Here is a 55,465-nt window from a genome sequence, read left to right as displayed (position 1 = left end):
GACCTGCTGATGACGCATCGACTGCAGCCGTCCTTCGCCGCCGATGCGATCACCGTGGTCCACGATTGGCCGGCGACGCAGGCGGCCCTCGCACGACTCCGTCCCGGCGATGCGCCCGGTGAGCCCACCGTGGCCGAGCGCTTCGAGCTCTATCTCGGCCCGCTCGAGGTGGCGAACGGCTACCACGAATTGAATGACGCGTCGGAGCAGCGCCAGCGCTTCCAGCGTGACCATGCCGTGCGTTCGGCGCGCGGTGATGCCTTGCCGCCGATCGATGACGCGCTGATCGCCGCGTTGCCGGCCATGCCGGACTGCGCCGGGGTGGCGCTGGGCGTCGACCGGCTGTTGATGGGGCTGGTCGGGACTACCCGGATCGCGGACGTGCTGGCCTACGACTTCGCGAGCGCCTGAACGGCCGGCATCGACGGTCGCGGTGTGGCGCACGTTTGCTGCGGAATTTCCCGGCCATTCATCGATCGCCGATGATGCTCCTCGTCGCGATCCATACCGAGGCCGCCCATGTCCGCACGCCACTCGTTCTTCGCCCTCGTCGCCCTCTTCGGGGCGTCGTCGTTCTCCATGCCTGCAGCCGCCCAGTACGGCTACGCGCCCGCCGAGCGCTTCCGGTGCGAAAGCCACGACGGCCGAACCAACCAATGCCGGGTCGACACCCGTGGCGGCGTTGTCCTGGTTCGCCAGTTGTCGCGTGGTGCCTGCATCGAAGGCCGCACCTGGGGTTGGGACCGGCGCGGTGTCTGGGTGAGTGAAGGCTGTCGCGCCGAGTTCGAGGTTGGCGGCGGCTACGCGGGCCATCCCGGAGGCGGCTATGGCGATGGCTACGGTGGTGGGTATGGCGGCGGATCGGTGATCCGCTGCGAAAGCCACAATGGCCGGCAGAACTACTGCGATTTGGATGTCCGTGGCGGCGTGGTGCTGGTGCGCCAGCTGTCGCGCGGTGCCTGCATCGAAGGCCGCACCTGGGGCTGGGACCGTCGTGGCGTTTGGGTGGCCGAAGGCTGCCGCGGCGAATTCGCCAGCGGTGGCGGTGGCCGGCCGGGCGGTGGTGGTTGGCAGGGCGGTGGTGGCTGGCAGGGCGGCGGCGGATGGGACGGCGGCCACGGTGGCGGCCGGATGGTCCGTTGCGAGTCTCAAAGCGGACGCACGCAGTACTGCGACATCGGCTACGCCCGCGACGTGCGCCTCGAGCGCCAGCTGTCGCGCGGCGAATGCACCGAGGGCTACACCTGGGGCTTCGACCAGCGCGGGTTGTGGGTCAGCCGGGGGTGCCGCGCCGAGTTTTCGGTGTGGTGACAGCGGAACGCTTTCGCGGCGCTTTCGCTGGTCGGACCGCCGTCGATGGCGTCGATGGTTTCGTCGTGGGTTCGCGTGCGGCGCGGCCCGCGGCCTTGGCGATGCGGCCCGAGGCGCGTAGCACCTGACCGCCCCAGGCCGCCGCGAGCTTGAGCGGCGGGAGGGCCATCGTCAGCGCTTCGGCGCTGAAATCACGGAGCTTGGCGGGGGCGATTTCCAGCGCTTCACCAAGCGGCGCCGGCAGCCAGTCCATTCCGGCCTTCCGCACGCGGCAGACGGCATCGGCGTAGCGCCCGGCCGCCCAGGTGGTGGCCACGGCGCGCGTGGTTTCCGCAACGAGCGGTTCTACCGGTGTGAAGCGCAGAAGGGGTTGGATCAGCGGTGTCGGCAGCCACTCGCCGAGCAGGTCGCGTAGCCCGTCCTTGCGGGTGAGCGGGCTCAGCTTGGCCTGAGTCTCGGCCACGGCGAGCACGCTCTCGATCTCCCAGCGCGCGGGCTTCAGGCCGTGCCGGGCGTAGATCGTCTTGACGAGGTCCCGACGCACCGTGGCGGGCTTCAGCCGTTCGGCGGCGTCGAGCATCCGTTTCGGAATGAACGGCCGCAGCAGGGGCAGGGTGTGGAGGGCCACGTCGATGGCGGCGCCTGCACCCGCCTGCACCGACGCGGCGTGGAGTCGGGCTTCGGTACCGGCAACGCTGGCCGTACGCTTCGGGCTCGTGGGCATGCCGGGTAGCATAGCGGCATGAGCATCGACTACGACCGCTACGACCGCATCCGACCCATCCAGTGGATGGGCGACCACCTGCTGCTCCTCGACCAGCGCCTTCTGCCCTTCGAGACCGTCAACCTGCGCTGCGACAGCGCGGCCGAGGTGGCCGTCGCCATCCGCGACCTCGCTGTCCGCGGGGCGCCGGCGATCGGCATTTCCGCCGCCTGGGGCGTGGTGTTGGCAGGACAGGGCACGCAGGCGGCTGATGGCCTCGAGGCCGAGCGCCTGATGGCCTCGCAGCTGGAGGCCTTGAACGCCTCGCGCCCGACCGCGGTGAACCTCATGTGGGCCATCCGGCGCATGCGCGCGGCCTTGCGCGCCGCCGGCGCGGACTGGCTTGCGGCGATTGCGACCGAGGCCGAGGCCATCGCCCGCGAAGACCTCGCGGCGAACCGTCTCATGGGCCAGCTCGGTGCCGCGCTGATCGCGCCCGGCAGCGGCGTGCTGACGCACTGCAATACGGGCTCGCTCGCCACCGCCGGCTTCGGCACGGCGCTCGGCGTCATCCGCGCCGGCGTGGCCGAGGGCCGCATCGCCAAGGTCTTTGCCGGCGAGACGCGGCCGTGGGGGCAGGGCGCCCGCCTGACGGCGTGGGAGCTGCAGCAGGACGGCATCCCGCCCACACTCATCGCCGATTCGGCGGCGGCGCATTTGATGAAGACCGGCGCCGTGCAGTGGTTGATCGTGGGCGCCGACCGCATCTGCGCCAACGGGGACACCGCCAACAAGATCGGCACCTATGCCCATGCGATCTCGGCGAAGCACCACGGCGTCAAGGTCATGGTGGTGGCGCCGTCGTCGACCGTCGACATGGCTACGAAGCACGGCGACGACATCGAGATCGAGCTTCGCGATTCGCGCGAGCTGCTGTTCGCCGGCGACCGGCGCGTGGTGGCCGAGGGCATCGCGGCATGGAATCCAGTCTTCGACGTGACGCCGGGTTCGCTGATCGACGTCATCGTGACCGAAAAGGGCGTGATCGAGCGCCCCGACGAGGCGCGGATGCGGGCCGTATTCGGGCCCGGTTGAACCCGGTTCTCAGGCGGCTGGCGGCAGGACCAATGAGTGTCGGGAAATCGCTTGTAAGTCATTGATTTTCCCGAAAGATCGGGTGCCCTGAACGGCGTGGCTCTGTTACACTCGGGGCTTCCGAATCGCTGTTGAGTCCGATGTCCGATCTCGCCAAGGAAATCATCCCGGTCAACCTCGAAGACGAGATGCGCAAGAGCTACCTCGATTACGCCATGAGCGTGATCGTGGGCCGCGCACTCCCCGACGTCCGGGACGGCCTGAAACCCGTCCATCGCCGCGTGCTCTTTGCCATGGACGAGCTCGGCGCGCACAGCAACAAGCCGTACTACAAGTCGGCGCGAATCGTCGGCGACGTCATCGGCAAGTACCACCCGCACGGCGACACCGCGGTCTACGACACGCTGGTGCGCATGGCGCAGCCGTTCTCGCTGCGCTACATGCTGGTCGACGGCCAGGGCAACTTCGGCTCGGTCGACGGCGACGCGCCGGCTGCCATGCGTTACACCGAGGCGCGCATGTCGCGCATCGCGCACCAGATGATGGCCGACATCGACAAGGACACGGTCGATTTCCAGCCGAACTACGACGAGAAGGAACTCGAGCCGACGGTGATGCCGACGCGCTTCCCGAACCTGCTGGTCAACGGTTCGGCGGGCATCGCGGTGGGCATGGCGACGAACATCCCGCCGCACAACCTCGGCGAGGTCATCGACGCGACGATCGCGCTGATCAACGACCCGGAAGCGACCATCAGCGATCTGATGCAGCACATCCCGGGCCCGGATTTCCCCACCGGCGGCATCATCAATGGCGCCGTCGGCATCCACGCGGCCTACCACACTGGCCGCGGCCGGGCGCGTGTCCGCGCTCGTGCGGAGATCGAGGTGGCGGCGAACGACCGTGAGGCGATTGTTGTTTCCGAATTGCCGTATCAGGTGAACAAGGCGCGGCTGATCGAGAAGATCGCCGAGCTGGTGAAGGAGAAGAAGCTCGAGGGCATCTCCGAGCTGCGCGACGAGTCCGACAAGGACGGCATGCGCGTCTACATCGAGGTGAAGCGCGGCGAGTCCGCCGAGGTCGTGCTGAACAACCTCTACGCGCAGACGCAGATGGAGACGGTGTTCGGCATCAACATGGTGGCGCTGGTCGACGGCCGCCCGCAGATCCTCAACCTCAAGCAGTTCCTCGAGGCGTTCGTCCGCCACCGCCGCGAAGTGGTGACGCGCCGGACGATCTTCGACCTGCGCAAGGCCCGCGATCGCGCCCACATCCTCGAAGGCCTGACCGTCGCGCTCGCGAACATCGACGAGATGATCGAGCTCATCAAGACCTCGGAAAGCCCGGCGATCGCGAAGGAGCGCATGCTCGGCCGCACCTGGCAGTCGGGTCTCGTCAGCGCGCTGCTGTCGGCCGCCGGCGCCGATGCCTCGCGTCCCGAGGACCTGCTGCCGGGCTATGGCCTGGTCGACGGCGGCTACCGCCTGTCGGAGGCGCAGGCGAAGGAAATCCTCGAGATGCGCCTCTCGAAGCTCACCGGCCTCGAGCACGAGAAGCTCACCGACGAGTACAAGACGCTGCTCGAGACGATCCGCGGCCTGATCGAGATCCTCGAGAACCCGGAAGTGCTGTTGCAGGTCATCCGCGACGAACTGCTCGCGGTGAAGGAAGAGTTCAACGACGCGCGTCGCACCGAGATCCGCGCCAGCGAGGAAGACCTCGACGTCCTCGACCTGATCACGCCGGAAGACGTGGTGGTCACTCTCTCGCACACCGGCTACATCAAGCGCCAGCCGGTCTCGGCGTACCGCGCCCAGAAGCGCGGCGGCAAGGGACGCTCGGCCACGGCGGTCAAGGACGAGGACTTCATCGAACGCCTCTGGGTGGTCAACACGCACGACACCCTGCTGACCTTCACCAGCGCCGGCCGCGTGTTCTGGCTCTCCGTCTACCAGCTCCCGGAGGCGGGCCCGAATGCCCGCGGCCGTCCGATCATCAACTGGATCGCGCTCGAGGACGGCGAGAAGGTGCAAGCCGTGCTGCCGGTGCATGAGTACAGCGAAGACCGCTTCGCCTTCTTCGCCACGCGCGACGGCACGGTCAAGAAGACGCCGCTCTCCGAGTTCGCCTTCCGCCTCGCGCGCGGCAAGATCGCCATCAACCTCGACGAGGGCGATGCGCTGGTCGACGTGCAGATCACCGACGGCAATCGCGATGTGATGATGTTCGCCAGCGGCGGCAAGGCCGTGCGCTTTGCCGAGGACGAAGTGCGCGCCATGGGCCGCACCGCCACCGGCGTGCGCGGCATGAAGCTGGCCGAGGGCGAGCACGTCGTCAGCCTCGTTGTCATCGATGGCGACAGCGACATCCTCACCGCCTCGGCCAACGGCTTCGGCAAGCGCACCGAGGTTGGCGAGTACCCGCGCAAGGGCCGCGGCACCATGGGCGTCATCGCGCTGCAGACCAGCGATCGCAACGGCGCGCTGGTCGGTGCGCTGCAGCTTTCGGAGCACCACGACCTGATGCTGATTTCCGACCAGGGGACGATGGTGCGCACTCGTGCGTCCGAGATCGCCCAGGTGGGTCGCAACACGCAAGGCGTCACGCTGATGCGTGTGGCAGCAGGCGAACGCCTGATCGCGCTCGAAGCCATCGAGGTCATCGAGGGCGAGACCACGGGCGACGACAGCGCGCCCGAGACCACCGACGAGGCTCCCGCGCCCAGCGCACCGAACTGACGCCCAAGGCGTCGAACAGGACGTCCCGATGCCGAACCGCCCCCCCAGTTTCTTCCTCGCCGCCGTCCTCGCCGTTGCTGGCGCCGCCTTCGTCCCGTCCCCCGCGGCCTTCGCCGCGGGGCCGTCGGTGGAGGATCTGGCGCAGGCGCGCGAAGCGGTGATGCCGCATGTCGTCAGCATCCTCGTGGTGCGCGAGGATTTCGAGGCCGGCGAGCCCAAGCTCAGCGTCGGCAGCGGCAGCGGCACGGTGATCAGTGCCGAGGGCCACATCGCCACCAACGCCCATGTCACCGACAAGGGCCGCAGTTTCCGGGTGGTGTTCGGCGATGGTCGCGAGCGCGAGGCCCTCCTCGTCGGGCAGGACACCGCCGCCGATCTCGCCGTGCTGAAGGTGCAGGGCGTCCCGACGCCGATGCCGTTCGCGCGCTTCGCCGAATCCGACGACCTCCGGCCCGGCGAAACCGTTCTGGCCATGGGCGCACCGTGGGGGCTGTCGAACTCGCTGAGCGCCGGGGTCGTCAACAACCCGCGGCGTCTGCTGGTCTCGCTGTTCGAGGACGAGGCGGACTACGAGGACAGCCTCGATGCCGACGCGCCGACCGGTCGCTACTACGCGTGGATCCAGCACGATGCGGCGATCGCCCCCGGCAATTCCGGTGGCCCGCTCGTCGATCTCGAGGGCCGAATCGTTGGCGTCAACACGCGCGGCATGCTGTTCGGCGGCGATCTCGCGTTCGCCATTCCCGCCGACGACGTCAAGGCCGTCGTCGGCGAACTGATTGCCAAGGGGCGCGTGCAACGCAGCACGCTGGGGCTTCGCCTCCGCTCGCTGCGCGGAAGCGGCGAGACGAAGGGCGTGATGGTCACCGCGGTCGAGCGTGCGGGGGCTGCCGCCAAGGCCGGGCTCGAGCCCGGCGATCGCCTGCTGTCGCTCGACGGCGTGGCGCTGGACGCCCCGCAGGCGGTCGATGTGCCGGCCATCCAGCGCCGTCTGGCCGAGCTTGTCGCCGGCCAAGCGATCGCGCTTCGCGTCGTCCGCGGTCCGGACGAGCGCACCGTGCGCGTCACACCCGAGGACACCGGGGAAACGCGCGGTGAGTCCGCTTCGTTCGCGCCCTTCGGCATCGCCGTTCAGGCGCTCACGCCGACGATGAGCGAGCGGCGTCGTCTCGATGTCGAACGCGGCCTGCTGGTGGCCAGCCTGCGAGCCGGCGGCCCGGCCGCGACGGCGCGTCCGCCATTGCCGGCCGGTGCCGTGCTGCTGAAGGTCGACGGCCAGCCGGTGGCGGCCGTGGCCGACCTGGCGCCGTGGTCGGCTGCTCGGCGGCCCGCCACGCCGGTGGTCCTCGAGTACCTCGCCGACGGGCAACGGCTCCTGTCGGCGCTCACGCCGGCCTGGGGCGACCGTTCGCGGCAGCCGCTTCCGGAGCTGCCGAAGGCCTGGGCGGGCGTCGAGGTCCAGCCCATCCCGACCTCGCTGGCGCAGACCATGGGCCTGCCGTCATCGGGTTTCCGCATCACCCGCCTGTACCCGGGTAGTGCGCTTGCCGCGGCCGGCGCGAAGGTCGGTGACCTCGTGACGGGGCTGGAGGGCCAGCCGCTGGAGGCCGTCAACGATTCCCGCGCCGAACTGTTCGCCCAGCGCGTTCGGGAGTTCGAGATCGGCGATTGCGTGGTGTTCGAGGGCCTGCGCGGCACGGAGCGCCAACGTTGGACGACCACCCTCGTGGCGTCGCCGGTGCCGGTCTCGGGATTGCGGACCATGGACGTCTCGAGCCTGCGTGCGCAGTTCCGTGAACTGGGCTTCCACGACCGCGTGGAACGCGATTTGCCGCTCGACCAATCCGGCGTGCTTCTTCAGGTCGTCGAAGGTGGCGGTGCGGCCGGCCTTGCGCACCTGAAGGCCGGCGATGTCGTGGTTCGCATCGCGGGCCAGACCGTCGACGGTCTGGATCGCCTCCGGCCAGCGTTGCAGGCTGCTTTGGCGGGAGAGGGCGAGCGCTTCGCGATTGACGTCCTCCGCCACGGCGAGGCGCGTATCGTGCAAGTCGAACGCCGTTGGATCCCGGAGACCCGCTGATGTCCATGATGTCCCCCCTGAACATGCTGTCCCGGTTCGCGATCCTGCTGGTGGCGCTCTTCCTCGCGTTGCCGATGCTGGCGTTGGCGGCTGAGGAGGACTACACGGACGCCTACCGTCGACTCGTGGACCAGCGCTCGCCGAGTGTCGTTCCGGTCAAGTACGTCATCACGGTCGCCGCTGGCGGGCAGGAGCAACGCAACGAGGACCGGACGCAGGGCGTGCTCGTCGCCGCGGATGGCCTGGTGCTGGTGTCGGCGCGAGCGGTGAGCTTCGATCTCGGCAGCCTCAATCGCCAGGCGCCCAGCACCGGCGGCGCGATGGTGGCGAATTCCAGTGATTTCCGCGTTCGGCTGCCGGGCTCGGACGAATGGCGCACCGCCGATCTGGTCACGCGCGACACCGAGCTCGGCCTCGCCTGGCTGCGAGTGCGCGACGCCAGCGGCCAGCCCTTCGTCGATTTCGAACGCCTGTCGCAGCCGGCGCCCGGCCGCGTGTTCTACACGCTGTTGCGCACGTCCGACGAATGGGGTGCGGTGCCGCTGGTGCGGCCCGGCATGATCCTCGGTGAGACCCGCGTGCCGCGCAGTTCGCTGCTGGTGGACGGGATGCCGGGCTTGGCGTTCGATGCCGAGGGGCGCCCGATGGGCTATGTCGATCTCGACCTCGCGGCGATGAGCCGCTCGCAGGGCCGGGGCCTCGGCCTCGATATGGCCGACATGGTGATGCACATGCTGCCGGCCCGCCGCGTGGCCGCTGCGACGCGCCTCGCTTCGGCGTTGCCGGTGGTGCGTCGCGACGACGAGGCGGAGTAAGGCCCAGAGCACCGCGCCAAGCGCGGTGCTCCAGTCTTGCGATTACTTCGGCAGGTGCTCGAGCACGTACTCGGCGGCCGAAACCTTGAACTCGCCCGGCGCCTCGACGTGCAGTTGCTTCACCACGCCGTCCTCGGCGTACAGCGCGAAGCGCTTGCTGCGCAGGCCCATGCCGAAGGCCGTGGCGTCGAGTTCGAGGCCGAGCGCCTTCGTCAGGTTGCCGTTACCGTCGGCGAGCATCTGCAGGCCTTCCGGCACGCTCTGGTGCTTGGCCCAGGCATCCATCACGAAGGCGTCGTTGACCGCCACGCAGGCCACGTCGATGCCGCGGGCCTTGAACGCCTCAAGGTGCTCGACGTAGCCCGGAAGGTGCTTGGCCGAGCAGGTCGGGGTGAACGCGCCCGGCACGGCGAAGAGCACGAGCTTGCGGCCGGCGAAGACGTCCTTGGTGTCGACGGCCTGCACGCCGTCCTTCAGCGCATTGAAGGTGGTCTGCGGGATGGTGTCGCCGATCGCGATGGTCATGCGGGAGCTCCGTGGGGGAAAACCGGAAGTGTAGCGGCCACCCGTGACGGCGGCGTCCGGAGTCGGCCCGGCTGCGCGCCGCGCGCTGCTTGCAGTAAGGTGCCGCGATGGAATTCAAGGACTACTACGCGGTGCTGGGCGTCGAACCCGGTTCCGGTGAGAGCGAGATCAAGCAGGCCTTCCGCCGGCTGGCCCGCAAGTACCACCCCGACGTCAGCAAGGAGAAGGGCGCCGAGGATCGCTTCAAGGCGATCAACGAGGCCTACGAAGTGCTGCGCGACAAGGAGAAGCGTGCGCAGTACGACGCCCTGCGGGCCGGCGGCTATCGCCCCGGGCAGGATTTCCGCCCACCGCCGGGATACGGCGGCCCCGGCGGTTTCGGCGGCGGATTCGGTGGTGCCCCCGGTGGCGCCTTCAGCGATTTCTTCGAGGCCTTCTTCGGGGCCAAGGCGCGACAGCGTTCCGCCGGCGCCGGTCCGTCCCCGGGTGCGCGTGCCGGTGCGCGCCCGCCGAGGGAGGACCAGCGATTGGGCTTCGCCATCCCGCTCGAAACGGCTTACGCGGGCGGCACGGTGCGCATCGACGTCGATGGGCGCCAGTTCGAGGTCAAGGTGCCGGCCGGCATCCGCGTCGGGCAGGTGATCCGCTTGGCGGGCAAGGGCCCCGGGGGTGGCGACTTGCTGCTGGAAGTCGACTTCGCACCGCATGCGCAGTTCGAGGTGGATGGCCGCAACGTGCTGTACGTGCTGCCGCTCGCGCCTTGGGATGCCGTGCTCGGCACGACGGCGACAGTGCCGACGCTGGGCGGCGCGGTCGAGTTGAAGATCCCCAAGGACTCCGACGCGGGACTGAAGCTCCGGCTGAAGGGTCGCGGTCTGCCTGGTGCCTCGCCGGGCGACCAGATCGTCGAGATCGAAATCACCGCGCCGAAGCCCGAGAACGAAGCGCAGCGTTCGCTGTATCGGCAGATGGCGCTGGCCTTCGGCGACAACGTCGCCCCCTAGTTCCTCGCCGCCCCGTGGAAACGACGAAGCCCCGCGATTGCGGGGCTTCTTTGCTGCCGCTTTGCTGCGCTGGTGCCGATCAGCCGCCCAGGGCGCCCTGGATCGCTTCCGTGAGCTGCGCGTCCGTGAACGGCTTGGTGATGTAGGCCTTCGCACCCTGGCGCATGCCCCACACCTTGTCCGTCTCCTGGTCCTTCGTCGTGACGAGGATGATCGGGATGTGGCCGGTGTCCGGGTCCTTGGAAATGGCGCGCGTGGCCTGGAAGCCGTTGAGGTTCGGCATCACGACGTCCATGAGGATCAGGTCGGGGCGCTGCGCCTTCGCGACTTCGACGCCGCTGGCGCCGTCCTCGGCGGTGATCGCTTCGTGGCCGAGCTTCTCGACGATGCGCTTCATGCTGACGAGCTGCGACGGCGAGTCGTCGACGATCAGGATACGTGCCATGGAAATCTCCGGTAAGACCCCGCGATTGTAAGCGCGGTTCGCCTCGCTTGGGCAAGACCGCGGTCACGGAGCAGCGGGGTGGCATTCGCGGGCGGATCCGGCCCTCGCGTGCGTCCTCAGAGCCGGACGAGCGTCCTGCCGCGGGAGCCACCGGCCAGCATGTCGGCGAACACCGCGGGGAGGCCCTCGAGCCCCACCTCGCGGGTCGCGATCTCGCCCAGACAGACGGGCTTCCAATCCGACGAAAGGCGCCGCCAGACCTCGTCGCGCAGGTCCCTCGCGGTTCCCGCCGAGGCCACGCCGATCAGCGATACGCCGCGGATGATGAAGGGCATGACCGTCGTCGCCAGATCGTGCGTTGCAGCAAGGCCTGCCGTGGCCACGTTGCCGTAGGGCGCGGTGTGGGCCAGCAGGGCGTGCAGCATGGGCCCGCCGACGTTATCGAGGCCGCCGCCGAAGCGGGCGGAATCCATGGGCTTGGTCGTGGCCAGCGCGTCCCGGCCCAGCACCTCGGACGCGCCCAACGAGTGCAACCAATCGGCCTGGTCGGATTTGCCGCTGATGGCGTGCACCGCGTAACCCGCCGTCGAGAAGATCGCAATGGCGAGGCTGCCCACGCCGCCGGTCGCGCCAGTGACGGCAAGCGGCCCGAGGTCGGGGGCCTGCCGGTTGTCCTGCAGGCGCAGCAGGGCGAGGCCGGCAGTGAAGCCGGCGGTGCCAAGGATCATCGACTCGCGCAGGTCGAGCCCGGCGGGCAGAGGAATGGCCCACTTCGACTCGAGCCTCGCGTAGGCCGAGTAGCCACCATCGCGGGATTCCGAGAGCCCACAGCCGGTGCACAGCACGGCGTCGCCCTCCTTGAACGCTGGATCGCGGCTCTGCACGACGTGGCCGGCGACGTCGATGCCGCCGATGAGCGGGAACTGCCGGAGGATCTTGCCTTTGCCCGTGCCGGCCAGCGCGTCCTTGAAGTTCACCGAGGAATAGGCCGTCCGGATGACGACCTCACCGGGCGAGAGCGCATCGAGCGCGACATCCTCGATACCGCTGCGGTAACCGGCGGTGTCGCTGTGGATGCGGAAGGCGGGGAAGGTGGCGGGGATCGACATGGGTGGGCTCGCGGGGCCTGGAAACGACGAGGGCGCCCGAAGGCGCCCCCGAAGTATCGCCGATGGATAGGCGTCAGTTGACCTTGTGGATCGCCCGCTTGTGCACGGCCATGGCGGCGTCGTGCACGGCCTCGCTCATCGACGGATGCGCGTGGCAGATGCGTGCGAGGTCGTCGGCGCTGCCCTTGAACTCCATGGTCAGCACGCCCTCGTGCACCAGCTCCGAGACGTTGGCGCCGACGAGGTGCAGGCCGAGGACGGTGTCGGTTTCCTCGTGCGCGATCACCTTCACGAAGCCCGCCGGCTCGGCCATCGCCACCGCGCGGCCCACGGCCGCGAAGGGGAAGGTGCCGGTCTTGTAGGGCACGCCCTCGGCCTTGAGCTGCTCCTCGGTCTTGCCGACCCAGGCGATCTCCGGCTCGGTGTAGATGACCCACGGAATGGTGTCGAAGTTGACGTGGCCCGGCAGGCCGGCGATGAGTTCCGCCACCGCGATGCCTTCCTCGAAGCCCTTGTGCGCGAGCATCGGGCCGCGCACGCAGTCGCCGATCGCCCACACGCCTTCCACACCGGTGTGGCAGTGGTCGTCCACGACGATGCGACCGCGCTCGTCGAGCTGCACGCCGGTGCCTTCGGCCAGCAGGCCCTTGCTCGCGGCCTTGCGGCCGACGGCGACCAGCAGCTTGTCGAACACCAGGGTCTGCTCGCCATTGGCGTCGGTGTAGCTCAGATGCACCTCGCCCTTCTTCACTTCCGTCTTCGTGCACTTGGCGCCGAGGCGGATGTCGAGGCCCTGCTTGGTGAATTCCTTCTGCGCAACCTTGGCCACGTCGCGGTCGACCACGGCGAGGAAGTCCGGCAGGCCTTCGAGCACGGTGACCTTGGCGCCGAGGCGGCTCCACACGCTGCCGAGTTCGAGGCCGATCACGCCGGCGCCGATCACGCCGAGGCGCTTCGGCACTTCGGTGAAATCAAGCGCGCCGACGTTGTCGACGATGTGCGTGCCGTCGAACTTCGCGAACGGCAGTTCGATCGAATCCGAACCTGCGGCGAGGATGACGTGCTTGCCTTCCAGCGTGACTTCGGAACCGTCGTGCTGTTTCACCAGCACCTTCTTCCCCGCCTGCAGCTGGCCGAAGCCGTAGAAGGCCGACACCTTGTTGGCCTTGAACAGCGCGGCGATGCCGCCGGTGAACTGCTTCACGATCTTGTCCTTGCGACCGATCATGGTCGGGATGTCGATCGCGGCGTTCGGCGCGCTGATGCCGTGCTCGCTGAAGATATGGCCCATGTTCCACCACTGGCGGCTGGAATCCAGAAGGGCCTTGGACGGAATGCAGCCCACGCGCAGGCAGGTGCCGCCGAGGGCGGGCTTGCCGTCCTTGCCGAGCGCAGCGTCGATGCAGGCGGTCTTCAGGCCAAGCTGCGCCGCGCGGATCGCCGCGTGGTAACCGGCCGGGCCGGCACCGACGACGACGACGTCGAACTGTTGGATCTCGCTCATGTCGGGCTCCTTACAGGCCGAGCAGCATGCGGTGCGGGTTTTCCAGCTGGTTCTTGATGTCGACCAGGAACTGCACTGCGTCCTTGCCGTCGATGATCCGGTGGTCGTAGCTGAGCGCGATGTACATCATCGGAGCGATCACGACCTGGCCGTTCTCGGCGATCGGGCGCTCCTTGATGGCGTGCATGCCGAGGATGGCGCTCTGCGGCGGGTTGACGATCGGCGTGCTCATCAGCGAGCCGAAGGTGCCGCCATTGGTGATGGTGAAGGTGCCGCCCTGCAGGTCCTCGAGGCCCAGCTTGCCGTCGCGCGCCTTCTTGGCGTAGCCGGCGATGGCCGCTTCGACGTCGGCGAAGCCCATGCGCTCAACGTTGCGCAGAACCGGCGTCACCAGGCCCTTCTCGGTCGCGACCGCGATCGAGATGTCCGAGTAGCCGTGATAGATCACGTCGTCGCCGTCGACCGAGGCATTGACGATGGGGAAGCGCTGCAGCGCGTTGGCCGCGGCCTTGGCGAAGAAGCTCATGAAGCCGAGCTTGATGCCGTGCGTCTTCTCGAAGGCTTCGCCCTGCGCCTTGCGCATGGCCATCACTTCGCGCAGGTTCACTTCGTTGAACGAGGTGAGCATGGCGATGGAGTTCTTCGATTCCATCATGCGTTCAGCGATGCGCTTGCGCATGCGGGTCATCGGAACGCGCTCTTCCGGACGCGCGCCGCCACCCTTGGCGAAGTTGACCAGGTCTTCCTTCGTCACCGCGCCGCGGCGGCCGGTGCCGGCGACCTCGGCCGGATTGATGCCGTTCTGCGCGGCGTAGAACGCAGCGCCCGGCGGCAGGCCGGCGTCGCTCTTCGCGGCGGGCGCCGGTGCGGCGGCCTTGGCGGGCGCGGCAGCGGGAGCCGCGGCGGCAGGAGCGGCCGTCGGGGCAGCGGCGGCAGGTGCCGGCGCGGCGGCCACGGCGCCTTCCTCGACGATGATCAGCAGCTGGTCGGAATTGACGGTGTCGCCCACCTTGACCTTGAGCTCCTTGATCACGCCATCGACCGTCGACGGCACTTCGAGCACGACCTTGTCGGTCTCGAGGTCGACCAAGTTCTCGTCGCGGCGGACGCTGTCGCCCACCTTCTTGTGCAGGGCGGCGATGACGGCGTCGGAGACGGACTCGGGGAGCGGCGGAACCTTGATTTCAGTGGCCATGGCGGGCGTTCTCGGTCGGGGTTCGATATCGGGAGGAGCGTGGGGCAGGGGCGGGCCCCTGCGGCATGCGTTGAGGGGGCGAGTCGCTTACTCGGCGACCGCCAGGACCTGCGGGCCGACCAGCGCGGCTTCGAGCAGGGCGGCCTGTTCGAGGTTGTGCTGGCTGAGGTGGCCACAGGCCGGCGCCGCGGATCGACCGCGGCCGGCGTAGCTGAGGGTCTGGCCCTTGGCGAGACAGGCTTCGACGTGGTGGCGGATCTGGTACCACGCGCCCTGGTTCTGCGGCTCTTCCTGGCACCAGATGACTTCGGCGGCCTTGCCGAAGCGCTTCAGTTCGGCCGTGAGCTCGGCGCGCGGGAAGGGATAGAGCTGTTCGACGCGCACGATGGCGACGTCGGTGAGGCCGCGCTTCTCGGCGTCCTCGACGAGGTCGTAGTAGACCTTGCCGCCGCAGACGACCACACGAGTGGCCTTCTTGGCGTCCTTGGCCGTGCTGTCCGGGATCAGGGTCTGGAAGCTGCCCTTGGCGAGGTCCTCGAGCGTCGACACGGAGAGCTTGTGGCGCAGCATCGACTTCGGCGTCATCACCACCAGCGGCTTGCGCGTGCCGCGCAGCATCTGCCGGCGCAGCATGTGGAAGCTCTGCGCCGGCGTGGTCGGCGTGACCACCGAGATGTTGTGGTGGGCGCAGAGCTGCAGGAAGCGCTCGAGGCGCGCCGAGCTGTGCTCGGGGCCCTGACCTTCGTAACCGTGCGGCAGGAACAGCACGAGGCCGCAGAGGCGGCCCCACTTGGCTTCGCCCGAGGTGATGAACTGGTCGATGACGACCTGGGCGCCGTTGGCGAAGTCGCCGAACTGGCCTTCCCAGATGTTGAGCGTGGTCGGCTCGGCGGTGCTGTAGCCGAACTCGAAGGCCATCACGGCTTCTTCCGAGAGCAGCGAGTCGATCACCACGACGTGTTCGGGGTTCGAGACCAGTTCGCGCAGCGGCATGATCGCTTCGCCCGAGGCCTGGTCGTGCTGCACGGCATGGCGGTGGAAGAAGGTGCCTCGGCCGGCGTCCTGGCCGACGAGGCGCAGCTTGAAGCCTTCCTTCAGCAGCGTTGCGTAGGCGAGGTTCTCAGCGAAGCCCCAGTCCATCGACAGCTCGCCGGCCGCCATCTTGCGGCGGTCCTCGTAGATCTTGGCGACGCGCGGGTGCAGCTTGCGGTCTTCCGGAACGGTATTGATCTGCTGTGCGAGCGCGTCGAGCGTCTTGCGGGCGACCGCGGTCTTGACCTCGTCGCTGAGCGAGCCCTTGAAGTAGGGCGACCAGTCGACGCTGACGCTGTCCTTGGCGGCCGTGGTGACATCGGCCGTCACTTCGCCCTTGTCGAGCTTGGCGCGGTAGCCGTCGACGAAGGCCTTGGCCTCATCCGCGCTGATCACGCTGGCTTCGATGAGGCGGTTGGCGTAGAGCTCGCGGGTGGTCTTGCGGGCGCGGATGTTCTGGTACATCAGCGGCTGCGTGGCTGCCGGCTCGTCGGCCTCGTTGTGGCCGTGACGGCGGTAGCAGACGAGGTCGATGACCACGTCGCTCTTGAAGGTCTGGCGGAAGTCGAACGCGAGCTGCGCACAGAACGCGACCGCTTCCGGGTCATCGCCGTTCACGTGCAGCACCGGCGCGCCAACGATCTTGGCGGGGTCGGTGCAGTAGAGCGTGGAGCGGGTGTCGTCCGGGCGGCTGGTGGTGAAGCCCACCTGATTGTTGATGACGATGTGCAGCGTGCCGCCGACCGCGAACCCGCGGGCCTGCGACATCTGGAACAGTTCCATGATGACGCCCTGGCCGGCGAAGGCCGAGTCGCCGTGGATCAGCATGGGCAGCACCTGGCCGCGATCCTTGTCTTCGCGACGCATCTGCCGCGCGCGCACCGAACCTGCGACCACCGGGTTCACGATTTCAAGGTGCGAGGGGTTGAAGGCCAGCGCGATGTGCACCGGGCCGCCCGGCGTGGCGATGTCGGCCGAGAAGCCCATGTGGTACTTCACGTCGCCCGAGTGCGCCGGATCGTCGTGGTGCTCGAAGCGGCCCTCGAACTCGGCGAACAGCTTGGAGGGCGGCTTGCCCAGCGTGTTGACGAGCACGTTGAGGCGGCCGCGATGGGCCATGCCGATGACCATGTCCTTGACGCCGTTCGCGCCGGCGCGGCGCACCAGCACGTCCATCGCCGGGATCAGCGCATCGCCGCCCTCGAGCGAGAAGCGCTTCTGGCCGACGTACTTGGTGTGCAGGTAGCGCTCGAGGCCTTCGGCCGCGGTGGTGCGCTCGAGGATGCGGGTCTGCTCATCCTTGCTGAAGCCGAAGCGGCCGGCGGCCTTCTCCAGGCGCTCCTGCATCCAGTGGCGCTGCTTCGCATCGCTGATGTGCATGAACTCCGCGCCGATGACGCTGGAGTAGGTCACGCGCAGCTTGGCCAGCAGGTCCTTGAGCTTCAGGCGTTCGGCGCCGAAGTAGGTGTTGACCGGGAATTCGGTGTCGAGATCACCCTTGCCGAGGCCGTGGAACTCGAGCTCGAGGTCCGGGGCTTCCGGCTTGCCAGCCATACCGAGCGGATCGAGCGAGGCGCCGAGGTGGCCACGCGAGCGGTAGGCCGTCACCAGCTTGCTGACCGCCGCCTGCTTCTTCGCGGTGTCCTCGTCGACGCCGCCACCGAGCCCCTTGGCGGCCAGCATGCCGGCCACCTGCACGCGAGCCATCGCGTCGGAGTGCGGCACGTCGGCGCTGCCGCCGAAGCCGTCGAAGTAGGCCTTCCATTTCGCGTCGACCGAGGCCGGGTCGCGGAGGTACTGCTCGTAAAGCTCTTCAATGAACGCGGCGTTGCCGCCGGAGAGCTGCGAGGACTGGGCGAAGGTCTTGAGAAGGCTGGCCACGGCGATCCTGGGTGCGTTGGGCTTCAACGGGTTGCTGACGCAAGTGCTTGATGGGCAACGAAACCCGGGCCTTGGCCCGGGCGGCGCCGCGCGATTATAGACCTTCACGGAGCGATTGGGGCTTGACGTGGGGGCTTTGTATTGGCCTATTGATACACATGGACGCATCGCAGTGGCAGGTTTCCGTAACGTCGCCGGTTCCCATCTATCGGCAGATCACCGAGCAAGTGCGGCGCTTCGTGGCCGCAGGCCAATTGCAGGTCGGTGAGCGGCTGCCGTCCGTCCGCGCGATGGCCTCGCGCTTCGGCATCAATCCGATGACGGTCAGTCGGTCCTATGCCGCGCTGTGCGAGGAAGGCGTGCTGCTCCGGCGGCGCGGGGCAGGCATGGTGGTGGCGCCGCGCACGGGAAAGGCGGGGCTCACCGCGGAGGCGCGGCTTCGCCTGCTGGAAGCGAAGCTGCAGGAAGTGATCCTCGAGGCCAACGATCTCGGCTTGGCAGCGGGCCCGGTTTGCGAACGGCTACACGCGTTGTTCCTTTCCCCGCTGTCGCCCGAAGCGCCTGCACTTCGCCGCCGGCGTCGTCCGGCCGCGCCGAAAGCATGAAAAATCGCCACCTTGGCCCTGCGGAATCCGACACCCCTGCGGACCATCGGCCCTGCAGCGCCGGCAACGTTGGTGCGGGACGCCGTTCCGTGATGCCATCCGACGGCGTATCGGCCGCCCTCTTGAGGACTTTCATGATTTCGCGAGCACCTGCTTGGCGTTGCCCCCCCCTGTCGGTCGCCACGGTCCTGATCGTGGTGACGCTCGGCGGATGCACCGCCTTCGAACGCGGCGCGGATCAAGGCGATCCGCCCACCGATCCCGTCACTGGCTGCCCGGATCTCAGCGGCGGCTACGCCCTCCAGCCGCTGACCGCGGATGGCGATCCCGATCCGGGTGTTGATCCAGAGAAGCCCTCCCGCCTCGACGGCGTGTTCTCGCCGAGGGGCGGCCAAGGCTACGGCGCTGGCGACCTGTCGCAGTACGAGGGCGTGGTCGTGCACTCCGACGGGACCCATGCCATCGAGCTGCACTTCCTCCGTTCCTTTGGCAACGTGATGGCGGAACTCGAAGCGATCCGAGAGCATCAGCGCCCGCGATACGCCGAGTGGTACGCGCTGATGCAGCCGACGAGCCGTGCGGCCTTCGTCGCCCGCAACGGCGAGCCGGTGCTGCAGGCACGGCTCCGTGACCTGGGCCCAGCGACGGGCACGGTGGTGCGTCTGGATCGGGGCCGGGATTTCACCTGCGAGGACGGCTGGGTGGTTTTGCCGCGCGAGCACCTCGCGCCGGTGCGGATGACGCTCGATGACGGTGGGCATCTGGTGTTCGAATCCAAGGAATGGACCTATACCGCCATGGGCGGCTGGGGCGACCAGTCCTGGCGCGTGCCGACCGGCGCCTACTTGGGCACTGCGCGGTGGGCGCGCGACGCGTCGATACAGCCTTGGGACGCGGATCGTGTGTCTCTGGGGTACGTGTTCGCTCGCCCCGCTGATGCGATCGAGCAGGAGCAGGCCGTCGCTGCGGCCAGCGCTCGCCGCAGTGCCGAGCGGCGGTATGCCGATCCCGATGCGGTGCGCGATGCCTTGCGTCCGCTGCTTCCGGCGGGCGTCACCATCGAATCCGTCGAAATCGCGCAACTGCCGTTCATCGGGCACCGCGTCCGCGTGCATGCGGTGCCCAGTGACCCGCTGATGGACGGGGAGGAACAGTGGCGCCGGCTGGAGTGGTTCCTTGCCGCCCTGAAGGAGGGCGATCCGGGGCACATCGAAGACCGCGAAGTGATCAAGCGGGTGATCTCGAGCGGTGGGAAGGTACGCCACGAGTTCGAAATCTTCCTCGACACCCATCCGGCGGTCCAACCGCCGAGCGAGCGCGTCCTGGTGAGCTTCACTCCGGCGCCGGGGAGTGATGCCTCCGCCACGGACGCGCCACAGACCGCATCGTCCAATCCGCCGTCGGATCCCTTGCCCCAGTCCGGACCGATGCCGCCGGGATTCGCCCCTTTGGCCGAAGTGGAAACGCGGATCCAGCCCCTGCTGTCGGCGGGTTGCCGCAGCACGTTGCTGCGCTACGCGGGTGACGCGGTGATCATCGCCGGCGAGGCGGACGACATGCGTTGCGTGTCGAACACCTTGCGTGCGATCGATGGCGTCGTATCGCCCAGTGGCGCCCGCGTCGAACTGTTGCAGATCGCCGCCGATGCTGCGGGCCACTACCGGTTCGAGATCCGTCTACCGGCGTCCTCGCTGACCAAGGGCGCTTGATCCGATACGCAGGCCTCAGAAGCCGAGCGCGCGCAGTTCGGTGAGTTCCCTCGCGCGTTCCCAGCGGCGGTCGAACTCTTGCGCCAGCTGTCGCGCCCGCGCTGGCCCGTCGAGGCAGCCGCTTCCTTCGAAACGCGTCGCCAACGGGCGGAAGGCGTATGCGGTTTCGTCGACGACGAGGTAGCCCTCGGCGGCCTGGCGGTCCTCCGGATCGACCGGCGTGCGCAGGGCGAACACCGAGCTGAGCCGCTGCGCCAGCGGCCGCAGCGGATGGCTCTCGCCACGAAGTCGCTCGGGCTCCACGACGATGATGCGCACGCTCGGCCCACGTCCCGAGGTGGCGAAGGTCCGCAGGGCGTCGACCAAGCTTGGGTGGCCGTACAGCGCCGGCTCGAGGTCGCGGGTGAACACGCGGATCTCGCGGCGTGCGCGGCCGAGCAGCTCGATGCTGAGATCGCGCACTTCCGATTCACTGGTGAATTCGCGCAGCGCGGCGTCGCCCAGCGGCGTCGGGCGCGGGCGACGGCCGGGGTCGGGCGCGCCCAGCGCTTTGCGCATCTTCCGGTGCGGAATGCCGGCTTCCATGAACTCTTCGCCGAAGGCCTCGAAGCCGTGGCGCGCATAGAAAGGCATGGCATGCGTCTGCGAATTCAGGCTGACCTCCGGCCAGCCCAAGGCGCGGGCCTCGTCCATCAAGGCTTCCATCAGCGCGTCGCCGACGCCCTTGCCCCGCCATTCGGCCAGCACGGCCATTCGGCCGATCTTGCGCTCCGGCGTGAGGCGTCCCGTGCCGATGGGCCGGTTCGCCGCATCACGGGCGATCACATGGCGGCACTGCGGATCGAGCTCATCCCATTCCTCTTCGATCGGCACCTGCTGCTCGATGACGAACACCGGCTCGCGCACGGCACGAAGATCGGCGAAATCGACGGTGTAGTCGGCGGGTTCGACGCGGAATCCGGCACTGATCATCGGGGCTTCCTGGGCGAGCGGGGCTTCTTCGGGGCGATGGCGCGATAGTGCCCGAGGGCGGCCAGCGCGACGACGGCTTCGCGGGCGTGCTCGTCGAGCAGGTCCCACGCCGCGGCGTTGAGCGTGTCCTCGCTGCAGAGAAGGGCGGCATCCTTCGCCCGCAGGCCTTCGATGTCGCTGCCGGTGACGAACCACATTGCCTTGCTCTTGCCTTCGCGCAGCCAGGCGACGCGCGAGAACGGATGGCGCTGCACCACGCCGCCGCCGGCAATCGCCGCGTCGAACTCGGCGCGCGTCGGGGCCTTCTTGGGCGGCTGCAGGTTGCCGGAGGCGCGGTAGCGGGTGATGAAGCGGCCGAACCAGCGGCGCAGCACGGCCTCGTCCTCGGCGCCGTCGCCGGCCATGCCGCCGAGGGTCTGCTTGACCCGGTCAAGGGCTGCAGCGTCGATCTCGAAGGCATCCGTCGGCACCGCGAGGTCCGGGTCGGCGTAGCGCTCGCGCTCGCCGGCGCGCGAAGCCAATTCCAGCGCGAAGTCTTCGATCAGCTCGGCCTTGGCCGGTGCACGCATGCCCAGCGAGAAGGTCAGGCAGGGGTCGAGCGCGACGCCGTGGTGGCCGAGGCCGGGCGGCAGGTAGAGCATGTCACCGGGGCCGAGCGTCCATTCGTGGCTGGGCGTGAACGACTTCAGCAGCCTGATCGGCGCATCGTTACGGAAAGCCACGGCCTGGTCGGGGTTCGCATCGATCTGCCAGTGGCGATGGCCCATGCCCTGCAGCAGGAAGACGTCGTACTGGTCGATGTGTGCACCGACCGAGCCGCCTTCGACGGCGAAGCTGATCATCACGTCGTCGATGCGCCAGCGCGGCAGGAAGGGAAAGGCCTCGACCAGCTCGCGGACGTCGGCGTCCCACTTGTCGACGTCCTGCACCAGCAGGGTCCAGTCGCGGTCGGGCACGCGATCAAAGCGGTCCTCGGGCAGCGGGCCGGTCTCGACGGCCCACTGGTCCTTTTTTCGATCCCAGAGGATCAGACGCGAGAGCGCCGTGGCCTCGAGAGACAGCGCGCCAAGGTCGTCCGGGCTGATCGGGCTTTCGAAGCCGGGAAACGCTTTGCGGATCAGCAGGGGCCGCTTCTGCCAGTAATCGCGCAGGAACACGTCGGCCGGCATGCCCAGCGGGCCTTTGCCGGTGGCGTCGATTTCGATCGGCAGGGTTTTCGAAGGAGCGCTGGTCTTGCGGTTCATGGCGTGGCCGGACGTTCGGTGGCGAGGCGGGCGTCGAGGCGGCGGGCGCCGGCCTCTGCGTAGCGGCGGCAGGCGGTCGGATCGACCAGAGGCTCGCTCGGCGCCTCACCGAGGCGGTACCAGAGCCGGCTGGCCACGGGATGCGGGGAAACGAGGATGTCGCAGGGCAGGGCGGCGACGGTGGCGAAGGCTTGGCGCAGCAGGGGCACGAACGCAGGCGAATTCGCCGGATCGCTGAAGCGGTAGGTATCCGGGGCCACCGCGCTCAGCGAATCGGCGAACGCCAAGGCGTGACAGGTTTCGCCCTCGCAGCTCGTCCAGGTGAAGCTGGTGCCGCCGAGCGAGTGGCCCGGCGTGGCATGCGTCTGGATCACGAGATCGCCAACGCGGACCTCGGCGTTGTCGGCCAGCGTCTCGATCACAGGGACGGGCGGAAAGCCCGGCATGCGGAACGGCACCTGCGGGTCGCGCATGTCCATGTCGCCCTTGCGCAGCGCGATCAGGCCAGGGCGGCGGGCCCGCAGCGGGGCGCCGGTGGCCTGCTGGATCGCGGCGAGGCCGCCGGCGTGGTCGATGTGCTCGTGGGTGTTGAGCAGCACGCGCACGTCCTTCGGGTCGAAGCCGAGCGTGCGGATTCTCTCGACGATCATCGGCCCGGCTTCAGGCGTGGCTCCGTCGATCAGCACATGGCCGTTGTCGCCAGTGATGAGGATGGCGCTGATGCCGCAGGTGCCCACGTACCACGTGTTGCCGAAGACCTTGCGCGGCGGCGTCGGGTCGCTCCAGCCGGCGTCGTCAGGGCAGGTGGGCGTGGGCTCGAGGCCGTCGGCCCTCGCCGTTCCCACGGCCAGAAGCAGCAGGGGCAAGCTGGCGAGGGCAAGGCGCATGGCGAGCCGGTCGAGGATCAGACGGACTTCGCCAGCGATTCGGCGCGGCCGGTGTAGGTGCCGGGCGTCAGTTCGAGCAAGGCACGCTTCGGCTCCTCGGGCAGGTCGAGGCCGGCGATGAACTCGCGGATCGAGGCCTGGGTGATGGCCTGGCCACGCGTGAGCGCCTTGAGCTGCTCGTAGGGGTTGGGAAGGCCGTAGCGGCGCATCACCGTCTGCACGGCTTCTGCCAGCACTTCCCAGCTGTTGTCGAGATCCTCGGCGAGGCGCGCCGGGTTCACCTTCAGCTTGCCGATGCCGCGGTTCAGCGCGTCGTACGAGACCAGCGTGTGGCCCCACGCCGTGCCCAGTGCGCGCAGCACGGTCGAGTCGGTGAGATCGCGCTGCCAGCGGCTGATCGGCAGCTTGGCGCCGAAGTGCTCGAACAGCGCATTGGCGATGCCGAAGTTGCCTTCTGCGTTCTCGAAGTCGATCGGGTTGACCTTGTGCGGCATGGTCGAGCTGCCGACCTCGCCGTCCTTCAGCGCCTGCTTGAAGTAGCCCAGCGAGATGTAGCCCCAGACGTCGCGGGCGAAGTCGATCAGGATGGTGTTGATGCGGCGCTGCACGTCGCCCAGCTCGGCGATGAAGTCGTGCGGCTCGATCTGCGTGGTGTAGGCGTTGAAGTTCAGGCCCAGCGATTCGACGAAGCCCTGCGCGAGGCGCGGCCAGTCGACGTTCGGATAGGCCGAGAGGTGGGCGTTGTAGTTGCCCACGGCGCCATTGATCTTGCCGAGGATCTCGACCTGCGCCAGCTGCTGGCGCTGGCGCTTCAGGCGGGCGACGACATTGGCCAGCTCCTTGCCCAAGGTGGTCGGGCTGGCGGTCTGGCCGTGGGTGCGAGAGAGCATCGGCTCGTCGGCGTACTCGTAGGACAGCTTCTTCAGCGTCTCGATCAGCGCGTCGAGCTGCGGCAGCAGCACCTCGTCGCGGGCCTGCTTCAGCATCAGCGCGTAGCTGAGGTTGTTGATGTCCTCGGAGGTGCAGGCGAAATGCACGAACTCCAGCGCGGCCTTGAGCTCGTCGCTTTCCGAGAGCTTTTCCTTCAGGAAGTACTCGACCGCCTTCACGTCATGGTTGGTGGTGCGCTCGATCGCCTTCACTCGCGCGGCGTCCTCCACCGAGAAGCCGTCGGCGAGGCGCTGAAGCAGCGAGGCCGCGTTCTCCGAGAACGGCGGCAGCTCGGGGATGCCCGGCTCGGCCGAGAGGGCCAGCAGCCACGCGATCTCGACGCACACGCGGGCGCGGATCAGGCCGTACTCGGAGAAGATCGGGCGCAGGGCGTCGACCTTGCCGGCGTAGCGGCCGTCGAGGGGGGAGAGGGCAGTGAGGGCGTGGGACATGGCGGGGCCGGGAAACGGGGCGGTCGAACCGCGGAAGCCCGCCATTCTACCGGGCTAAGCTGGGCCCGCCCCACCCGAGGAGAGCCCCATGGCCGGCACCACCCGCACCGAACGCGACAGCATGGGCGAGCTCGCCGTGCCGGCCGAGGCCCTCTGGGGGGCGCAGACGCAACGCGCGGTCGAGAACTTCCCGATCTCCGGCTGGCGAATGCCGCGGGGCTTCCTCCGTGCCCTCGGGCTGATCAAGGCCGCTGCCGCCGAGGCGAACGCGGGCCTTGGGCTGCTCGATGCCAAACGCGGCGAGGCCATCCGCGACGCGGCGCTGAAAGTGGCCGCCGGCGAATTCGACGCCGAGTTCCCGGTGGACGTGTTCCAGACCGGCTCGGGTACATCGAGCAACATGAACGCGAACGAGGTCATCGCGCATGTGGCGCACTCGCTCGGCGGCATGGCCGTGCACCCCAACGATCACGTCAACCTCGGGCAGAGCTCGAACGACGTCGTGCCCACCGCAATCCAGGTTGGTGCCGTGCTGGCGGTGCGCGAGCGCCTGCTGCCGGCGCTCGAGCATCTGCGCGAGGCGATTGGACGCCGCGCGCATGAGCACCTCGGCACGGTGAAGACCGGCCGCACCCACCTGATGGACGCGATGCCGCTCACGCTCGGGCAAGAACTGTTCGCCTGGGCGAGCCAGATTGGCCATGCCGAGGAGCGACTGAAGGAGACCGAACGCCGCCTGCATGGCCTGCCGCTGGGCGGCACGGCCATCGGCACCGGCATCAATGCGCATCCGCGATTCGCCGAGCGCGCCTGCGCCGATCTCGCCCGCTTCAGCGGAGCGCCGTTCAAGCCGGCGGCCAATCCCTTCGAGGGCATCGCCGCGCAGGACGGCGCGGTGGAGCTCTCCGGCCAGCTCAATGGCCTTGCCGTGGTGCTGATGAAGATCAGCAACGACCTTCGCTGGATGAACTCCGGTCCGCTCGCGGGCCTGGGCGAGATCGAATTGCCGGCGCTGCAGCCGGGCAGTTCGATCATGCCGGGCAAGGTGAATCCGGTGATCCCGGAGGCCGTCGCCATGGTCGCGGCGCAGGTCATGGGCATGCATGCCACGATCTCGGTGGCGGGGCAGAGCGGCAACTTCCAGCTCAATGTGATGCTGCCGGTGATCGCGCACAACCTGCTCTGGGCCATCGAGCTCAGCGCCAACGCCGCGCGGCTGCTGGCCGACCGCGCGATAGCTGGATTCACGGTGCGCGAGGATCGGCTGCAGGAGGCCTTGGCCCGCAACCCCATCCTCGTGACCGCGCTGAACCCGCTGATCGGCTACGAGAAGGCTGCGGCGATCGCCAAGAAGGCCTATGCCAGCGGCCGGCCGATCCTCGATGTCGCGGTGGAAGAAACCGGACTGAATCGCGAGGTGCTGGCGAGGGCGCTGGATCCGTTGGCACTCACCAAGGGGGGGATCGTCGAGGGTTTGGCGGGCGGCGGCTGAGACGGCCGTTTGGTGGAATGGCTTGGCGTGCTCTGGACAGCCACGCGTTGTCCCCTAGGATCAGAGCCCCGGAACCCGAGACCCGCCCATGCCCACGCCGATGCGCTCCGCTCTGTTCGCCGCCACCCTGCTGGCCCTCGTGCCAACGCTTTCCGCCGCCGCTGCCTCGACGACGACGCCTGCGCAGGGCCGGGTGATCGATTCCGCCGACGACTTCGCAGTGCTGGCGCCGCGGGCACGCATCGAGCCGGAAAACCGGATGCTCACCGAGCGCATCGAGACCCTGCTGCCGAAGCTGATGGCCGAGGCCGAGCTCGATATGTGGCTGGTTTTGAATCGCGAGTACGCCGAAGACCCCGTGTACTTCACCTTGGTGCCGCAGCCGAGCTTCGCGGCGCGACGCACGACGATGCTGGTGTTCCACCGCAAGCCCGACGGCACGGTCGAGCGGCTCGCGGTGAATCGCTACCCGCTCGGTGCGCCCTACGAGTCGGCGTGGTCGGGTGGCAACCTCGACGAACAGTGGGCGGCACTCGGCAAACTCATCGGCGAGAAGAACCCGAAACGCATCGGCATCAACGTCTCGCGCCACTGGCCGGTTGCGGATGGCTTGACGGCTGCACTCGACAAGCGCCTGCGTGACGTGCTGCCGGACGGTTTCGAAGAACGCCTCGTACCCGCCGAGAATCTGGTCATCCGCTGGCTGGAAACGCGCTCGCCGGGTGAGCTCGAGGTGTACCCGCACATCATGGGCATCGCCCGTGGCGTGATCGCGGAAGCCTTCAGCGCGCGGGTGATCACGCCCGGCGTCACCACCACCGACGACGTGCGTTGGTACATCCGCGAACGCTTCGAGTCGATGGGTCTGCCGATCTGGTTCATGCCGGACGTCAACCTGCAGCGGAAAGGCCTGGCCTGCGACGCGGAGAACCCGTTCTGCGGCGAGAGCGGTGTGATCCGCCCGGGCGACGTGCTGCATACCGACGTCGGCATCTGCTACCTGAAGCTCTGCACCGACACGCAGGAAATGGCCTACGTGCCGAAGGCGGGCGAGACCGGCGTACCCGAGGGCCTCGTGCGCGCGCTCGCCACCGGCAACCGCTGGCAGGATCTGCTCACGACGCAGTTCGTCGCTGGCCGCACGGGCAACGACATCCTCCAGCGCACCCGCGACGCTGCGGCGAAGGCCGACATCATCAGCAACACCTACACGCATCCGCTGGGCTTCTTCGGCCATGCGCCGGGGCCGACCATCGGCATGTGGGATAACCCGGGCCTCAACGCGGACACCGGCGAGTGGCCGCTTCACGCGAACACCGTGTACGCCATCGAAGGCAACGTCGCGCAGGCCGTGCCGGAGTGGGGCGGCCAGTGGGTGCGGATCAAGCTGGAGCAGGGCGCGCTGTTCGACGGCGAGCGGGTGATCTACCTCGCCGGCCGGCAGACGCAGTGGCACGTGGTGCGCTGAACCGCGCAGCGGGTGTGTGCAGCAAAAAAAAAAAAAACGCCGCGAAAGCGGCGTTTTTTGTCGGTGCCCTAGCGGCACTGCTCAGAGCTTCACCAGTTCAACCCGACGGTTCTTCGCGCGACCCGCTTCATCGGCATTATCGGCCAGCGGCTTGTCCGGGCCGAAGCCATTCGCACTCAGCCGCGAAGGCGCGATGCCCAAACCGACCAGCGCGTCGAGCACGCTGCGCGCCCGTTCGCTGGAGAGCTGGCGATTGCGATCCGCGCTTCCGGTGTTGTCGGTATGGCCCTCGATCGACAACTTCAGATCTGCGTTTGAATCGAGCAGCGTCTTGATTTCGGCGATCACAGCCTGGCTGTCGGACCTCAGCGTCGACTTGTCGGTGTCGAAATTGATGTAGAGCGCGACGCGGCCATCGGCGTCCAGTGCGGACTTCATCGCGGCGGCATCGAGAAAACCGAGCGATTGGGTCATCGCGGTCTTCTCGAGAACGACGATGTGTCCGGTCTTGCCGGCGGCCGACGTTCCGACGTGGATCCAGTACTCCTTGTCGGCGGTGCGGATCAGATAGCTGTGGTGCTCGTAGCCGCTCGTGGGCGGCGGGCTGTGCCAGAACTTGTTGACTTCGCGCAGGCCGCCGACTTCGTCGACGATGGGCCGGGTGAACTGCGTTTCGTTGATCTTCGCGCCGCCGAGGGCCTGAATCGCGTTCTCATAATTGCGATGGAATTCCAGAGGCGTGTACTCGCGGCTCTTGTCCTGCGAGATCAGACTCATGCTGTTGTGGTATAGCCGACCTTCGACCGGAATCAATTTCTTCCCGGCGAGAAAGAAATGGCGTCCGAAGTCAACGGTGCTGCTGTCGTCCTTGATCTTCGCGACCAGGCCATCGGGAATGTCGAAGAACGGAAACGGTGGCAGCGGTGCTGTCGAGATCGCCACCTTGTCCACGCTGAAACCGGTATCTGCGACTACAGCGGGTACGTCGACCACCTGTGCGACAGGGGCTGCTGCAGGCGCGGTGGGTGCCGCGACGGGTGCCGGCTCGTTGGCGGGCGCGTCGGGCGCTGCCGCCGGTTCCTTCTGACACGCAGCCAACATTAGTGCCAACGAGGCGCTGACGATCAGTAGATGGCTCTGACGCATAGTGATTTTCTCGCTGCAGCAGGGGGTCCCCGAGCATACCGGAGCATGTCCTCACTCCACCGGCATGTCCGAAGGGTGAGTCTCGAATTCCCCCCAGGCCAAATGGCCACGCAGGTGTCATCCCATGAGCCCCCCAAACGTAAATCGTGCCGCGCTGCATGTCGAAGACAGCGGCGGCAACGGCCGCCCGGTTGTACTGATCCATGGCTGGCCTCTTTCGGGCGAGGCTTGGGCGGACCAAGTCGGCCCGCTTCGCGACGCCGGCTATCGCGTCATCGCCTATGACCGCCGAGGTTTCGGCCGTTCGGAAAAGCCGGACTCCGGTTTCGACTACGACACGCTGGCGGCCGACTTGGCCGGCATTCTTGAAGACCTCGACTTGCACAACGTCAGCTTGATCGGCTTCTCAATGGGCGGCGGCGAAGTGGCTCGCTACATCGCCAACCATGGCGAAAGGCGATTGCATAGCGTGGTGTTCGCGTCGGCGGTGCCGCCCTGCCTGATGAAAAGCACTGACAATCCCGACGGGCCGCTGACGCCCGAAGCCGCACAGGAAAAGGAAGCGGGCCTGAAGGCCGGCCGCGCCGCGTTCTTCGACAAATTCACCACCACGTTTTTCTCGGTCAAAGGCGAGTTGAAGGTGACCGAAGCGCAGCGCCAGCAAGCGATCGTGATCTGCGAACAGTCGGACCAGACGGCGGCGCTGGGCTGCATGAAGGCCTTCGCCACCACCGACTTCCGATCAGATCTGGCCAAGGTGACGGTACCCACCCTGGTGCTGCATGGGGACGGCGATGCCACGGTGCCGTTCCAGGGCTCGGGCGAACGCACGCACAAGGCGATCACCGGCAGCGAGCTGGTGCTGTTGGAGGGCGCTCCCCACGGCTGCAATGTGAGTCACGCCAAGGAATTCAACGCGGCGTTGTTGGCGTTCTTGGCCAAGTAGGTGCGATGAGCTGCTGCAGCCGTTAGTCGGGCGCGATAACGCGTCCGGCATCTCGTGGTAGCGGTGGTGCGCCGAGCATCGCCCGCCGTCAGCGGCCTGAAGCGCGCTTCCAGAGGTGTTTCAGGCCGGGGACGAGCCCCCGGTGCACGACGACGGAGATCGTGGCGAAGGCGAAGGCGAAGATCGAGGGCAGGATCGTGCCGATGGCCACCATGGCACCGGCGAGGAAACCGAGGACGATCTCACCGCGCCACACGGGGAACGCCAGCGATAGCGCGAGCAAGCTGCCAAGGATCCACGTCCCTTCGATGTCGGGGCGAACGACCACGAAGGCGGCGATGGCGCCGCCGGCCGCAAGGCCGCCCAGCAGCCCGGCCAACAGGCCGAACCGCCAGCGCGGGCGAAGCCCCGTGCCGATGGCGCGCCGTCGAATGGAGGGCGCGTAAAGGAACGCCAGCAGGGGCAACCAGAGCAGGCCCCAAACGTTCGAAATCGACGGCATCGAGGCGTCGGCGAGGAAGTGGTGGCTGGCGATGCCGCCCTGCGACCACTCCCAGCCGAGGTGCAAGGCCACCAGGCCCGCCGCCAGCGCAGCGAGCCTCAGACGCCAGTTCCCGACAGAGAGCGCCATCGTCAGGAACTGACGGTGGCTTCGGCCTCGCCGTCCGCGGGTGCGGCGGGCTCGGCGGCGGTGTCGTCCGAAGCCGACGTGCAGTCCGTATCGACGTTGATGCTCTTGGCGTAGGGGGCGAACTCGGGCACCAGCGCGGTCAGGCGCTCCTGCGCGACCTCGAGGCCTTCGACCTGGTCGCAGAGCGCGAGCGCAGCGGCTTCGATCTTCTTCGCTTCGGCCTCGATGCGGGCCTCGGCGCCCTCGGCGCCCTCGGCGTTGCCACCGAAGATGCTCTCGATCGCGAGGGCGGCCGCTTCGCCGCCGATCGCGGCGCCCTGACGCCCGATGGCCATGCCGGCCTCGGCCACGGCCAGCACTTCCTTGCGGTAGGCCAGGGCGGCGTCACGTTGTTCGGCGGTGAACGGCACGGCCGTGCCGTTGATGAGTAGGTCCCCCTGCGGCGTCAGTTCGGCTTTGGGGCCGCCTTCCTCCATCTGCAGCGAGAGGTTCTCCTCCTGCAGCTTGCGGCTGGCCTCGGCCAGGGCCTTGTCGACTTCACCACCAGCGGCAGTGGCTTCGGCGACACCCTTTCGGGTCTCGTCAGCGATCTGCTGGGCGGTGCTGCGGGCCTGTTCGCCGCAGGCCGTTCCGGCGAGCGCGAAGGTCAGGGCGAGGGCAATGGGGGACAGTCGCGAGAGGCGCATGGGGATTCCTCGGGATGGGGGTTGAAGGGTCAGCCGCCGACGACGACGCGACCGCGGATGCCGCGGGTGTCGATGTTCTCGAGGGTGTCGCGGTCGGCGACCACCACGTCGCCATCGACGTTCTCGACCTCGACATCGCCGGAGCCGACGCTGCCGATGCGCACGGCGCCGCGCACGCCGCGCAGGGCGATGTCGCCAGAGCCGACGGAGGCGATGCGGGCATCGCCGCGTACGCCCTCGACGCTGATCGAGCCGCTGCCGGCGGACAAGGAGGCGATGGGGCCGACATCGAGCATGTCGACGTCACCGGAACCGACGCTGGCGCGCACATCACCCTGCACGCGCTTGAGCACGGCGTCTCCCGAGCCGACATCCACGGAGACTGCAGTGGCACCGTCGACGACGAGGTCGCCGGAGCCGACGTCGCCCTCGACGCGCCCGACCTGGCGCAGCGCCACGTCGCCCGAGCCGACGTCGACATCAATGCGGGAAAGACCCGTCAGCGCGGCGTCGCCGGAACCGACGGCCAGCGACAGCGGCATATCGGCGGGCAGCGAGAGGCTGATTTCGCGCCAGGTGTACACGTCGGTGCCGAACAGACCGTAGATCGTGATCGAGCTGTTTCGACTCGCGATGTGCAAGGTGTCGCCACGCCGTTCGACGGTCATGCGGCTTTCGGCCGCCCGCTCGGCGGTCGAGGCGCAATGCTTGATGGCAAGCGATGGTGCGCCGGGCGTGACGGTGAGTTCGTCAGCGCCGATCTCGACCACCACGCGGCTGATACCGGCGAGGTCAAGCGCAGGCGTTTCGGAACGGGAGTGCTCGCAACGGTCGGCGGCCATGGAGGGGAAGGCCAGGACGCAGGCCGTTGCGAGCAGCAAGGGGCGGAGCAGGGGGCGGGGGCTCTTGAAGGACATTCTTCGGACTCCGATTCGGGGGCGGGGTGCCCGGCCAAAGCCGGGCACCGGAGGGCATCAGGCGTCTTCGCGCCAGCGGCGCAGGCGGATGGCGACCGCAATGAGGGCGGCGGCGACAGCCACACCGATCCACAGCGAGGGCGAGGTCAGGCTGGCGTAGCTCATCGACACCAGCTCGAACACGCTCTGTTCGGTGGGCTGGAAGTCGTCCACGCGCTCCGCGTTCCCGGAGAAGGCGAACCACATGCCGGGCAGGAAGCTGCCGAACAGGCGGCCGACGATGTTCTCCCAGAACCAGTCGGCGCCGAGGTCGCGGTCGAACATCGCCTGCTGCCAGGAGAGCAGGATGCCCGCCAGCACCGGGGTGCCCACCGCCCACAGGAAGGGCGCGCGCTTGGCCCAGGCCGAGACCGCCATGCACCAGGCGATGCTCGGCAACACCCACAGCGCGTACACCGGGATCACCGCCAACACCGCGAGCGGCGCCAGGTAGAACTCGCCGGTGGTCAGCAGTTCCTGGAATACGCTGACGCCGAAGGCAGACAACGACAGTGCGGCCAATAGAGCCACCAACGTAGCGACCACGATACCCACAAGTGCGGTGATCAGTGGCGCTACCAGCGCCATCGAGACGAGTTTTGAGAGGACGGTGGCGGTGTTCGAGACCGGCATCGACTTCCAGAACAGCACGCTGCGGTCGCGGCGGTCGTCGAAGAGCGATCCCAGCGCGTAGAACAGCAGCACGAAGGCGAGTACGGCCGCCAGCGGCGCCATCGACGGGATAATCGCGAACGCCAAGCCTTCGGCCATCTGCGTCTGGGTCGCCTGCGAGATGTTGGCGCCGTCGATAACGATGTTCTCGCCATTGACATGGATGCCGCCCGTCTTGGCTGCGAGGCCGATGAACATGCTCGCAGCTCCTGCGCCGAGCATCAGCCCGCCGACCACCACGGGCGCCCAGAGCATGCCGCCCTTGTGCTCCCAGAATTCGCGCTTCAACAGGGTTGGGAAGGTGTTCATGCGTAGGTTCCTTTCATCGTGGCGACGAACAGGTCGGCGACGCCCGGGGTGCGGAGTTCGCCCAGCTCGGCCAGGCGGTCGCGCGGCTGGCCGTCGAACAGGAAGACGGTCTTGCCGAAGACGCTGCGCTCGTCGATGGGCTTGAGCGCGCGGGCGGCCTCGGCCTTGTCGCTGCCGACCATCACTTCGTGGAAGCGCTCGCCCACGTCATCCATCGTCGCCTGCAGCACCAGCTTGCCGTCGCGGATGAACACGAGGTCGGTGAGGATGTGTTCGATCTCCTCCACCTGGTGGGTGGTGACGATGATCGTCTTCTCCTCGTCGAAGTAGCGCTCCAACAGGTCCTTGTAGAACTGCTTGCGGTAGAGGATGTCGAGGCCGAGCGTCGGCTCGTCCAGCACCAGCAGCTTGGCGTCGATGGCCATGACCAGTGCGAGGTGAAGCTGTACGATCATGCCCTTGGACATGGCCTTGACCTTCATCTTCGGGTCGAGCTTGGTGTGGGCGAGGAAGGCCTGGCACTTCTCTCGGTTGAAGCGCGGGTGCACGCCGGCGACGAAGTCGATGGCCTGCGCGACGCTGATCCAGCGCGGCAGCACGGCGACGTCGGCGATGAAGCACACGTCCTTCATCAGGGCGTCGCGCTGGGTGCGCGGGTCGTGGCCCAGCACCTTCATGTCGCCTTCGAAGTCGATCAGGCCGAGCATGGCCTTCAGCGTGGTGGTCTTGCCGGAGCCATTCGGGCCGATGAGGCCGACGATGCGCCCCGGGGCGATGTCGAAATCGATGCGGTCGACGGCGATGGACTTGCCGTAGCGCTTGGCCAGGCCGCGGGCGGAGACAGTCATGGCGCTCATGCGTGGGCTCCGTTGATCGGCTTGGCCGCGAGCAGCTGCTCGGGCTTCAGGCCGAGGCGCTCGATGCGGGCCAGCACCTGCGGCCATTCTTCCTTCAGGAAGCGCTCGCGCTCGGAGGCGAGCAGTTTTTCCCGAGCTCCATCGATGACGTACATCCCCAGTCCCCTTCGTTTTTCCACCAAGGCCTCGTCGGCCAGTTCCTGATAGGCGCGTGACACGGTGATCGGATTGAGCTGGTAGTCGGCGGCCACCTGGCGCACCGAGGGGAGGGCATCCCCTTCCTTCAGCTCACCGTCGAGCACCATGGCCACGACGCGCTCCTTGAGTTGCCGATAGATCGGCGTGCTGTCGCTCCAGGCGATGCTCATCACGGGGCTCCCGCGCTGGCGCGCTTGCCGAAAGAGAAGAAGGGCACCGCGTGCGGCGAACGGGCGCCGGCGCGGGCCGTGGTCTGGCCGGCCCGGGCGTCGACCTGCGCGATGGCGGCGACAGCCTGCTGGCTGGCATTGGCGGCCAGGCTGCCCGGACGGGGCGGTTCACCCAGGGCGTAGCCGAGCGAGGTCACGCCGGCGGCGAGGACCAGGGCGCTCAGGCTGTTGCGGAGGCGGGTGTTCATGGCGGGACCTCAGTGAGGTGGGTGGGTGGTGTTGTAGGGAACTATAACACCAGTTTTCGGCCCGTCAACACCCCGAACACGGAGAATGAGCAAACTGATGGCATAGACCGGCAGCGGCCGGTTCCACCGAGGAGAAGGCAATGAAGGCTTGGATCGGCGCTCTGGCGCTGGTGGTCGGGATGGGCGCGGGCGCGTTTGCGGGTGGCGCGCAAGCCGGGGTGCTGAACCACGAGTTCCGCCGTCTGGCCGGGGAAGATCGCGTCAACCTCGCGCAGGCCTATGCCGGGCAGGTGTTGCTGGTGGTGAACACGGCCAGCAAATGCGGCCTTACGCCGCAATACGAAGGCCTCGAGGCCCTGCACCAGAAGTATTCCGCGCAGGGCTTCGCGGTGCTCGGTTTCCCGTCGAACGACTTCATGGGCCAGGAGCCCGGTAGCGAAACGGAGATCCAAGAATTCTGCACGTTGACCTACGGCGTGAAGTTCCCGATGTTCGAGAAGGTCGTGGTGCGCGGCGCCGAAGCCACGCCGTTCTATCGCGAGCTGGCCGCGGCGACCGGTGACCAGCCCGGTTGGAATTTCCACAAGTACCTGATCGGCCGCGACGGCTCGGTGGTGGCCAGCTTCGGCAGCCGCACCAAGCCGGATGCTCCGGAGATCGTCGAGGCCATCGAAAAGGCGATCGCCGCGCCGAAGCCCTGAGGCCTCAGACGCGCTTCAGAACGGCTTCGATCATCCAACCCAGCACGGGGATGTGGCGGAAGAGTCCTTCCGCCGCATTCCAGTAGTCCTGGTGGTAGACGACGCGGCCGTTCGCGTCGAAGCGCAGGTGGGACAGGCCGATGCTCTCCGTGTCCTGGCCTTTCTTGAAGCGCTTGAAGCGGATCACCATGCGCCAGCGCAGCAGGTATTCGCCTTCGGGATTGCGCGTGCTGTCGATGATCTCGACACGGCAATGCTCGACGGCCTCGGCACTCTCGCGCAGGTAATGCGCCAAGGCCTCGCGGCCGACGACCGTCTTCAGCGTGTCGTTGAACCAGATGTCCTCGGCATAGGTCGCGGGCAGCAGGCGATCGATGCGGTCGGGCGCGAAGCTGGAGAAGAACGCCGCGAAGGCATCGAGGGCGCGGGCTTCCGCGTCGCTGCCAGCTGCGGGAGGATGCGAGTGGCGGCGTCGTGCCGCATCGAGGGCTTGGAAGGTGTCCATGAGCGGATTGGATCGCGAGGCACGTCGGGAGTACATGACGGTACAGGACCTTTACCAGCCGCCGCTGCCGCGCGCCGCGGTGTGGTTGACGTGGTCGGGCCTCCTTCCATTCCTCGCGGCCCTGTTGGCTTGGGGCGCGGGAGGCGTGCTCGACGAGCCACGTCCCTTGGCGATCGGCAGCAAGGCCTTCCTCGTGTACTCGGCGGTGATCCTCAGCTTCCTCGGTGGCGTGCGCTGGGGGCGGGTGATGAGCGCGGGCGCCGGGGCTCCGGGCTATGTGCTCGCCGTGCTGCCCAGCCTTTGGGCCTTCCCGGCCCTGTTCCTGCCCACCCTCTACGCCTTGGCCGCGCTCGCCGCGGGCTTCGGACTGGCCCTGTGGTTCGACACCCGCGCCGACGCCTTGCCCGCCACGCCGGGCTTCCGCCAGCTGCGCCGGCGGATCTCCGCGGCGGTAATCGCCGCCCAAGGGGTGGCCATGGGGCTGTGTTGGCACTTCGGCGGTGGGCTCGCGCCGGCCTGAGCCGCGCATTGCCGAAGCCCGCCTTCGAGGCCACAATCGGCGGCCCGCCGCGTCCGTGGCGGTTCCGACTGATGGAGTCCGTTCCCCCATGCTGAACACCCGTTCCCTGGCCGCCACCGCCCTGCTGGGCCTCTGCGTCTTCGCCGCGCCGGCCTTCGCCCAGAACCCGACCGCCGCCCCGGCCCCGGCGGAAGGCCCGGCCACGCTGCAGCTCCCGGCCGTTGAAGGCCTGCGGACCGACAACGAGAAGATCAGCTACATGATCGGCCTGCAGATGGCGAACAGCCTGCAGCAGGTGAAGGATTACGTGGATCCGGCCACGCTCGCCAAGGCCATCCAGGCCGGCCTCTCCGGTGAAGGCAAGCTCATGACCGACGCTCAGGCGCAGGAAGTGGGCATGGCCTTCGGCCAGTTCATGCAGCGCAAGCAGGCGGCGCTGATCGCCGAGCAGGGCGCGAAGAACCTCGCCGAAGGCGAAGCCTTCCTGGCCTCGAACAAGGCCAAGGCCGGCGTCCGCACGACCGAGAGCGGCCTGCAGTACCAGGTGGTCCGCGCTGGCGCCGGCGCGCAGCCGACCGCCGCCGACACCGTCAAGGTGCACTACCGCGGCACGCTGCTGGACGGCAAGGAGTTCGACAGCTCCTACGCCCGCAACGAGCCGGCGACGTTCCCGCTGGCCGGCGTCATCCCGGGCTGGACGGAAGGCGTGCAGCTGATGCCCGTGGGCTCGAAGTACGTGTTCTGGATCCCGGCTGCGCTGGCCTACGGCCCGAACGGCGCCGGCCAGGACATCCCGCCGAACGCCACGCTGAAGTTCGAAGTCGAGCTGCTCGAGATCGTGAAGCAGGACGCCGCGACGCCGGCCCAGTAAGCCGCTCGCCACGCTGTCATGGAAAGGCCGCGGTTCGCCGCGGCCTTTCTGTTTTCCGGGGCGACGTGGCTCAGTCGAGATCGCTGGCGTTGCAGCGCTGGGCGACGGCATCCCCGGGCACCAGGGACCACGCGCGGCGGTTCGACAGCCCCACGTCGACCAGGCGCGATGCGTCCACGCAAGCGGGAATGGTGTCGCTGCGTGCGAGCACCCAGCGCGTACCCGGCGCCTCGGCCAGCCAGACGGCCCCGGAGCGCCACTGCGCCTTCCCGGAGGTCTTGAAGCCGAAATCGGTCACCGGCCGGTCCGCCTGCAGGCGCATCTGCTCCGTCCACGCGACCAGCGCCAGCTCGGCATCCGCAGGAAGACGTTCAGCCACGGCCGCCATGACCCTGCGGCCCGAGCTGCTCGGATCGAGCGCGGGACGTAGCACGAGACCGTAGGTGGCCCAGACGAACGCGGTCAGGCCGAGCAGCCCGGCCACGGCGTGCTTCGTGCGGGCCACCGCCATCGCCGCCACGCCAAGCACGCCCGCGACGAGCAACCCGACGAACACCGTGTGCACGTCCTCATCGGCGATGCCGCGGGATCCGGCGAGGCGCTCCGACCAGGCGTCGGGGCCGACCAGCCCGGCAAGTCCAACAACACCCAGCAGCGTCGCCAGCACGAGCCCGTAGCCGAACAGGGTGCGGCGAACGCCGACGCGCTCCAGCAGCGCGCCCAGCAGGGGAGCGGCGGCCACGCAAAGCACCGGCAGGGCCGGGAAGATGTAGACACCGCGCTTGCCCGGGCTGGCCGAGAAGAACAACAGCACCATGACCACCCACGCGAGCAGGGTGATCGTCACCGGATCGCCTTCGCGAAGTCGACGCCACCACGCAGGCACCAGCCAGGGCAGCAGCAATGCGCCCGGCAGCCACAAGGAAGCGACCACTTCGCTGTAGTACCACCACGGCTTGATGTGGTGCCACGCGTTCACGTACCGCTCGCCGGTCTGCTTGAAGAGCAGTTCGGCGACGTAAGCCTTCAACTCCGGATTGGGGTTGCGCAGCACCTCCACCGCGATCGGCGCCAGCCACACGGCCGTGCCGGCGAGGAAGGCCGGCAGCACCAGCGACCAGCGCACCCGCCATGGATCGCGCGGGGCGCCCGGCAGCGGCAGCGCGCCGCGACGTTCGAGGATGAAGGCCGGCAGCAGCATCAGCAGGGGCAGGAAGCCGACGCCCTTGGTGACCGTGCCGAGGCCGGCGAGGAGCGCGCCGAACCACATCCAACGGGGCGAATGGCCGAGGAACAGGTGCCGCCCCATCGCCCAGACCGCGCCCATGATCATGGCCACGACCACCATGTCGATCTGCGCGCGTTTCGCCTGCAATCCGAACTGCAGGCACAGCGCCAACGCTACCGATGCGGCCATGCCGGCTTGTGGCCCCCAGAGGCGGCGGGCGAGGTCGTATACGAGCCAGAGCGTCAACACGCCGGCGAGCAGCGATGGCAGCAGGAAGGCGATGCGGAGGTCGCCCAGCACGGCGTAGGCGCTGGCCTGCAACCACATGAACACCGGCGGTTTCTCTGCGTAGATCTCGCTGCCGCGGTGGGGCACCAGCCAGTTCCCGGTGTCCACCATGTCCTGCGCCATCATGGCGAAGCGCGGTTCGTCGGGCGGTGTCGGCTCGCGCAGGCCGATGCCAGCGCCCAGCACGAGGAAGGCCGCGAGCAGCCAGAGGACCAGCCGGCGCTCAGGACGAAGCACGGGAATCCTCATTGCCGGGCGCGCCGCCCTTGTCCCAGCCGCGGTGGCGGATGTCGAGCCACAGGCTGTAGCAGGCCGTGAAAGTGGGGAACAGGTTCTGCAACACGCCGACGGAATCGCGCTTGTTGGAGAACAGGAAGTAGGACAGCACCATCAGGCTGCCGAGGATGCTCATGTACCAGAACAGGCGCGGGATGACGGGCTTGCCGGCGCGGCGGCTGGCGATGAACTGCACCACCCAGCGCCCGCCGAACATCAGCGCGCCGACGTAGCCGATCAGCTTCCACGGCGTGACGTGGATGCCGGTCCAGTCGAGCCAGAGGATTTCCTGGTTCATGCGCGCTTCGACTCCACGGCCGGGAATTCCTTGACCGCCGTGCGCTTGGCGCGGCGGATCAGCCAGATCACGCCGCGCAGGTCGGCGAAGGCCACGAGCAGGCGGCCGAAGTTGGTGTACTTCGACGTGCCGGCGCCGCGCTCGCGGTGGTTGACCGGCACGCTCACCGTCTTCCATCCGGCGCGCTGGAACAGTGCGGGCAGGTAACGGTGCATGTGGTCGAAGTAGGGCAGGTCGAGGAAGGCCTCGCGCTCGAACAGCTTCAGGCCGCAGCCGGTGTCGGGCGTGGCGTCCTGCAGCAGCCGGGCGCGGACCGCGTTCGCGACCCGCGAGCTGATGCGCTTTCCGGCGTTGTCGCGCCGCGTGGTACGCCAACCGGCGAAGCACTTCGTCCCGGCGTCGGAAATGGTGCGCGTCGCGAGCAGCAAGCGGATGTCGGCCGGGTCGTTCTGCCCGTCGCCGTCGAGCGTGGCGATCCACTCGCCGCGCGCGGCCTTGATGCCGTTGCGGATCGCCGTGCTCTGGCCGCTCTGCTGCGCATGGGACAGCACGCGGAGTTCCGGATGGCGCTGCTGGGCCTGCTTGAGCTCATCCAACGTCCCATCCTTCGAAGCGTCGTCCACGAAAACCATCTCGAAGGCGGTCCGGCCGCGGAGGGCCTCGGCCACCTCGTCGACCAGCCGGCCGACATTGCCCTGCTCATTGAAAGCGGGGACGACGACGCTCAAGGGGGGGCGGTGGGCTTGCGCTTCACTCATGGGGATGGCGGGAAAGGGGTCGGGAACTTGGGCGCGGAGTCTAGGTCACAGTACGCCCGCAGAGCCTTAAGAATCTTGGCGATGAGAGGCAATCGCGGTTGTGGGCGCTGGGTGCTCGGAGGCACCGGCCACGCGCGCGCTGCAAATCGACACGTTCGGCCGCTAGAGTGCCGCCTGCGTTCAGCCATTCGGAGCGGTGCATGCGCGTCAGCGTGTTTGGAACGGGGTACGTGGGGCTGGTCACCGGCGCCTGCCTCGCCGAGGTCGGCCACCAGGTCGTCTGCGTGGATGTCGATGCCGCGAAGATCGCCGGGCTGCGGGAAGGCCGGATCCCGATCTTCGAGCCGGGTCTCGATGACCTCGTGCGCAACAACCACCGTGCCGGGCGCCTCGATTTCACCACCGATGCGGACGTCGCCATCGCGCACTCGCGAATCGTTTTCATTGCGGTCGGCACGCCGCCGGACGAGGACGGCAGCGCCGATCTGCGCCACGTGCTCGCGGTGGCGCGCACGCTCGGCCGGCACATCGCCCAGCCGACGGTCATCGTCAACAAGAGCACCGTGCCGGTGGGCACTGCCGATCGCGTCCGCGAGGTCGTGGCCGCCGAGCTGGCCGCCCGGGGGGCCGACGTCGAGTTCCACGTCGTTTCCAACCCGGAGTTCCTGAAGGAGGGTGCGGCCGTCGCCGATTGCCTCCGCCCCGACCGCATCATCCTCGGCAGCCGCGATGCCGGCGCCATCGAGAAAATGAAGCGGCTCTACGCGCCCTTCAACCGCAACCACGAGCGCGTGATCGTCATGGACGAGCGCTCGGCCGAGCTGACCAAGTACGCCGCCAACGCCATGCTGGCGACCAAGATCAGCTTCATGAACGAGATGGCGAACATCGCCGAACGCGTCGGCGCCGACATCGAGGCGGTGCGCCATGGCATCGGCAGCGACCCCCGCATCGGCTGGCATTTCATCTATCCCGGCGCCGGCTACGGCGGCAGTTGCTTCCCCAAGGATGTGCAGGCGCTCGAGCGCACGGCGCGGCAGCACGGCTACGACGCGCGCATCCTCGAGGCGGTGGAGGGCGTCAATGACCGCCAGAAGGGCAAGCTGTTCGAGCTGATCGCGCGGCATTTCGGCGGCGACGTGCGTGGCCGCACCTTCGCGGTGTGGGGCCTCGCCTTCAAGCCGAACACCGATGACATGCGCGAAGCCTCCAGCCGCACGCTGCTGCAACAGCTGTGGGCCGCCGGCGCGCGCGTGCGGGCGCACGACCCGGAGGCGATGGACGAAGCGCGTCAGATCTTCGGCGAGCGCGAGGACTTGGCCCTCTGCCCGACGCCCGAGGAGGCGCTCCAGGGCGCCGATGCGCTGGTGGTGGTGACCGAGTGGAAGGCCTTCTGGAGCCCGGACTTCGACGCTTTGAGGCACACTTTGCAGGCCGGCGTCGTCTTTGATGGCCGGAACGTCTACGACCCGAAGGAAGTGGAAGAAGCAGGCCTCGCGTACTACGGCATCGGCCGGGGGCGCAGCCTCCTTGCCCCGAAGCCGAATGCCCAGCCCTGACCGCGACACCACCGCCGACCGCCGGCTCACCGAGCTCGAAACCCGCCTGGCCTTCCAGGAGCACGCGATGCAGGAGCTTTCCGAAGCCCTCGCCGATGCGCGCATCGAAGGCCAGAAGAACCGCGAGCTGCTGACCCGAGTGCTCGACGACCTCAAGCAACTGCGCCGTGCGCTGATGGCCGATCCGGCCAGCGAGCCGCCGCCGCCGCACTACTGATCCGCCATGAGTGACAGCCTGAAAGACCAGCTGCTCGGCCTCGGCTTCAAGGCCGCACCGAAGCCCGAGCGCACCGAGCGCAAACCCGAACCCAAGCGCGAGCATCGGCCGGCCGGCCGTGATCGCCCGCAGGGCACCCAGCCCGGCGCTGGCAAGCCTGGCGCCGGCAAGCCGGGCGCGCCCCGCGATGGACGCGGCCCCCGTGGCCCGCGCCCGGACCAGCGTGGCGGTGGCAAGCCGCGCACGCAGGAGGAGATCGATCTCGCCAAGGCCTACGCGCTTCGCGCGGAAATCGAGAAGCGTGAGCGCATCGCCGCGGAACAGGCGAAGCAGGAGGCGGCGCGCGTCCGCCGCGAGGCGAAGGCGAAGCTGGATGCCTTCCTCGTCGGCAAGGCGCTCAACGATGCGGCCGCCGAGCACGCGCGGCATTTCCCCTATGGCGGGAAGATCAAGCGCATCCACGTGACGCCCGACCAGCTGAAGGCCCTTAATGCCGGCGAGCTCGGCGTGGTGCAGAGCAACGGGCGCTACCTGCTGGTGACGGCGGCCGTGCTGGCCGAAGCGAAGGCGCTCTTTCCCGACGCGGTGGCGCTCGAGGTGGACCCCAACGCGCCGCCCGGCAGCGATGAGTACGCCGATCCGCAGTACCAGGTGCCCGACGACCTCGTCTGGTGAACCGGATGCTTCGGGATCGTCAGTGGCGGGGATGGATCGCCGCGTCGGCCGTCCTCGCCATCGCGGGTGCCCTGTCCGCACCGGCCGGTCTCGGCCTGCACTACGTGTTCAAGCCGGTCACGACCCTGTTGCTCATCGCGTTCGCTTGGCGCTCGGAGGACCCCCATGGCCTCCGCCCCGGGGTGATCACCGGCCTGCTGCTCTCGCTGCTGGGTGACGTCGCGCTGATGCTGCCCATCGACGCGTTCGTGGTCGGACTCGGCGCCTTCCTCCTCGCCCATCTCGCCTACATCGTGGCGTTCTTCCGCCACTGCCGCCTAAAGGCGGTCGCGCTCGCGTGGCTGGGCTACGGCCTGCTTGCGGCGGGCGTGCTCTCCCTGCTTCTTCCCCAGGTGCCGGAGGCCATGCGGGGAGCGGTGGTCGCCTACGTGGTCGTACTGACCGGCATGGCGGCGTTCGCCTTCGGTGCTCGCGAGCGCGCCGGATCCCGCTTGGCGGTCGGTGGCGCGCTGTTCGTCCTCAGCGACGGCCTGCTGGCCTGGGACCGGTTCGCGTCCGCCGTGCCGTTGGCCTCGCTGTGGGTGCTCTCCACCTACTGGGCCGCCCAATGGTGCATCGCCCGCTCGATCGCGGCGGAGGCACGCCGTGGCTGAGGCCATCATGCTCTGGGCCATTCCGGCCTTCTTCCTGCTGATCGGCATCGAACTCGTTGCCGCCCGCGTGATGGGGCGCGCCGTTTACCGCGCGAACGACGCCATCGCCAGCCTGTCGCTCGGGGTGATGTCGCAGTTGGCCGGCGTGTTCACCAAGGCGCTCACTATCGGCCTCTACGCCGTGGCCGTGGAGCACGTCGCGCTGTTCGAACTCTCGGCCACCAGCCCGTGGGTGTGGATCACCGGGCTGGTGCTCTACGACTTCTGCTACTACTGGCTTCACCGTGCCGGCCACGAGGTGAACCTGCTCTGGGCCGCGCACGTGGTGCACCACCAGAGCGAGCGCTACAACCTCACCACCGCGCTGCGCCAGACCAGCAGCGGCGCGCTGCTCGGCTGGGTGTTCTACCTGCCGATGGCCGTGCTCGGGTTTCCGCTCGAGGTGTTCGCCGTCGTCGCGGTGATCGACCTGCTGTACCAGTTCTGGATCCACACCGAGCTGGTGCCGAAGCTGGGCTGGTTCGACCGCGTCTTCGCCTCGCCCTCGAACCATCGTGCCCACCATGCGGTGAACGAACGCTACCTCGACAAGAACTACGGCGGCCTGTTCATCCTGTGGGATCGGCTGTTTGGCACCTTCGTCGAGGAAGACGACGCGGATCCGGTCGTTTACGGCACGCGCGCTCCGCTGCGCAGCTTCAATCCGCTCTGGGCCAACCTCGAGGTGTACGCGGCGCTCTGGCGCGACACCTGGCGCACGGCCCGCTGGCGCGACCGGTTGCGGCTCTGGTTCGGCAAACCGGGCTGGCGTCCCGCAGACCTGCAGGCCATCGATCCGAAGCCGGCCTTCGATATCGGTCGAGCGGAGTTCAACCCGCCGGCGTCGCGCGCGCGGACGGTGTACGTGGCGGTGAATTTCGCCCTGCTGCTGGTGCCGGCCGTGCATTTCCTCACCAGCGCTGGAGCGATGCCGGCGTGGCAATCCGGCGGCTACGCCTTGGGCCTCGTGGCCAGCCTCGTGGTGCTGGGGGCGCTCATGGAACGCAAACCCTGGGCCAAACCGCTGGAAGCGCTGCGTTGGGTGCTGATGGCCCTGGGGATGATCGCGGCCCTGGCCTGAGGCCTCGCCAGGCTCAGGCGGAGAGCGCCGCGAGCAGTGTCTTCCCGGCTTCGCGGTAACGGCGCAATCGGGTCTTGCGCCCCGGCTGAGGTTCGCGCAGCAACTGCCATGCCGTGTGTGGCATTTCGGCGCGGGCGATGTCGTGGGGCGTGAGGTTCTTCCCGTCGATGTGCGGCCGGAATCGCAGGTCGATCGCCTCGAAGCAATGCTGGACCATCGCCGAGCAGTAGAGCGCGCCTTCCGAGGCGAAAAGATTGCGGCGTCTGCGTAGCGAGGACGACGGTAGCGCGAACAGCGTGCCGAGGATTTCCTTGAGCGAGTAGTGCGAGGCCCCGGCGACGAGGTCGAGGCCTTGGCACAGAACGCGCCGCGTGGCGTCGGCATCGAGGCCGAAGTCGAGCACGGCGAGGTTCGGGTAGGCCTCGTCGTCGAAGTAGCGCTCCAGCCGATTCTCCTGCGCCCCGAGGCGGAGGTTGCGCGAACGCAGATCGAGGTCGGATTCGATGACCCAGTGGTGTCCATCGGCGCGCTCGCCTGTGAACAGGAACGCGTGCGACCACGGGCTGCGATGGCCGTCCTCGGTGACGAAACCCTGCGCGCGGCGGATCGCCATGGTGACGGCGTCGGAGCCGCCGCACAGCCCGATGCGCCCCGGTGCGGCGTAGCGGGAGAGGAATTCGGCATTGCCGAGGCCGTCGAGACGGATGACGTGGGGGGCGGTGTCGTGCATAGGGCGCGAGCTTAGCCGCGGAGGGCATCGACCGCAGCCGCCTCCTCGAGGTGATGAAGCAACAGAGCGGCGAGGCTAGCGAGGTCCTGCGCGTTGTGCTCGCCGACACGCCGCAGCAGGGCGGCGCTGCCGCCGCGCAGGTACGCCAGCCAGGCCGCAGGCGCTTCGCTGCCGGGCAGGTCGTCTTCGCGGAGCACGCCCAGCCAGTGCCGTTCAACCGTGGCGAGGCGGCAGTCGGGCAGGGCGTGTCGCAGTCGGCGGCGCGTGGGGTGCAGCAGGTCGAGGTGAGGAAAGCGCGAGAGCGGGTCGGGGATGCGCGAAAGGCGCAATCGCGTGCCCAACAGCGGGCGGTCGTAGCTCTTGCCGTTGTAGCTGACGAGCACAGCGTCGTCGCCCAGAGCATCGAGCACGGCCCGAAGCATCGCGGCCTCGGCGGCCATCGTGGCCGTGGTGAACTGCGTGATCGCGAGTCCCGCAGGGGTGAAGCGTGCGATGCCGACCATGAAGGCGCGCGTGCCGGTGCCTCCGGCGAGGCCGGTGGTTTCGGTATCGAAGAACGCCAAGCGCGATGCTTCGACGCTTTCGGGCAACGGTACGGTGCCTCGCCGACGCGCTGTCGGCGAAAGCGCTGCTAGGTCGCCGAGTTCGATCAGCGTCGGGGCCAGCGGCCGCGCGCGCAGCGTCACCTGCCGCCACAGGCCTGGCGCGATCTCGTCGCCCGGGAGCGTGCGATCGACGGGCAGGGCAGTGAGTGGCGCGGCCGGTGCGAGCCTGCGCGGCCCGCGTTCGCGCAGGCGGCGCAGGGCGTCGAAGACGTCCTGCCAGTCGTCGGTGCGTGGCGATGTGGGCGCAGCGGGTGCTTGCCGCCGCTGCCTCAACCAATCGAGCGCCGCGCTCATGCGGCCTCGAACAGCGTCAACAGTCGCTGGGCCGCGCGCTTCGGCGTCTCGGTTTCGTCCTTCACGGGCGGCGCCACCGGCCCGACGCAGGCCGGGCAACCACGCGTGCATGGGCAGGCCGCCACGAGGCCGCGGGCGCGCTTCACCAATTCCGTGCGACGTTCGTACAGGGGCTGCGACAGGCCGATGCCACCCGGATAGGCGTCGTAGAGGTACAGCGCTGGATGGAAGCGGCCGTCGGGATGCGCGTCGTCGACGCACTTCTGCAGGTCGCGCCCTTCGGCCATGACGGCCAGTTGGGCCACGCAGTGCAGGGCGCTGCCCGCGCCGTGGAAGGCGGCGAGGGCCTGCTCGCGCGTCGGCCACGCGGCCTCGAGAACGGCCGGTGGCAACTGCCACCAGGTGGCCGTGGTCTGCAGTTCCTGGTCCGGCAACTGCACGGGGCCGTAGCCGATGTTCTCGTGCGTGTGGAATCGGATCTTCTTGTAGCCGGACACCCGGCGCACCACGTGGACCTCGCCCGTCTCGCACTGGCCGGCGCCAAGGGGAGAGCCGTCGAAGCGCTCCAGCACCTTGAGCTTGGTGTGGTCGATGGCGTCGGTGTAGTAGTCGACGAAGGTGCGGCGCACATAGGCCTTGCGGCCGGGCCAGTCGAGGCGCTCCACCTGGTAGGGCACCGACTGCACCATGTGGATGGCGCCCTCGTACAAGGTGAGCGCAGCGGCGGTGTAGTCGACCTCGGCGATGATGGTCTGCCGGCCGTCCGTGCGATCCACGACGACGAAGTTGCCGTCGGCGACCGCGCGCAGGTTCACCGCATTGGCCGGGTAGCTGTCGGCGATCCACTCCCAGCGTTCGCCCTCGCGGTGCACGACGGCGTCCTCGGCGAGCAGTTCGAGGAAACCGTCGACCTCGACGGGTCCGAACCGCTCGCCGGCGCTGAAGGGCAGCTCGAAGGCCGCGCAGCGCACGTGGTCGAGCAGTACCAGCGGCTGGTCGGCGTGCAGGCGCGCGTGTTCGGGGTTGGCGCCGAAGAAGTATTCCGGGTGCTGCACGACGTACTGGTCGATCGCCTCGCTGCTGGCCACCAGCACGCCCACTGAGGCCTGCTGGCGGCGGCCGGCGCGCCCGAAGCGCTGCCACGTGGCCGCCACCGAACCGGGCCAGCCATTCAACACCACCACGTCGAGGGCGCCGATATCGACGCCCAGTTCCAGTGCCGAGGTGCTGACGATGCCGTCGACTTTCCCCGCGCGCATCGCCACCTCCGTTTCGCGACGCTCGTTCGGCAGGTAGCCGCCGCGGTAGGCGCGGATGCGGGCCGGGCCGCGGGGCTCGCGGTCGAAGACTTCCTTGAGGTACTTGGTGATCACCTCCACCTGCGTGCGCGAGCCGCAGAACACCAGCGTCTTCAGCGCCGCCTTGATGGCGATGCGGGCGATTCGCACCGACTGTGAACGCGCGGAGGCGCGCAGGCCGAGGTCCGGGTTCACCACCGGCGGGTTCCACAACAGCAGGAACTTCTCGCCGGTCGGTGCGCCGCTCTCGGTGATGGCGTGGACCGGCGCTTCGATGAGGGCTTCGGCGTGTTCGACGGCATTGCCGATCGTCGCCGAGCAGAGGATGAACTGCGGGTCGCTGCCGTAGAAGGCGCACAGGCGCTTCAGCCGGCGGATCACGTTGGCGAGATGGCTGCCGAAGACGCCGCGGTAGCCATGGATCTCGTCGATGACGACGTAGCGCAGGTTCTCGAACAGCGTCGCCCACTTCGTGTGGTGCGGCAGGATGCCCTGGTGGAGCATGTCGGGGTTGGTCACCACCACGTCGCCGCCGGCGCGGATCGCCTGCCGGGCGTCGCCGGGCGTGTCGCCGTCGAAGGTGGCGGCGCGCACCCCAAGGTTGCCGGCGCTGGAGAGCTCGATCAGTTCCGCCACCTGGTCCTGCGCCAGCGCCTTGGTCGGGAACAGGAACAGCGATTTGCCGCCATGGCGTGCCGCGGCCAATGCGGGCAGCAGGTAGCACAGCGATTTCCCGGAGGCGGTCGGTGTGGCCAGGAGCAGGTTCTCGCCGTCCTGCGCCGCGCGCCAAGCCTCGGCCTGGTGCCGGTACAGGCGCGTGACGCCCCGGGCGCGCAGCGCGTCGGCCAGTCCGGTGGGCAGGTCCGGCGGGAATTCGACGTAGTCGCCTTCTCGCGCGGGCAAGCGGCGCAGCGCGGTGATGCGGTCGGCGTACTTGCGGCCGAGGCGTTGGACGAGCGTTCCACCGCCGACCCGGGTCGGCACGGGATCGGACGATGACGCAGGCGAGGGGGCAGCGGGGCGGACGACGGCGTTCATGCGGGGACCGGTTCGGGTGTGCGCTTTGTCGCCATTCCCAGTCTCACCGATTGCGACAGGGCCGCTGGTTTGACGTGGATCAGGTGGGCCCACCGCCGGGAGGGCTTTACTGGGCCTACACACTCTGGGCGGGAGAGCAGGCATGAGCGCAGTGGGAACGGCGAGCCAGACGACGGTGCCGCTCACGCGGGAGGCCCTCAAGGACCGGCCGGTCACCGGGGTGGAGGCCGAGTTCCGCGACGGCGAGACCATCGTCTCGTCCACGGATCCGCAGGGCCGCATCACCTACGTCAACGGCTACTTCATGGAGATCAGCGGCTATACGGAGGCCGAACTGCTCGGCCAGCCGCACCGCATCATCCGCCACCCGGATATGCCTGCCGCCGCGTTCGCCGATATGTGGGCCACCCTGAAGAAGGGCCGCCCCTGGATCGGCCTTGTGAAGAACCGCTGCAAGAACGGCGACCACTATTGGGTGGAGGCGAACGTCGCCCCCATCTATGCCGCAACCGGCGAACTCGAGGGCTACGTGTCGGTTCGGCGGAAGCCCAGTCGCGCGAGGATCGACGAAGCGGAGCGCCTGTACCGCGAGATCCGCGAAGGCCGCCTGGCCCGCTTCGAGATCGAGAACGGCGTGGTCCATCCGCCCAGCCTCGCGCGTGCGCTCAACCCGCTGTGGCGCCTCACGCTGACCTTCCGGCTGTTCCTGCTGTCGCTGTTCGGCATCGGTCTCGCGGCTAGCCTCCTCTGGCTGCAGTCCCGTGGCGTCGGACGCGGCGTCCTCGCGGGCGGCCTCGCCGCCGGCGCGGCCTTCGCGACCTATTCGGCCTGGTGGCTGGCCCGCGACGTGGTCGGACGCCTCGACCGCGCCAAAGCCCTGTTCCGCGAGATCGCGGCCGAGAAGCACGACGGCCACGTCGACATCTCGCGGGCGGACGAGGTCGGTGCTGTACTGCTCGGACTCAAGTCGCTGCAGGTGCGGTTGGAATTCAGCACGCAGCGCCTGCGTCGCGAGGCTGCGGCTTCGGCGCGCATCAACCAGGCCTTGGACATGGCCGAGACCAACATCATGGTCGCCGACCGGCGCTTCGATATCGTGTTCGCCAACCGCGCCGTCCTCGAGACCTTCCGGCGCCACGAAGCGCGGATCGCTACGGCCATCCCCGGGTTCCGGGTGGATGCGATTGTCGGTTCATCCATCGACCGCTTCCATCGTGATCCCAGCCGGCAGCGCGCCATGCTCGCCGGCATGAAGGCGCCCCACCATGGCCGCGTCGTCATCGCCGGCCTGAGCTTCGACCTCGTGGTGACGCCAGCCTTCGGTTATGCGGGGATGCTCATCGGCTACGTCGTGGAGTGGAAGGACCGCACCCTCGAGCTCGCGATCGAACGCGAAGTGCAGGAGGTCGTCGACGCCGCCAGCCGCGGCGAGCTGGGCCGTCGTATCGATGTCGAGAGCAAGACCGGCTATGTGCGGCAGCTGGGCGAGGGCATCAACCGGGTGCTGGACGTCTTCGAGGACATCACCGCGAACCTCCAGGGCTTCATGGCCTCGCTGGCGCAGGGCGACCTGCGCGTGCGCATGGAACAGCGCTATGCCGGGGCCTTCGGCCAGATGGCGGATGACGCCAATCGCACCGTCGAGGAGCTCGCGGACATCGTCGGCCGTATCCAGCAGGCGGTGGCGGTCTTCCGCACGGTGTCGTCCGAGCTCGCCGCCGGGAACGCGGACCTGCAGGAACGCACCGAGCAGCAGGCGGCCAGCTTGGAGGAGACGGCGTCCTCGATGGAGGAACTGACCGCCACCGTGCAGCAGAACGCGCAGAACGCGCGCACCGCGCGCACGCTTTCGGAAGGCGTTGGACGCATCGCCAACGAGGGTGGCCTCGTCGCCGACGACGCGGTCCGGGCCATGGGCGAAGTGGCCGAGGCCTCGGCCAAGATCGAGGACATCATCACTGTCATCGATGGCATTGCCTTCCAGACCAACATCCTCGCGCTGAACGCCGCCGTCGAGGCGGCGAGGGCCGGCGAGCAGGGGCGCGGCTTCGCCGTGGTTGCCGCGGAGGTGCGCGCGCTGGCGCAGCGGAGTGCCGCGTCGGCCAAGGAGATCAAGACCCTGATCGGTGATTCGGCGGAGGCGGTGCGGGCCGGCTCCGGCAAGGTGCGCCAGGCCGGTGAGTCGATCCGCTCGCTGGTGGTCGAGGTGGAAAAGATGGGCCAGCTGGTCGCAGAGATCAGCGCCGCCAGCGAGGAGCAGGCCCAGGGCATCGGCACCGTCAACCAGACGATCAGCCAGCTCGACACGGCCACCCAGCAGAATGCGGCACTGGTCGAAGAGGCCAGCGCTTCGGCACGCGCGCTCGAAGAGCAGAGCACCCAGTTGGCCGGCGCGGCGGGAAGCTTCCGCCTGCCGTGACTCGACGGCCCGGGCTTACTCCGGGTCGTAGTCGAGGTTCGGTGCCAGCCAGCGTTCCGCCTGCTCGAGGGGGATGCCCTTGCGCTTCGCGTAGTCGGCGACTTGCTCGCGCGAAAGGCGGCCGACGACGAAGTACTGGCTGTCGGGGTGGCTGAAGTACAGGCCGCTCACTGCCGAGGCCGGGTACATGGCGAAGTTCTCGGTAAGCGAGAGGCCGATGCGCCTCTCCGCCTGCAGCAGCTCGAAGATCGTCCGCTTCTCGCTGTGCTCTGGGCAGGCGGGGTAACCGGGCGCCGGGCGGATGCCGCGGTAGTCCTCGCGGATCAAGGCCTCGTTGTCGAACGGTTCGTCCTTGGCGTAGCTCCACAGCCGCGTCCGCACCTCACGATGCAGCCACTCGGCGCAGGCCTCCGCCAAGCGATCGGCGAGGGCCTTGAGCAGGATGGCGTTGTAGTCGTCATGCGCAGCTTCGAAGCGCGCCACGTGCGGTTCGATGCCGATGCCGGCGTTGACGGCGAAGGCGCCGATCCAGTCTTGGTGACCCGCCGGCGCGATGAAGTCGGCGAGGGCTAGGTTCGGGCGCGTATCGGGCTTGTCGGCCTGCTGCCGCAGGGTGTGCAGGGTGGCGACCCGGCGGGTCGGATGCGCCGGGTCATGGACGACGATGTCGTCCCCCTGTTGGGCCGCCGGCCACAGCCCGGCGACGGCCTTCGCGGTCAGCCATTTCTCCGCGATGAGCTGGTCGAGCATGGCCTGCGCGTCCCGCCACAGTTCGCGGGCCTGGGCGCCGACGACGGCATCCTCGAGGATCTGCGGGTAGCGGCCCGCCAACTCCCAGGTCTGGAAGAAGGGCGTCCAATCGATGACTGAGCGTAGGGCCTCGAGCGGGACGTCTTCGAACACGGTGACGCCCGGTGCCTGCGGCTGCGGCGGGGCATAAGCGGACCAGTCCGGCGCGAAGCGCTTGGCGCGGGCACGCTCCAGCGGCATCAGCGGCTTGGCATCGCCGCGATTGGCGTGGCGGCGACGCACCTCGTCATAGTCGGCCACGATGCCCGCCATGAAGGGCTCGCGCAGGTCCTTCGACAGCAGGCTCTGCGCCACGCCGACGGCACGTGAGGCGTCCTTCACCCACACCACCGGTTCGGCGTAGTGCGGGTCGATCTTCAGCGCGGTGTGCGCGCGGCTGGTCGTGGCGCCACCGATCATCAGCGGCACGCTGAAGCCCTGCCGCTTCATCTCCTTGGCGACATGGCTCATCTCCTCGAGCGAGGGCGTGATGAGCCCGGAAAGGCCGATCAGGTCGACGCGCTCCTCGCGAGCCCGATCAAGGATCGTCTGCGCCGGCACCATCACGCCGAGGTCGATCACGTCGAAGTTGTTGCAGCCGAGCACCACGCCGACGATGTTCTTGCCGATGTCGTGCACGTCGCCCTTGACCGTGGCCATCAGGATCTTGCCGCGCTGCTTGGCGTCGCCGCCCGCCGCGGCCTTCTCGGCTTCGAGGTAGGGCAGCAGCACGGCGACCGCCTTCTTCATCACGCGGGCCGACTTCACCACCTGCGGCAGGAACATCTTGCCGACGCCGAACAGGTCGCCCACCACGTTCATTCCGGCCATCAGCGGGCCTTCGATCACGTCGAGCGGACGGCCCAGCGCCTGCCGTGCCTCCTCGGTGTCGCCCTCGATGAAGGCATCGATACCGTGGACGAGCGCGTGCTTGAGGCGCTCCACCACCGGCAACTCGCGCCACGCGGCGTCCTCGACCTTCACCTCGCCCTTCTTGCCCTTGTAGCGGTCGGCGATCGCGAGCAGGCGCTCGGTGGCATCCGGTCGACGGTTCAGCACGACATCTTCGACGCGCTCCCGCAGCTCGGCGTCGAGGTCGTCGACCAGCGCCAGCGCGCCGGCATTGACGATGCCGAAGTCCATGCCGGCCTGGATGGCGTGGTAGAGGAACACGGCGTGGATCGCTTCGCGCACGGCGTTGTTGCCGCGGAAGGCGAAGCTGACGTTGGAGACACCGCCCGACACGTGAGCAAGCGGAAAGCGCGCCTTCAGCTCGCGTGCCGCGTCGATGAAGGCCACGGCATAGCCGTCGTGCTCTTCGATGCCTGTGGCGATGGCGAAGATGTTGGGGTCGAAGACGATGTCTTCGGGCGCGATGCCGGCGCGTTCCGTCAGGAGGGCATAGGCCCGCGAGCAGATTTCAACCTTGCGCTCGAAGCTGTCGGCCTGGCCCTGCTCGTCGAAGGCCATCACCACCAGGGCGGCGCCATAGCGGCGCAGCAACTCGGCCTGGCGAAGGAATTCGGCTTCGCCTTCCTTCAGCGAGATGGAGTTGACGATGGGCTTGCCCTGGACGTTCTTCAGGCCCTCTTCGATGACGCTCCACTTCGAGGAGTCGATCATCACCGGCACCTTGGCGATGTCCGGCTCGCCGGCGATCAGGCGCAGGAAGCGGCCCATCGCGGCTTCGGCATCGAGCATGCCTTCGTCCATGTTGATGTCGATGACCTGGGCGCCGTTGTCCACCTGTTGGCGGGCGACGACCAGCGCCTCGTCGAAACGGCCTTCCAGGATCAGCTTCTTGAACTGCGCCGAGCCGGTGACGTTGGTGCGTTCGCCGACGTTGACGAAGTTGCTTTCCGGCGTGATGACCGAAGGCTCCAGCCCCGACAGCCGCATGTGCGGCGCGGGAGCGGGCAGGACACGCGGCGGCAGGCCAGCGACGACTTGCGCGATCGCCGCGATGTGCTCGGGCGTGGTCCCGCAGCAGCCGCCGACGATGTTCAGCAGGCCGGCTTCAGCGAACTCGCGCAGCACGCCCGAGGTCTCGGACGGCTGCTCGTCGTAGCCGCCGAAGGCGTTCGGCAGGCCCGCGTTCGGGTGGCAGCTGATGGCGCACTCGGCCACCGAGGACAACACGTCGATGTGCGCGCGCAGGTCCCGAGCGCCGAGCGCGCAGTTCAATCCGATCGACAGCGGCCGGGCGTGGCGCAGGGAGTACCAGAAGGCTTCCGCCGTCTGGCCGGAGAGCGTGCGGCCGGAGCGGTCGGTGATCGTTCCGGAGATCATCACCGGCCAGCGGGCACCGTGCTCGGCGAACATCGTCTCCAGCGCGAACAGCGCCGCTTTCGCGTTCAACGTGTCGAAGATGGTTTCTACCATCAGGATGTCGGCGCCGCCCTCGGCGAGTGCTTCAGCCGCCTCGCGGTACTGCGCGACCAGGGTGTCGAAATCGATGTTGCGGAAGGCCGGGTCGTTGACGTCGGGCGAGATCGACGCCGTGCGAGGCGTCGGGCCGAGCACGCCGACCACGAAGCGCGGCTTCGACGGGTCGCGGGCCTCGACCTCGGCACACACGGCCTTGGCGAGCTTCGCGGCCTCGCGATTGAGTTCCGGGACGAGGTGCTCGAGGCGGTAGTCGCCCTGGGCCACGCGCGTGCCGTTGAAGGTGTTGGTCTCGATCAGGTCGGCGCCGGCCTCGAGGTAGGCGCGGTGGATGCCGGCGATGATCTCGGGCTTCGTCAGCACCAACAGGTCGTTGTTGCCCTTGAGGTCGCCGCCGCAGCCGCAGCCCTCGCCGTGGACGTGGTCTGCCGCCAGCGGCGCGCGCTCGTGGCCGGAGGGGATGTCGCTGGTCTTCGGCGAGAACTGCAAACCGTCGAAGCCGTGCTTGAAGCGCTCGCCGCGGTAGTCAGCTTCCTCGAGCCGATGCTTCTGCACCATCGTGCCCATCGCGCCGTCGAGCACGAGGATCCGCGCCGCCATGGCGTCGAGCAGCTTCTGGGCGCGGGCCGGGTGTTTCCAGGGAAGACGGTTCATCCGCGCTTGCGCTCCGTCGACGAACCGGGCTTGTGCGCGATCAGGCTGATCACTTCGAAGTGCGGGGGGCGCTTCTCCTTCGCCACCACCTCGCAGACGCGCACCTCGAGTCCGGCCTTCTCCGCCAGCTTGCGCAGTTCCTTCTCGGTGAACCCGAGATTGAGGTGCCCGTAGGGTTCGACCACGGCTTTGTGCTCGTGCTTCGCGAGGCAAGTGGCGAGCAGACGCCCGCCGGGGCGAAGCGCCCGTGCGGCTTCGGCAAGCGCCTTCGCGGGCTTCTCCGCGTAGGTGAGGGCGTGCATCAGCAGCACGAGGTCGAAGGCCGAGTCCGCGCACTCGATCGCGTGCATGTCGCCTTCGCGCAACTCGACGTGGGCGTATCGCGACAGGCGCTCACGGGCGGCGGCGATCACCTTGGGGCTGGCGTCGATGCAGAGGTAGCGGCGTGAATGCGGCGCCAGCATTTCGGCCATCAGGCCGTCGCCGGAGGCGATGTCCAGCACGTCGACGGGTTCGAGCAAGGGCAGGGCGCTTCGTGCCAGCGCTTCCCAGGTGCGCCCCGGTGAGTAGTGGCGTTCCATGTCGCCGGCCACCGAGTCGGCCCAGTTCTGGTCCGAGGCGCGGGCCGCGAGGACGGTGGGAAGCCGGTCGGCGTCCTGCCGAAGCAGCGGGTCGCTGGCGCCGTCGCGCAGGGTGCGCCAGAGCGCCGCTTCGGCGGGCTCGATGGCGTCATTGAATCGGTAGTAGGCCGAGACGCCGGAGCGACGGTCGACCACCAGCGCGGCTTCTCGCAGCTTGGCGAGATGGGTCGAAACGCGGGGCTGGGCGAGGTGGGTGATGGTCGCCAGTTCGGCGACGGTCAACTCTTCACGCTCGACGAGGGCCAGCAGGCGGACGCGGGTGGGGTCGGCCAGCACCTTGAGGCAGTCCGACCAAGCTTGCAGGTCCATATCTATCTTTGTATCCGAATCCAGCGATGAACTAGTCTGGAGGCCGCTCCCGGCCCGGTCAAGGCGCGTCTTCACCCCGACACCATGCCGTGGGGTATGGATGAACGGTTACACTCGCGACTTTCCGTTTGCCGATCGGGGTGTGCTGTGGATTTCGGATTCACTGAAGAGCAGTTGATGATCCAGGACGTGGCCCGTCGCATCGCGCAGGAGAAGATCGCGCCGAGCGCCGAGCACCACGACCAGACGGGCGAGTTCCCGCTGGAGAACATCCGACTCCTCGGCGAGAACGGCCTGATGGGCATCGAAGTGCCGACCGAGTACGGCGGCGCCGGCATGGACCCGATCAGCTACGTGCTGGCGATGATCGAAATCGCCGCAGCCGACTGTGCGCACAGCACCATCGTGTCGGTGAACAACTCGCTGTTCTGCAACGGCATCCTGAAGTTCGGTACCGAAGCGCAGAAGCAGCTGTACGTCCGCGCCATCGCCGAAGGGCGCGAAATCGGCGCCTTCGCCTTGACCGAGCCGCAGTCCGGCTCCGACGCCACGGCCATGCGCTGCCGCGCGGTCAGGCAGGCCGATGGCACCTACGTCATCAATGGCAAGAAGAGCTGGA

General features: G+C 68.4%; 50 protein-coding genes (1 of these 50 cut by a window edge). 22 read left to right on the top strand and 28 right to left on the bottom strand.

What is annotated here, in order from left to right:
* Window positions 1-411 carry the final stretch of an EF-P lysine aminoacylase EpmA gene (epmA, locus tag ACIQ6S_RS01395; RefSeq protein WP_397606783.1) on the top strand. It extends 558 nt beyond the left edge of the window, so the window shows 411 of its 969 coding nt (coding positions 559-969); the start codon falls outside the window, past its left edge; it ends in the stop codon at window positions 409-411.
* Between the two features lie 108 nt (window positions 412-519).
* On the top strand, window positions 520-1,311 hold the full coding sequence (locus ACIQ6S_RS01390; RefSeq protein WP_397606782.1) for a DUF3011 domain-containing protein: 792 nt from the start codon (window positions 520-522) through the stop codon (window positions 1,309-1,311).
* Here the strand turns inward: ACIQ6S_RS01390 and ACIQ6S_RS01385 are convergent.
* Window positions 1,274-2,035, bottom strand: a complete 762-nt coding sequence (locus ACIQ6S_RS01385; protein ID WP_397606781.1) for a hypothetical protein — start codon at window positions 2,033-2,035, stop codon at window positions 1,274-1,276. The genes ACIQ6S_RS01390 and ACIQ6S_RS01385 overlap by 38 nt on opposite strands.
* 18 nt (window positions 2,036-2,053) lie before the next feature.
* On the opposite strand from ACIQ6S_RS01385, the gene mtnA reads away from it, so the two are divergent.
* From mtnA to ACIQ6S_RS01365, 4 genes are all read left to right on the top strand, one after another.
* Window positions 2,054-3,109, top strand: coding sequence for an S-methyl-5-thioribose-1-phosphate isomerase (gene mtnA / locus ACIQ6S_RS01380; protein ID WP_397606780.1), 1,056 nt, complete (start codon window positions 2,054-2,056; stop codon window positions 3,107-3,109).
* A gap of 140 nt (window positions 3,110-3,249) precedes the next feature.
* Entirely contained in the window at window positions 3,250-5,847 is a 2,598-nt protein-coding gene (gene gyrA, locus ACIQ6S_RS01375; protein ID WP_397606779.1) for a DNA gyrase subunit A, read from the top strand.
* Between the two features lie 28 nt (window positions 5,848-5,875).
* Complete coding sequence (locus ACIQ6S_RS01370) at window positions 5,876-7,927, top strand: trypsin-like peptidase domain-containing protein (protein ID WP_397606778.1); 2,052 nt, start codon at window positions 5,876-5,878, stop codon at window positions 7,925-7,927.
* Window positions 7,927-8,742, top strand: a complete 816-nt coding sequence (locus tag ACIQ6S_RS01365; RefSeq protein WP_397572571.1) for a hypothetical protein — start codon at window positions 7,927-7,929, stop codon at window positions 8,740-8,742. Before ACIQ6S_RS01370 ends, ACIQ6S_RS01365 begins: the two co-directional genes overlap by 1 nt.
* Window positions 8,743-8,784: 42 nt before the next feature.
* Here ACIQ6S_RS01365 and ACIQ6S_RS01360 read toward each other — a convergent pair whose 3' ends face one another.
* Window positions 8,785-9,267: a peroxiredoxin gene (locus ACIQ6S_RS01360; protein WP_297875132.1), complete on the bottom strand. Its 483-nt coding sequence runs from the start codon at window positions 9,265-9,267 to the stop codon at window positions 8,785-8,787.
* 107 nt (window positions 9,268-9,374) lie between these two features.
* On the opposite strand from ACIQ6S_RS01360, the gene ACIQ6S_RS01355 reads away from it, so the two are divergent.
* The gene (locus tag ACIQ6S_RS01355; protein WP_397606777.1) at window positions 9,375-10,271 is read left to right on the top strand and encodes a DnaJ C-terminal domain-containing protein; all 897 of its coding nucleotides are present in this window, start codon (window positions 9,375-9,377) and stop codon (window positions 10,269-10,271) included.
* A 79-nt stretch (window positions 10,272-10,350) separates the two neighbouring features.
* Here the strand turns inward: ACIQ6S_RS01355 and pilH are convergent, their stop codons facing one another.
* From pilH to ACIQ6S_RS01330, 5 genes are all read right to left on the bottom strand, one after another.
* A complete protein-coding gene (gene pilH, locus ACIQ6S_RS01350; protein WP_297875130.1) occupies window positions 10,351-10,716 on the bottom strand; it encodes a twitching motility response regulator PilH in 366 nt (121 codons plus the stop codon).
* A 116-nt stretch (window positions 10,717-10,832) separates the two neighbouring features.
* Window positions 10,833-11,825: a YhdH/YhfP family quinone oxidoreductase gene (locus tag ACIQ6S_RS01345; protein WP_397606776.1), complete on the bottom strand. Its 993-nt coding sequence runs from the start codon at window positions 11,823-11,825 to the stop codon at window positions 10,833-10,835.
* Window positions 11,826-11,898: 73 nt separating this feature from the next.
* Complete coding sequence (lpdA, locus tag ACIQ6S_RS01340) at window positions 11,899-13,329, bottom strand: dihydrolipoyl dehydrogenase (RefSeq protein WP_297866586.1); 1,431 nt, start codon at window positions 13,327-13,329, stop codon at window positions 11,899-11,901.
* Between the two features lie 10 nt (window positions 13,330-13,339).
* Window positions 13,340-14,524 carry a dihydrolipoyllysine-residue succinyltransferase gene (gene sucB / locus ACIQ6S_RS01335; RefSeq protein ID WP_397606775.1) on the bottom strand — a complete coding sequence of 395 codons (1,185 nt, stop codon included), beginning with the start codon at window positions 14,522-14,524 and terminating at the stop codon, window positions 13,340-13,342.
* A gap of 87 nt (window positions 14,525-14,611) precedes the next feature.
* A complete protein-coding gene (locus ACIQ6S_RS01330; protein ID WP_397606774.1) occupies window positions 14,612-17,437 on the bottom strand; it encodes a 2-oxoglutarate dehydrogenase E1 component in 2,826 nt (941 codons plus the stop codon).
* A gap of 158 nt (window positions 17,438-17,595) precedes the next feature.
* Here ACIQ6S_RS01330 and ACIQ6S_RS01325 point away from each other — a divergent pair, with 158 nt between their 5' ends.
* Entirely contained in the window at window positions 17,596-18,042 is a 447-nt protein-coding gene (locus ACIQ6S_RS01325) for a GntR family transcriptional regulator (protein ID WP_397606773.1), read from the top strand.
* Window positions 18,043-18,239: 197 nt separating this feature from the next.
* On the top strand, window positions 18,240-19,751 hold the full coding sequence (locus ACIQ6S_RS01320) for a hypothetical protein (RefSeq protein WP_397606772.1): 1,512 nt from the start codon (window positions 18,240-18,242) through the stop codon (window positions 19,749-19,751).
* Between the two features lie 15 nt (window positions 19,752-19,766).
* Here ACIQ6S_RS01320 and ACIQ6S_RS01315 read toward each other — a convergent pair whose 3' ends face one another.
* From ACIQ6S_RS01315 to purB, 4 genes are read right to left on the bottom strand one after another with little or no spacing between them, the layout of a single operon-like run.
* Complete coding sequence (locus ACIQ6S_RS01315) at window positions 19,767-20,723, bottom strand: GNAT family N-acetyltransferase (RefSeq protein ID WP_397606771.1); 957 nt, start codon at window positions 20,721-20,723, stop codon at window positions 19,767-19,769.
* On the bottom strand, window positions 20,720-21,967 hold the full coding sequence (locus ACIQ6S_RS01310) for a JmjC domain-containing protein (RefSeq protein ID WP_397606770.1): 1,248 nt from the start codon (window positions 21,965-21,967) through the stop codon (window positions 20,720-20,722). The genes ACIQ6S_RS01315 and ACIQ6S_RS01310 overlap by 4 nt, the downstream gene beginning before the upstream one ends.
* On the bottom strand, window positions 21,964-22,854 hold the full coding sequence (gene bla, locus ACIQ6S_RS01305; RefSeq protein ID WP_397606769.1) for a subclass B3 metallo-beta-lactamase: 891 nt from the start codon (window positions 22,852-22,854) through the stop codon (window positions 21,964-21,966). Before bla ends, ACIQ6S_RS01310 begins: the two co-directional genes overlap by 4 nt.
* Window positions 22,855-22,871: 17 nt before the next feature.
* Window positions 22,872-24,236, bottom strand: coding sequence for an adenylosuccinate lyase (gene purB, locus ACIQ6S_RS01300; RefSeq protein ID WP_397606768.1), 1,365 nt, complete (start codon window positions 24,234-24,236; stop codon window positions 22,872-22,874).
* 88 nt (window positions 24,237-24,324) lie between these two features.
* On the opposite strand from purB, the gene ACIQ6S_RS01295 reads away from it, so the two are divergent.
* Both ACIQ6S_RS01295 and ACIQ6S_RS01290 read left to right on the top strand, forming a co-directional pair.
* Window positions 24,325-25,728 carry a class II fumarate hydratase gene (locus ACIQ6S_RS01295; protein ID WP_397606767.1) on the top strand — a complete coding sequence of 468 codons (1,404 nt, stop codon included), beginning with the start codon at window positions 24,325-24,327 and terminating at the stop codon, window positions 25,726-25,728.
* Between the two features lie 88 nt (window positions 25,729-25,816).
* Window positions 25,817-27,196, top strand: a complete 1,380-nt coding sequence (locus ACIQ6S_RS01290) for a M24 family metallopeptidase (RefSeq protein ID WP_397606766.1) — start codon at window positions 25,817-25,819, stop codon at window positions 27,194-27,196.
* A gap of 81 nt (window positions 27,197-27,277) precedes the next feature.
* Here the strand turns inward: ACIQ6S_RS01290 and ACIQ6S_RS01285 are convergent, their stop codons facing one another.
* Window positions 27,278-28,342: an OmpA family protein gene (locus ACIQ6S_RS01285; protein ID WP_397606765.1), complete on the bottom strand. Its 1,065-nt coding sequence runs from the start codon at window positions 28,340-28,342 to the stop codon at window positions 27,278-27,280.
* 124 nt (window positions 28,343-28,466) lie between these two features.
* Here ACIQ6S_RS01285 and ACIQ6S_RS01280 point away from each other — a divergent pair, with 124 nt between their 5' ends.
* A complete protein-coding gene (locus ACIQ6S_RS01280) occupies window positions 28,467-29,288 on the top strand; it encodes an alpha/beta fold hydrolase (protein ID WP_397606764.1) in 822 nt (273 codons plus the stop codon).
* An 88-nt stretch (window positions 29,289-29,376) separates the two neighbouring features.
* Here ACIQ6S_RS01280 and ACIQ6S_RS01275 read toward each other — a convergent pair whose 3' ends face one another.
* The 7 genes from ACIQ6S_RS01275 to ACIQ6S_RS01245 are packed head-to-tail and all read right to left on the bottom strand — an operon-like array spanning window position 29,377 to window position 34,015.
* Entirely contained in the window at window positions 29,377-29,919 is a 543-nt protein-coding gene (locus tag ACIQ6S_RS01275) for a hypothetical protein (RefSeq protein WP_397606763.1), read from the bottom strand.
* Window positions 29,920-29,921: 2 nt separating this feature from the next.
* The gene (locus ACIQ6S_RS01270; RefSeq protein WP_397606762.1) at window positions 29,922-30,605 is read right to left on the bottom strand and encodes a hypothetical protein; all 684 of its coding nucleotides are present in this window, start codon (window positions 30,603-30,605) and stop codon (window positions 29,922-29,924) included.
* Between the two features lie 29 nt (window positions 30,606-30,634).
* The gene (locus ACIQ6S_RS01265) at window positions 30,635-31,522 is read right to left on the bottom strand and encodes a DUF4097 family beta strand repeat-containing protein (protein WP_397606761.1); all 888 of its coding nucleotides are present in this window, start codon (window positions 31,520-31,522) and stop codon (window positions 30,635-30,637) included.
* A 57-nt stretch (window positions 31,523-31,579) separates the two neighbouring features.
* The gene (locus ACIQ6S_RS01260; protein ID WP_397606760.1) at window positions 31,580-32,542 is read right to left on the bottom strand and encodes a hypothetical protein; all 963 of its coding nucleotides are present in this window, start codon (window positions 32,540-32,542) and stop codon (window positions 31,580-31,582) included.
* Window positions 32,539-33,399 carry an ABC transporter ATP-binding protein gene (locus ACIQ6S_RS01255; RefSeq protein ID WP_297875112.1) on the bottom strand — a complete coding sequence of 287 codons (861 nt, stop codon included), beginning with the start codon at window positions 33,397-33,399 and terminating at the stop codon, window positions 32,539-32,541. Before ACIQ6S_RS01255 ends, ACIQ6S_RS01260 begins: the two co-directional genes overlap by 4 nt.
* Entirely contained in the window at window positions 33,396-33,767 is a 372-nt protein-coding gene (locus tag ACIQ6S_RS01250) for a GntR family transcriptional regulator (protein WP_397606759.1), read from the bottom strand. The genes ACIQ6S_RS01255 and ACIQ6S_RS01250 overlap by 4 nt, the downstream gene beginning before the upstream one ends.
* A complete protein-coding gene (locus ACIQ6S_RS01245; RefSeq protein ID WP_297866560.1) occupies window positions 33,767-34,015 on the bottom strand; it encodes a hypothetical protein in 249 nt (82 codons plus the stop codon). Before ACIQ6S_RS01245 ends, ACIQ6S_RS01250 begins: the two co-directional genes overlap by 1 nt.
* A 140-nt stretch (window positions 34,016-34,155) precedes the next feature.
* Between ACIQ6S_RS01245 and ACIQ6S_RS01240 the strand changes: the two genes are divergently transcribed.
* The gene (locus ACIQ6S_RS01240; RefSeq protein ID WP_397606758.1) at window positions 34,156-34,716 is read left to right on the top strand and encodes a glutathione peroxidase; all 561 of its coding nucleotides are present in this window, start codon (window positions 34,156-34,158) and stop codon (window positions 34,714-34,716) included.
* A gap of 4 nt (window positions 34,717-34,720) precedes the next feature.
* Here ACIQ6S_RS01240 and ACIQ6S_RS01235 read toward each other — a convergent pair whose 3' ends face one another.
* Window positions 34,721-35,221: a nuclear transport factor 2 family protein gene (locus tag ACIQ6S_RS01235; protein WP_397606757.1), complete on the bottom strand. Its 501-nt coding sequence runs from the start codon at window positions 35,219-35,221 to the stop codon at window positions 34,721-34,723.
* Between ACIQ6S_RS01235 and ACIQ6S_RS01230 the strand changes: the two genes are divergently transcribed.
* Window positions 35,220-35,741, top strand: a complete 522-nt coding sequence (locus ACIQ6S_RS01230) for a DUF3429 domain-containing protein (RefSeq protein WP_397606756.1) — start codon at window positions 35,220-35,222, stop codon at window positions 35,739-35,741. The genes ACIQ6S_RS01235 and ACIQ6S_RS01230 overlap by 2 nt on opposite strands.
* An 88-nt stretch (window positions 35,742-35,829) precedes the next feature.
* Window positions 35,830-36,612, top strand: coding sequence for an FKBP-type peptidyl-prolyl cis-trans isomerase (locus ACIQ6S_RS01225; protein WP_297866557.1), 783 nt, complete (start codon window positions 35,830-35,832; stop codon window positions 36,610-36,612).
* A gap of 70 nt (window positions 36,613-36,682) precedes the next feature.
* Here the strand turns inward: ACIQ6S_RS01225 and ACIQ6S_RS01220 are convergent, their stop codons facing one another.
* The 3 genes from ACIQ6S_RS01220 to ACIQ6S_RS01210 are packed head-to-tail and all read right to left on the bottom strand — an operon-like array spanning window position 36,683 to window position 39,460.
* Window positions 36,683-38,377 carry an ArnT family glycosyltransferase gene (locus ACIQ6S_RS01220; RefSeq protein ID WP_397606755.1) on the bottom strand — a complete coding sequence of 565 codons (1,695 nt, stop codon included), beginning with the start codon at window positions 38,375-38,377 and terminating at the stop codon, window positions 36,683-36,685.
* Window positions 38,352-38,702, bottom strand: a complete 351-nt coding sequence (locus ACIQ6S_RS01215) for a lipid-A-disaccharide synthase N-terminal domain-containing protein (RefSeq protein WP_397606754.1) — start codon at window positions 38,700-38,702, stop codon at window positions 38,352-38,354. Before ACIQ6S_RS01215 ends, ACIQ6S_RS01220 begins: the two co-directional genes overlap by 26 nt.
* Entirely contained in the window at window positions 38,699-39,460 is a 762-nt protein-coding gene (locus ACIQ6S_RS01210) for a glycosyltransferase family 2 protein (protein WP_397606753.1), read from the bottom strand. Before ACIQ6S_RS01210 ends, ACIQ6S_RS01215 begins: the two co-directional genes overlap by 4 nt.
* A 200-nt stretch (window positions 39,461-39,660) precedes the next feature.
* Between ACIQ6S_RS01210 and ACIQ6S_RS01205 the strand changes: the two genes are divergently transcribed.
* Genes ACIQ6S_RS01205 through ACIQ6S_RS01185 form a run of 5 tightly spaced genes read left to right on the top strand, consistent with a single transcriptional unit; the run spans window position 39,661 to window position 43,684 of the window.
* Window positions 39,661-41,019 (top strand): UDP-glucose dehydrogenase family protein, encoded by a 1,359-nt coding sequence (locus ACIQ6S_RS01205; protein ID WP_397606752.1) that lies wholly within the window; start codon window positions 39,661-39,663, stop codon window positions 41,017-41,019.
* Complete coding sequence (locus tag ACIQ6S_RS01200; protein ID WP_297866552.1) at window positions 41,006-41,236, top strand: SlyX family protein; 231 nt, start codon at window positions 41,006-41,008, stop codon at window positions 41,234-41,236. The genes ACIQ6S_RS01205 and ACIQ6S_RS01200 overlap by 14 nt, the downstream gene beginning before the upstream one ends.
* Window positions 41,237-41,242: 6 nt before the next feature.
* On the top strand, window positions 41,243-41,911 hold the full coding sequence (locus ACIQ6S_RS01195) for a DUF2058 family protein (RefSeq protein WP_397606751.1): 669 nt from the start codon (window positions 41,243-41,245) through the stop codon (window positions 41,909-41,911).
* A 5-nt stretch (window positions 41,912-41,916) separates the two neighbouring features.
* Entirely contained in the window at window positions 41,917-42,564 is a 648-nt protein-coding gene (locus ACIQ6S_RS01190) for a lysoplasmalogenase (RefSeq protein WP_397606750.1), read from the top strand.
* Window positions 42,557-43,684, top strand: coding sequence for a sterol desaturase family protein (locus ACIQ6S_RS01185; protein WP_397606749.1), 1,128 nt, complete (start codon window positions 42,557-42,559; stop codon window positions 43,682-43,684). The genes ACIQ6S_RS01190 and ACIQ6S_RS01185 overlap by 8 nt, the downstream gene beginning before the upstream one ends.
* Before the next feature lie 13 nt (window positions 43,685-43,697).
* On the opposite strand, the gene ACIQ6S_RS01180 is transcribed toward ACIQ6S_RS01185, so the two are convergent.
* Genes ACIQ6S_RS01180 through ACIQ6S_RS01170 form a run of 3 tightly spaced genes read right to left on the bottom strand, consistent with a single transcriptional unit; the run spans window position 43,698 to window position 47,649 of the window.
* The gene (locus ACIQ6S_RS01180; protein WP_397606748.1) at window positions 43,698-44,414 is read right to left on the bottom strand and encodes a hypothetical protein; all 717 of its coding nucleotides are present in this window, start codon (window positions 44,412-44,414) and stop codon (window positions 43,698-43,700) included.
* A gap of 11 nt (window positions 44,415-44,425) precedes the next feature.
* Window positions 44,426-45,313 (bottom strand): ribonuclease H-like domain-containing protein, encoded by an 888-nt coding sequence (locus ACIQ6S_RS01175; protein ID WP_397606747.1) that lies wholly within the window; start codon window positions 45,311-45,313, stop codon window positions 44,426-44,428.
* A complete protein-coding gene (locus ACIQ6S_RS01170) occupies window positions 45,310-47,649 on the bottom strand; it encodes a DEAD/DEAH box helicase (RefSeq protein ID WP_397606746.1) in 2,340 nt (779 codons plus the stop codon). Before ACIQ6S_RS01170 ends, ACIQ6S_RS01175 begins: the two co-directional genes overlap by 4 nt.
* 142 nt (window positions 47,650-47,791) lie before the next feature.
* On the opposite strand from ACIQ6S_RS01170, the gene ACIQ6S_RS01165 reads away from it, so the two are divergent.
* Window positions 47,792-50,068, top strand: coding sequence for a methyl-accepting chemotaxis protein (locus ACIQ6S_RS01165; protein ID WP_397606745.1), 2,277 nt, complete (start codon window positions 47,792-47,794; stop codon window positions 50,066-50,068).
* 15 nt (window positions 50,069-50,083) lie between these two features.
* Here the strand turns inward: ACIQ6S_RS01165 and metH are convergent, their stop codons facing one another.
* Both metH and ACIQ6S_RS01155 read right to left on the bottom strand, forming a co-directional pair.
* Window positions 50,084-53,896: a methionine synthase gene (gene metH / locus ACIQ6S_RS01160; protein ID WP_397606744.1), complete on the bottom strand. Its 3,813-nt coding sequence runs from the start codon at window positions 53,894-53,896 to the stop codon at window positions 50,084-50,086.
* Complete coding sequence (locus tag ACIQ6S_RS01155; protein WP_397606743.1) at window positions 53,893-54,846, bottom strand: metalloregulator ArsR/SmtB family transcription factor; 954 nt, start codon at window positions 54,844-54,846, stop codon at window positions 53,893-53,895. Before ACIQ6S_RS01155 ends, metH begins: the two co-directional genes overlap by 4 nt.
* 96 nt (window positions 54,847-54,942) lie before the next feature.
* Between ACIQ6S_RS01155 and ACIQ6S_RS01150 the strand changes: the two genes are divergently transcribed.
* Window positions 54,943-55,465, top strand: a 523-nt coding sequence (locus tag ACIQ6S_RS01150) for an acyl-CoA dehydrogenase family protein (RefSeq protein WP_397606742.1), incomplete at its 3' end; no start/stop codon positions are given.

The organism is Silanimonas sp. (assembly GCF_044377035.1).
Classification (GTDB): domain Bacteria; phylum Pseudomonadota; class Gammaproteobacteria; order Xanthomonadales; family Xanthomonadaceae; genus Silanimonas.
This window is presented reverse-complemented; position numbering and strand designations above follow the sequence as displayed.

Coding starts and splice junctions, on each gene's coding strand:
- ACIQ6S_RS01370 (WP_397606778.1), top strand. CDS start 5,876: ATGCCGAACCGCCCCCCCAGTTTCTTCCTCGCCGCCGTCCTCGCCGTT.
- ACIQ6S_RS01310 (WP_397606770.1), bottom strand. CDS start 21,967: ATGAACCGCAAGACCAGCGCTCCTTCGAAAACCCTGCCGATCGAAATC.
- metH (WP_397606744.1), bottom strand. CDS start 53,896: ATGAACCGTCTTCCCTGGAAACACCCGGCCCGCGCCCAGAAGCTGCTC.
- ACIQ6S_RS01270 (WP_397606762.1), bottom strand. CDS start 30,605: ATGCGCCTCTCGCGACTGTCCCCCATTGCCCTCGCCCTGACCTTCGCG.
- gyrA (WP_397606779.1), top strand. CDS start 3,250: ATGTCCGATCTCGCCAAGGAAATCATCCCGGTCAACCTCGAAGACGAG.
- ACIQ6S_RS01235 (WP_397606757.1), bottom strand. CDS start 35,221: ATGGACACCTTCCAAGCCCTCGATGCGGCACGACGCCGCCACTCGCAT.
- ACIQ6S_RS01175 (WP_397606747.1), bottom strand. CDS start 45,313: ATGAGCGCGGCGCTCGATTGGTTGAGGCAGCGGCGGCAAGCACCCGCT.
- ACIQ6S_RS01155 (WP_397606743.1), bottom strand. CDS start 54,846: ATGGACCTGCAAGCTTGGTCGGACTGCCTCAAGGTGCTGGCCGACCCC.
- ACIQ6S_RS01240 (WP_397606758.1), top strand. CDS start 34,156: ATGAAGGCTTGGATCGGCGCTCTGGCGCTGGTGGTCGGGATGGGCGCG.
- ACIQ6S_RS01195 (WP_397606751.1), top strand. CDS start 41,243: ATGAGTGACAGCCTGAAAGACCAGCTGCTCGGCCTCGGCTTCAAGGCC.
- ACIQ6S_RS01275 (WP_397606763.1), bottom strand. CDS start 29,919: ATGGCGCTCTCTGTCGGGAACTGGCGTCTGAGGCTCGCTGCGCTGGCG.
- bla (WP_397606769.1), bottom strand. CDS start 22,854: ATGCGCCTTGCCCTCGCCAGCTTGCCCCTGCTGCTTCTGGCCGTGGGA.
- ACIQ6S_RS01280 (WP_397606764.1), top strand. CDS start 28,467: ATGAGCCCCCCAAACGTAAATCGTGCCGCGCTGCATGTCGAAGACAGC.
- ACIQ6S_RS01265 (WP_397606761.1), bottom strand. CDS start 31,522: ATGTCCTTCAAGAGCCCCCGCCCCCTGCTCCGCCCCTTGCTGCTCGCA.
- ACIQ6S_RS01205 (WP_397606752.1), top strand. CDS start 39,661: ATGCGCGTCAGCGTGTTTGGAACGGGGTACGTGGGGCTGGTCACCGGC.
- pilH (WP_297875130.1), bottom strand. CDS start 10,716: ATGGCACGTATCCTGATCGTCGACGACTCGCCGTCGCAGCTCGTCAGC.
- ACIQ6S_RS01390 (WP_397606782.1), top strand. CDS start 520: ATGTCCGCACGCCACTCGTTCTTCGCCCTCGTCGCCCTCTTCGGGGCG.
- purB (WP_397606768.1), bottom strand. CDS start 24,236: ATGTCCCACGCCCTCACTGCCCTCTCCCCCCTCGACGGCCGCTACGCC.
- sucB (WP_397606775.1), bottom strand. CDS start 14,524: ATGGCCACTGAAATCAAGGTTCCGCCGCTCCCCGAGTCCGTCTCCGAC.
- ACIQ6S_RS01360 (WP_297875132.1), bottom strand. CDS start 9,267: ATGACCATCGCGATCGGCGACACCATCCCGCAGACCACCTTCAATGCG.
- ACIQ6S_RS01180 (WP_397606748.1), bottom strand. CDS start 44,414: ATGCACGACACCGCCCCCCACGTCATCCGTCTCGACGGCCTCGGCAAT.
- ACIQ6S_RS01165 (WP_397606745.1), top strand. CDS start 47,792: ATGAGCGCAGTGGGAACGGCGAGCCAGACGACGGTGCCGCTCACGCGG.
- ACIQ6S_RS01170 (WP_397606746.1), bottom strand. CDS start 47,649: ATGAACGCCGTCGTCCGCCCCGCTGCCCCCTCGCCTGCGTCATCGTCC.
- ACIQ6S_RS01260 (WP_397606760.1), bottom strand. CDS start 32,542: ATGAACACCTTCCCAACCCTGTTGAAGCGCGAATTCTGGGAGCACAAG.
- lpdA (WP_297866586.1), bottom strand. CDS start 13,329: ATGAGCGAGATCCAACAGTTCGACGTCGTCGTCGTCGGTGCCGGCCCG.
- ACIQ6S_RS01220 (WP_397606755.1), bottom strand. CDS start 38,377: ATGAGGATTCCCGTGCTTCGTCCTGAGCGCCGGCTGGTCCTCTGGCTG.
- ACIQ6S_RS01295 (WP_397606767.1), top strand. CDS start 24,325: ATGGCCGGCACCACCCGCACCGAACGCGACAGCATGGGCGAGCTCGCC.
- ACIQ6S_RS01345 (WP_397606776.1), bottom strand. CDS start 11,825: ATGTCGATCCCCGCCACCTTCCCCGCCTTCCGCATCCACAGCGACACC.
- ACIQ6S_RS01290 (WP_397606766.1), top strand. CDS start 25,817: ATGCCCACGCCGATGCGCTCCGCTCTGTTCGCCGCCACCCTGCTGGCC.
- ACIQ6S_RS01245 (WP_297866560.1), bottom strand. CDS start 34,015: ATGAACACCCGCCTCCGCAACAGCCTGAGCGCCCTGGTCCTCGCCGCC.
- ACIQ6S_RS01365 (WP_397572571.1), top strand. CDS start 7,927: ATGTCCATGATGTCCCCCCTGAACATGCTGTCCCGGTTCGCGATCCTG.
- ACIQ6S_RS01255 (WP_297875112.1), bottom strand. CDS start 33,399: ATGAGCGCCATGACTGTCTCCGCCCGCGGCCTGGCCAAGCGCTACGGC.
- ACIQ6S_RS01355 (WP_397606777.1), top strand. CDS start 9,375: ATGGAATTCAAGGACTACTACGCGGTGCTGGGCGTCGAACCCGGTTCC.
- ACIQ6S_RS01210 (WP_397606753.1), bottom strand. CDS start 39,460: ATGAGTGAAGCGCAAGCCCACCGCCCCCCCTTGAGCGTCGTCGTCCCC.
- mtnA (WP_397606780.1), top strand. CDS start 2,054: ATGAGCATCGACTACGACCGCTACGACCGCATCCGACCCATCCAGTGG.
- ACIQ6S_RS01250 (WP_397606759.1), bottom strand. CDS start 33,767: ATGAGCATCGCCTGGAGCGACAGCACGCCGATCTATCGGCAACTCAAG.
- ACIQ6S_RS01385 (WP_397606781.1), bottom strand. CDS start 2,035: ATGCCCACGAGCCCGAAGCGTACGGCCAGCGTTGCCGGTACCGAAGCC.
- ACIQ6S_RS01325 (WP_397606773.1), top strand. CDS start 17,596: ATGGACGCATCGCAGTGGCAGGTTTCCGTAACGTCGCCGGTTCCCATC.
- ACIQ6S_RS01315 (WP_397606771.1), bottom strand. CDS start 20,723: ATGATCAGTGCCGGATTCCGCGTCGAACCCGCCGACTACACCGTCGAT.
- ACIQ6S_RS01230 (WP_397606756.1), top strand. CDS start 35,220: ATGAGCGGATTGGATCGCGAGGCACGTCGGGAGTACATGACGGTACAG.
- ACIQ6S_RS01200 (WP_297866552.1), top strand. CDS start 41,006: ATGCCCAGCCCTGACCGCGACACCACCGCCGACCGCCGGCTCACCGAG.
- ACIQ6S_RS01190 (WP_397606750.1), top strand. CDS start 41,917: ATGCTTCGGGATCGTCAGTGGCGGGGATGGATCGCCGCGTCGGCCGTC.
- ACIQ6S_RS01225 (WP_297866557.1), top strand. CDS start 35,830: ATGCTGAACACCCGTTCCCTGGCCGCCACCGCCCTGCTGGGCCTCTGC.
- ACIQ6S_RS01215 (WP_397606754.1), bottom strand. CDS start 38,702: ATGAACCAGGAAATCCTCTGGCTCGACTGGACCGGCATCCACGTCACG.
- ACIQ6S_RS01285 (WP_397606765.1), bottom strand. CDS start 28,342: ATGCGTCAGAGCCATCTACTGATCGTCAGCGCCTCGTTGGCACTAATG.